Origin of the sequence: Photorhabdus luminescens subsp. luminescens (genome assembly GCF_001083805.1) — a bacterium.
In the GTDB taxonomy this organism is placed as follows: Bacteria; Pseudomonadota; Gammaproteobacteria; order Enterobacterales; family Enterobacteriaceae; genus Photorhabdus; species Photorhabdus luminescens.
The window spans coordinates 115,343-173,013 of record NZ_JXSK01000002.1; the positions used below are offsets into that span (position 1 = coordinate 115,343).

The following is a 57,671-nucleotide window of genomic DNA, read 5'->3' on the forward strand; positions in this document are numbered from 1 at the left end:
TTATCATCATAACCAGCCTTCTTCCGCCACCGAGTTATGCCCCTGATTAACTTGTTCAGCTAGTTGCAATTGCTTACGCTCAATTATCAGCGCCAGGATTGCTAGATCACTGGCCGTCATAATATCGGCAACGCTGACCGTGACAGCAAAAGTCTGTTGTATCTGATGTAAAAACCTCAACAAGGTTAATGAATTCCCTCCCAACTCGATAAAAGACGCGGTTAATCTCACCATGCTTAACGGTAATTTCAGTGCGTCGGCACACAGTTGTACCAATTGTTTTTCAATTTCAGTTTCCGCAATACGATCCAACCCTTGCGTAATACAAGGTTTTGGCTCAGGTAGGGCAGCAAAATTCACTTTACCATTAGCTGTGGTTGGGATAGCGGCTATCACAGCATATAGGGTTGGCGCCATATATTCTGGTAATCGGGTTTTCAGTTGCTCTCTTATCGGAGGGATTACCGCATCTATTTCGGTACCCTCTGGCATAACCAGCCAAGCACCCAGTTGTTTTTCGCCAGTCGCATCGACAATCACTCGCACAATACTTGTCGCCACGCCATCAATAGCTGACAGTGCTGACTCTATTTCACGAGTTTCGATACGAAAACCTCTGATCTTGACCTGATTATCAAGACGACCGACATAAACCAGTTCACCATCGTTATTCCAATAAACACGATCACCGGTTTTATATAAACGTACTGCTTGTTCCGGCAAGATAGCCATTTCAACGAACTGGGCCGCATTTTGCTCTGGGTTATTCACATAACCTAAACTTAAAGCATCACCAGCAATGTAGAGTTCACCAATAACACCCGGCGGCACCAATCCCCCCTGAGAATCCAAAACATAGGTCTGACAATGTGCCAAAGGACGACCTATCGGCACCACTGCGTCGGTTAAGGCGTCTAACTGGGTGACATCAATAGCAGTCGCGACAATGGTTGTTTCTGTCGGTCCATAAGTGTTGAATAAACGGATCTCTCCTTGTGTTTTTTGTTGCCATAGCGCCAATAACTCCATTCGCATGGCTTCACCACCGACGATGCATACCTTCAAATGTTCAACGAGTTGTTTAACATCGTCGGCAGTTAACTGATACGTCCACTCATGCCATAAGGCTGTGGGGACTGAAATCAGCGTGACTTTTTGTGCATCAATGAGCTGACATAACTGTTTAACGCTATACGCTGTTTTATGACTATCCAGAACCAGACGACCACCGGAAAATACCGATAACATTAATTCTTCGATAAAAATATCAAAACCAATGTTGGCAATTTGCAATACCGTATGGGCAGAATTTGTCGAATAATAACGTTTAACGGCTTCATAATAGCTCAACAAATTGTGATGACTGATCTTAATGCCCTTAGGCGTGCCCGTTGAACCCGAGGTATACATGATGTAAGCAATACGCTCTGGCGCTGATAATGCGACTTCCTGTGCCACAACCGCAGTATCAACCGACTCAATCTCATCAACCATAACAATATTTTGTTCATCAACCGGCAAAGTGCGGCTTTCAGAACGCTGTGAAACAATAAGCTGAATATCAGCATCATTAATAATATGGGCAATGCGTTCTGCTGGATAATCGGTTGCCAATGGCACAAACGTTGCGTTCGCCTGCAAAATAGCCAAGACACTAATCACCACTTCGGGACTACTTGATAAATAAATACCCACCGTATCATTTACCCCGATGCCCCGCGCAATAAGAAGTGCCGCCAGCTTGTCAGCCGCTAACGCCAACTGCGTATAATTCATGCTTCCCCAAGGCCCTGACAAGGCCACTTCATCAGGTATCTGATGCGCAACTCGGGCAAATAATTGAGTCAGAGATGTGCAGTCATTAGCAATAGATGACGCATGACCGGCTAATTGATGCAAGTGTTGGATTTGATCTGGAACTAAATAATCCGCATGCCCTAAGTGATGACGTTGTGAAACTAACATCGATTTTATTGCCGTTTCATAATAAGCCAATATTTGGCCCGCCTGATATTGCCTAAACACCGATTGAGTTAACGCCAATTGCAGAACCAGAAAACTATTAGCTGAGCTATGATGGCAAACAAAATCATAACCATAACCAACTCGTTCATATTCATGATCATCAGCCTGCTCAGGCTCAACATCCTGAGTTGTCTGTAATTCATCAGACACATGAAAATCGACATAGTTAAATAAAGCGCCAGAGTAATCACATTTGAATTCCTCTTGCATCACAGCTACTGGATAATGTCGATAAGGCCAGCTTGCCGTGCTGTATTCGGTTAATTGCTCAATCAACGACGCCCAGGTTTGTTGATGAATATCTGCATTAACCGGCGGCGTATTCAAGAATAATCCAAGACAAGATTCAGCACCTTCCACTTCAAGTCTTCCGTGACTTACTACCGAACTGGTGATGGCATCAGTGCCATTGATTTTCGCTAATACATAAACATGTACCGCCAACAGTAATGTGCGCAACGGCACTTTTAATTGCGTCGCCAGTTGTTGCAAATCGTCATGTAAATAAGATAGCTCAAGACGAGCGGAATAATGTTGTGTTACTCCTTTTCCAGTCCAGTCAGGAAGTACAGCCGCGTTGGCAATCTGCTGCCAATAAGCTTTGTGTTCAGGACCATCAATAGCAGACAGTTCTTCAGCAATGTATTCACCGTAATGCGGTAAGTCAGCTCTTGGTGGAATAGAACCGCCAGACAACACCGATAAATAGTTTTCCATGAACTCAACTTTTAGGTTGGCAACACTCCAACCATCAAGAATGGCATGTTGATGGGACAAAACCAGAGCAAATGTATTATTAGCATCAATAAATACATGAATTCGCCACATTAATTCATTTTCAACAAAAAAGTTGTTATTTTCCTGTTCCAAACAGTGATCTAATTGATGTTCAAATTCCTGTACGGAAAGGTGGCGGCAATCATTAAGGGTAACCGGCAGAGCAATCGTTTTATGAATATATTGCAACGCTCTTCCTAATTCGAAGTTGTATGTCGCACGCAATAATTCATGGCGTTGTACTATGGCATTAAATGCTTGACCAAACGCTTGTTCACTCCACTCTGCATTAATCGAGTAATGTTCTACAATGTGGTAACTTTTATCTTTTAGCTGATGATAAATAGACCCCATTTGCAAACTCGATAATGAATATGCATCATCCAATGTTGATGGCTCAATCAATGCCGCCCGCTCGTCATCGGTGAGTAATGAAAAAGCGTGATAAGCATCTTTAGAAGAGACGCTTTTGTTGTTCAAATCAGGTAACTGCTGCGTTATTTCATGAATACTTTGATAAGTCAAAATATCTTTTACACTGAGCGCTAAACCCACCTGTTTAGCCATCGCAACAACACGCACAATTAATATTGAGTCACCACCCAAAGCAAAGAAATTATCGTAACGACTCACTTTCTCCTGTTTCAAAACCACGGCAAAAATAGACGCTAATGTTCTTTCAACGTCATTTTGCGGCGCAACGTATTCCGTACTGGTAAAAGCACTGGTTTCCGGCGCAGGTAATTTTTCTTTATCCACTTTTCCGGTAATACTCACCGGGAAAGCATCCAGACATACAAATGCGCTGGGGATCATGTAATGAGGTAATTGATGCCGTAGCTGTTCTCTGATCTGTTCAACTAATAACGATTGCGGCGTTTGCAGATAAGCAATAATTTGTTTATTGCCCGGCTCAATTTCCCGTACCACAGCAATAGCATTCTGTACATCAGGCAATGCACGCAGCTTGGCATCAATTTCAGCCAGTTCAATACGGAATCCACGCAGTTTTATTTGATCATCATTACGCCCTAAAAACTCCAGAGTCCCATCAGATTTTAATCTAGCTTGATCACCGGTGTGATAAATATAACCACAACCGCCAGAAAGGTTGTCTTTAACAAATTTTTGTTGCGTTAATTCGCTATTGCGGTTGTAACCTCTTGCCAAACCCGGGCCGCCTACCGCAATTTCACCAACCACCCCGATAGGCACAGGCTCGCCATAAGCATCAAGGATATAAATGTGAGTATTGGCAAACGGCGTACCAATGGGAACATAGGCATCATCAGGTAAAGAGAGGTGCGTCACATCACCGTAACTGGCATCAATCACCGATTCTGTTTGTCCATAAATATTGAAACAACGGGCATCGGCATGCATCAGCTTTTGCAAACGGTTTAAATCACGACCATACCAAGCTTCTGAACCCACTAATATATGGCGCAGGGAATCCAATTGAACCCTGCTTTGTTCAGCATAATCGAGTAAATTCCTCAGAATGACCGGCACAAAGTCACCCAATGTCACTTGTTGTTGTTCGATAAGCTGATACAAAGCCTCTGTGGTAATCAAATCCGACTTGCGGCAAATCACTAAGCGACCACCGGTGGTCAAGCTCTTAACGATATCGCCCAGAAAAATATCCACCGCCAAACCCGCCATTTGCAATACTGTCGGCGGCTGCTGGAATAAGCCAAATATGGCATCCCAGCCATACAAACGGGCAATCATCGCCGTATGCTCAACCATCACGCCCTTGGGATGGCCGGTTGTTCCTGAAGTGTAAGTCATGTAGGCCAAATTGGTCGCAGTTGAATGACTCTGCGTCGCCGCAATATTGGTATCAATCCGTGACTGGCTTAATATTTCATCCAATCTCCAGACGTTGTACGCCGAAGCCACTTCAATAGGCAAACGCTGAATATCATCAACCACAACCAATGGGGTACCGCTATCTTGAAGAATGTATTCAATCCGCGGCAATGGCTGATCAGCATCAAATGGCACATAGGCTAAACCCGCCTTCAAGATGCCAAGTACGGTAATCACTGCGGCCGCAGTACGATCCATACAAACCGCAATAAAGGTATCCGATGTATAACCTTTGTCTAATAAAAAGTGGGCTACCTGATTCGCTTGCGCATTCACTTGCCGATAAGTGAGATGAAGCTCGCCGTCAATAACCGCTATTTGTTCTGGACTCCGTTCCATTTGGTCTTCGAACAACTGGTGAATACATTTATCCGCAGGATAGGGCTGCCAATTGTCATTGATATCACTCAACAGATATTGCCTTTCCTGCTCAGTTAACACCGGCAGTTTAGTCAAAGGCGCTGTTTGATATTGGTCAGTCACTAATGCAGACAATAAAGTCAGGAACCGTTGGCTGAATCGGGTTATTGTCGATCGTTCGAATAGTTGACAGTTGTATTCAAAACTAAAATCAAGACCGTCCTCACTTTCACTGGCATCTAAGGTCAAATCGAACTGGGCGGTAACATGTTCGCTATCAAGATATTCAAATTCAACGTTACTCAATTGCAATACCTTGGATTCATTGGTATCCATTGAGAATACGATTTGGAAGAGCGGCGAATAACTTGTACTCCGCTCCGGCTGCATTTTCTCAACCAACAATTCAAACGGCAGTAACTGATGCGCTTGAGCATCAATATTAACCTGACGAATATGTGACAGATATTCAGCAAAAGTGAGATTTGCCTGGTATTTGGTGCGCAGCACTAGCATATTGACGAAAAAGCCGATAAGCGGCTCCACTTCCGCCTGCAAACGATTCGCAACCGGCGTCCCGATGACAATATCCTTGCTTTGACCATGACGGGCAAGTAACAGGGTAAATGCAGCATGCAATACCACAAACAGACTCGTATTATGTTGACTGGCAAGGGATTTAAGTCCAATCAAAAGAGACTTGTCAGCACTAAATTCAAGTAACCCGCCACGGCTGCCAAGTTGTAATGGACGCGGGTAATCCAACGGCAAGTCGTGTACAGGCGGCAACTCATTAAGCTGAGTTAACCAGTAGTTAAGATCCGTTTGTAACGTTTCACCCTGTAGTTGTTGCCGTTGCCAGACAGCATAATCTTTATATTGAATGGGTAGCGATGGCAAAGCCGGTTGCTGGCGACCCTCAAGCAGTTGGCTGTATATGTTGACAAATTCATCAGCAAGCACGTTGATTGACCAACCATCTGATGCGATATGGTGCATATTGAATACCATAACACTCTGATCTTCGGCTATTTTTAGATAGGCCGCTCGCAGCATGACATCGTTAGCCAAATCAAATGCCTGCTCCGCATGCCGCTGAATAAATTCTTGCACTTGCTGTTGGCCGCTTTTTTCCCCAAGGCTTTGATAGTCAACACGGTCGATCTTCACAGTTACCTTGTCCAACACTTCCTGCCATGCACCAGCGGTATCATGCCGATAGACCGTTCGCAGCACCTGATGGCGTTGAACAATCATGTTTATCGCACGTTCAGCGATAGCGAGATTGAAGTCCCCTTTAATGGTTAATGCCAACGGCATATTGTATTGAGGCGTTTGTCCATCTAACTGGTCAATAAACCAAAGCCGTTGCTGAGCAAACGACAATGGCAGCCGCGCCATTTCAGCTCTTGCCATTTCAACTCTTGCCATCTCAACTCTTGCCATTTCAACTCTTGCCATTTCAACTCTTGTCATTTCAACTACAGGCGTAATTGGCGCTATCACTGCATTGCTGTTAGTTGCTGTCTGTTGTTCAGCGATCAATTGTGCGAAGTCAGCCAAGGTTTGACTTTCAAACACTACCCGAACAGAGATCTGTACGGCCAAGGTTTTCTTGATTTCCGATACCAATTTAATCGCCAACAGGGAATGTCCCCCTAGCTTGAAAAAGTTATCGGTACGGCCCACTTTAGGGTGGCCTAACAACTGCTGCCACATATCAGCCAGTTGTTCTTCCAGTTCCCCCTGCGGCAGGCAATAATTCTCTGGTAACGGCTCTTGCGTCTCTACACTCAGTAACGCTTTGTAGTCAACTTTACCGTTTACCGTCATTGGAATGCTGGTTAGCGAAATAAAGGCATTGGGAACCATATATTCCGGCAAGGTTTGGCTTATTTGTTCCTTCAACGCCACTGGCTCCAGCGGAGCGTCCGCAACGTAGTATGCAACCAGTTGTTTATTGCCGTTAAGCTCATCCGCAGTGACAACCGCCTGCCTCACCCCATCAATCGCAATAAGTTGGTTCTCAATCTCACCTAGCTCAATGCGGAAACCCCGAATTTTTATCTGGCTATCCTTCCGCCCGATATATTCAATTTCACCATGAACATTAAACCTCGCCAAATCGCCAGTCCGGTAAAGCCGCTCAACCTCACCGTCGAAAAAAGCAACCTGGATAAAACTTTTCTGCTGCTCCTCAGGTCGGTTTAAGTAACCTCGGGAAACGCCTTTACCACCAACCACTAATTCACCAATGACACCTTGCGGCGCCAAATTCAAATGTTCATCAACAATATAGGCTTTAACATGACCACATACCCTGCCAATGGGAACCGATTGTTCAATCTGCAATGCGGATTCAATCAAGTAGTAACTCGCCAAGACGGTTGTTTCGGTCGGCCCGTAGGTGTTCATCACCGGAGGACGGTTTGCTGATGCGAACCAATGCCTGACAATTTCAGCATTAATTGCTTCACCGCCAACGATAACCAACCGTAGTGTGTCAGGCGCCAAAGCGTCGCCACTACTTACCTGATGCCAAAATGCAGTGGGTAAGCTCATTACGGTGATGTTGTGTTGACAACACTGTTGCCAAAATAGGTCAGCGCTGTTCAACCAATCATCGTTCCTCAATACTAAAGCGGCCCCTGCACATAGGGTGACAAAACACTCTTCAATGGAAATATCAAATGCAAATGAGGAGAACTGTAATACGTTGTCGTCAGGTTTAACGGAATACATTGCCAATGCTGCCGCCACAAAATGGCTCAACTGCGTATGCTCTACCATGACCCCTTTAGGCTTGCCCGTCGATCCAGAGGTATACATGACGTAAGCAAGTTCATCCAAGCTCTGGTTGATATTCGGATTATCAGATGCAGTCCCTAAAAATGGCTCCATTTCCGAGGTTAACAGCTCAACAATGACATTCAGTTCAGCAAACTTGTCTGCATATGCGTTGTTCGTCAACACAACCGCCGGTTGGCAATCCGCAATAATGTGCTGGATTCGGGACTGAGGGTTGTCAACGTCAATGGGGGTGTAAGCGGCGCCTGCTTTCAGTACCGCCAATATACTGATAATCATCTCAGGGGAACGCGGTAAACATAACGCGACAATATTGCCCGGCCTAACCCCCTTTTCGATTAGGTGATGCGCCAATCGATTAGCCCGCTGGTTCAACTCGCGATATGTCAGGGTTTGATTTTCCCCTGCAACCTGCCATACCAAAGCGGTGGCATCGGATCTTTGTGCTGCCTGACGTTCAAACTGGCATTGCACAGTTTCTGCCGTTGTCGCGATAGAAGATGGTAGCGCCAGTTGTCGCCCTAAACGGCGCTTTTCGTCTTCATCCAACAGCGCTAAAGAGTCTAATGTTTTATAAGGATTTTTGGCGATATCAATCAATAAGATTTCAAACGATTTGAGTAACCTTGCAATAGTGTGTTCATGGAATAGGCTACTGTTGTACACCACTTCAAACAGAATCGTGTCACTGTCATCAATCGCATCGAGTTCCAAATCAAATTTAGAGAATGCTTCCCCCGAAGATACCGGGGTGAACACCACGTCATCCAATCTCGATTCACCAGCCTCAGTCGTATCCATTGTGAACATGAACTGGAATATCGGTGAATAAGCGATGTTCCGACTCACCGCCAATTTCTCCACCAGAACATCAAACGGCAAATCCTGATTCATTTGTGCTTCAATGTTGACTTGCTTTACATGCTGCAAAAACTGCATGAAATCAATCTTGCCCTGATATTCGGTTCTCAACGCCAGCGTATTGACAAACAACCCGAGCAGTGACTGTAACTCTTTTTGTTTCCGGTTAGTGGCCGGTGTACCAATGACAATATCCGTTTGCTGGCTGTAGCGAGCGATAAATACTGAAAATGCGGCGTGCAATAACATAAACAGGGTCGCGCCGGCATTGCCTGCATGCTTACGCAACATCGCCGAAGATTGCCGATCCAATCGGAATCGCACCTTAACACCATAGTTGGTCTGTTTCACCGGCCGCGGAAAATCCAATGGAAATTGGTGAACTTGCGGTATATCCGCTAGTTTTTGTCGCCAATAATCAAGTTGCGCATCAAACACCCCGTCAGCAATCCATGACTGCTGAGTGTAAGCATAATCTGCATATTGCACGGGTAATACGGGCAAGGACTCCGGCAGATTCTGCTTAATCGCTTGATAATGGGTGACAAATTCTTCCATCAATAGAGAGAAAGACAATCCGTCTCCAGCAATATGGTGCAAGTTGATGATAAGAAATTGCCGCTGAGTATCCGTTGTAAAAAAGTCGATCCGGACCATTAGGTCCTTTCGTAAGTCAAACGGAGCAGCAACATACTGATAAAATATTGCTTTCAGTTCGGCAGGGTCACATGTCAAGTGCCGAACATTGATCTTTGCCTTAACATTTGACTGAATCTCTTGCCATACTTCTCCCTGTTCTTCTCGGTAAACTGAGCGCAACACTTCATGGCGTTCGACAATGCGTTGCATGACTTTTTCAGCAATCGTTAAATCGAACGCGCCACTCACTTCCAACACCGTCGCCATATTGTAATGTTCGCTGCTGCCAAAGAGCTGGTCGATGAACCACAGGCGTTGTTGTGCAAAAGAAAGAGGTAACCGAGTCAGCCCTCTATCGACAGTCTTGATCGGTAATGGATTTGATTGTTGCCCTTGCAGATACGCAATAATCTCTGCCTTATGCATTCTCAACTCAGTAATCATATCTTGCGATACTGCGCCTTTAGGCGCGTTCAGCTTAAGCGAGTCAGATTCAAGGTATACCATAATGTCTTGCTGTTTTAAGTCAGCTAAAAATGCGGCGATATTCACAGTTCAACGACCTCCCTTTCTCCCCCAATCTGTTTATGTCGTTCGGCAAGCTGCTGCTCAACATACTGTGCTAAAGCAAACAGAGTGTCATAGACGTAAAAATCCTTTACCGACAGTTCTATCTTCAATTCTTCGCTGATGACACTGCCGAGTTTGACAAATTGCAGTGAGTGAATACCGAGCTGTACAAACCGGGCCGCAGTATTGATTCGCTCCAAGCCAAGCTCTCTATGGAACAATTCAGCCAACTGCTTTTCAGTTGCTGTCTCTGGCGGCGTAAAAGGTTCTTCTGCGATATTTTCCATACTTGGCGCAGGCAGGGCTTGACGATTAACTTTACCATTCTCAGTCAGCGGCATTTCCGGCAATAACACATAGCAGCCAGGCCACATAAACTCCGGCAAGATGCGCTCGACTTTATCGCGCTGTTCACGTATGTCGAGCATTGACGGAGCGACTAAATAAGCCACCAAGGATTGCCGCTGTTTGTCATCCTGCCTGACACAAACTACAACATCCGCTACATCAAAATTAGCGCGGATACAGTTCTCAATTTCACCCAATTCGAGACGAAAACCGCGCAATTTCACTTGGAAATCGTTGCGACCAATGTAAGCAATCTCGCCTGATGGCAACACCTTCACTAAATCACCGGTGCGATATAGTCGTTCGCTGTTACCTTTAGCGTCCACATGATCAATAAAACGTTCAGCCGTCAGTTCTGGACGGTTCAAGTACCCTTTTGCTAATCCGACACCACCGACATACAGTTCTCCAACTACGCCAACCGGACATTGGGAGCGATCTTTCGCCAATACATAAAGCGACACATGGGGCGCTGGACGACCAATCGTGACTGGCTCAGTCGCCTTTGCAAAGATTTTCAACGAAGACCATACCGTAGTTTCCGTTGGCCCATATTCGTTGACCAGAGTTGCCTGAGGCTGACATTGGAAATGTTTTGTCTTAACTTGGTCCGACAAATTCTCGCCGGCACAAATCACCTTACGTAGTGAATGTCCTGTAAGGGAATCAAGAACAGCATCGTAGAAACTGGGAATAAAAAGAACGTGGCTAATTTGTTGACTGTCTATCATCTTTGCCACATACGATGCATCTTTCGCATCTTGGGGGGCCATTAAATGCAACGTTGCGCCGCTGCCAAGCCCCCAATATATTGCCGGAGCCGATGAATCGAAAGCAAATGATGAAACCAGTAAAAATTTCTCCGGCACTATCGCGTATGAATTAAACCGTCCAACCGTTGATGCGCTCAAAGCCCCGTGAGGGATCATCACCCCTTTAGGATTACCTGTCGAACCCGAGGTATAAATGACATAGGCAAGGGAATCTGCTGTCACACTTGAGGTCAGCATCGGTTCAGTACGAGACTGGGCGGCAATTTCAGTGTCATCAAGCAAGATAGTGCAAACGCTACTCGTTGGTAAATCGATCTTATCGATACTTTTGTTATCGACGATAACCAAACCAACATTGCTGTCAGCCAAGATAAAACTTAACCGTGCTACAGAATAAGTGGGGTCCAATGGCAAATAAGCACAGCCTGCTTTCAATATCGCTAACATGCTGACAACAAAGTCAATGCCGGGTTCCATCAAAATAGCAATTAACTGGTTGTTGTCGGCGCCTTTAGCCAATAATAATTGAGCGATCTGATTAGCCCTTGCATCAAGTTCAGCAAAACTGAGGCTTTGCTCCTGATAGCGAATTGCCACTCGTTCAGGATACTCAGCCGCCCGCTGTTGAATAAGCTGATGCACAAAAGGTTGCTCCTCAGGCAGTTGCCAAACTGATTGATGAGACTTGTCCAATACCGCTTGTTCCTGCTCACTGATGATCGCTAATTGATTAATGGGTCTATCACCGTTGACCGCAATATGCGCCAACAACAACTGCATATTTTCGGCAAAACGGGCGATTGTGTCTGGATTAAAGAGCCCTCGATTAAACTCAAAAATCAGCGACAATCCGTCCTTATCTTCTGTCGCGGTTAAGGTCAAATCAAACTGCGTTTGTCCCCCTTGTTCCATCACCTCTTCAAATTCAACATCAGCAAGTTGCAACTGTTGAGATTCATAATTTTGCATTGAGAAAAGCACTTGGAATAAGGGCGTAAACGCGGTGCTTTGCTCAGCTAGCAACTTCTCAACTAATAATTCAAATGGAATGGCCTGATTGCTCTGTGCATCAAGGTGCGCCTGCCTTGCACTCTTCAACAACTCATTGAATGTCAGCGTCGGTGTACAATCCAAACGCAACACCAGCGTATTGAGGAAACAACCAATTAGCGACTCCAGTTTCTGTCCCGGTCGGCTTGTAATAGGTGTGCCAATAACCACATCCGGGTTATCACTGTAACGCCCCAGCATCACAGCAAAAGCGGTATGCAAGAGCATGAATAAAGTGGCATTTGCATCAACCGCTAATCGCTTAAGTTTACTCACCGTCTCCAGCGGTATCTTTTGCGTGTGCGTTGCGCTGCGCATATCCAATTTTTGAGGACGAGCATAATCCAAAGGCAATTCATGAACCAATGGCAGGTTAGCCAACTGTTGTTGCCAATATTGCAACTGCTCGTCAAACATTTGCTGAGTTTCAGCTTGGTTCTGCCAGTAGGCATAGTCCGAATATTGCAGTTCAAGTTCAGTCAACAAGGCCGGTTTATCATGCACAATTTGCTGATAAAGAAGGGTAAATTCATCCACCAATATCGCCAGAGACCAGCCATCAGCAGCAATATGGTGCAAATCAAAAAACAATACGCCAGCCAATCGCTTATCAGATGTCTCTGATTTTAGATCAGAGGCCAGATAAGCCACTCTTAGCGGCAAATCCCTGCTTAAATCAAATCGTCTCTGTCTCTGCCCCGCCAGCCAATTCTCTATCTGTTGCTGTTGGTCAACACCATCGGCAAGGGTGTCTTTGTCAATCTGGAAAACATAGTCGTCCAACACGACTTGTTCCGGCATGCCTTGTGATTCTTGATAAACAGTGCGTAAAATTTCATGTCGCTTAAGAATGGCATCCATCGCCTGATTTGCGGCTGCTAAGGAAAATTGACCATATAAATTGAACGCGGTTGAAATCTTATACTGGCGTTCAACCGTGGAAACCTGTTCGACCAGCCAAAAACGGCGCTGCGCAAAGGATAACGGCGCTTTGGTAAGGCGCCGACGTTGTAATAACGAAAGCTTCGGTTGCCCCCCTACCTCCGCATGAGAGAGAAAATCAATAATTGCTTGTTTGTTTTGTTTAATAAATTTTCCCTGTTCAGGTGTGATGGCGCCAGGAGCAGACTGAGATTTTAGCGTCCCATTTTCAACAAAAAGACGAACTTCCTGCTCGGACAATCTATCAATAAAGCCTTTTAGGTTCATAATCACCACTCGGTTACCTCATATTCTTCCACTACAGCCCCAACTGACTTGTTACGTTGAATAACCATTTCTTTTTCAAGCCAATCACATAACTGCTCTAATCTTGATCTTTCAAACACCATCGCAATTGGCACGCCAACGGAAAATGCCTGTTCAATTCGAGAAATTAGCTTCATCGCTAATAAGGAATGACCACCTAAATCAAAAAAGTTGTCGGCCATGCTTACCCTGTCTTGTTGCAATAACCCCTGCCAAATTTTCGCAACACTTTGTTCCAGTTCAGTCACTGGCGCGATGTATTTGGCTTTGACAAAGTTATCTGCTCCAGGCTGTGGAAGTCGGCTGCGATCCACTTTGCCATTGGTATTCAGCGGAAAAGCCGCCATCTGCACATACGCAGATGGCAACATGTAATCAGGTAAGCTAGCCGATAAATAGGCTTTAATTTCAGATAAATCCAATGAATTAGCCGCGACAAAATAAGCGATAAGCTGCTTATCGCCTGCTTCTGTATCAATCGCAATGACTACGGCTCCGGTTATGCCATCGAACTTACTTAATTGAGCTTCGATATCACCGAGTTCAATTCTGAACCCACGGATCTTGACCAGATGGTCGTTGCGGCCAAAGTAGTTGATCTCACCGTTTTGATGAAAGCTGGCTAAGTCCCCAGTTCGATATACTCGTTTCCCAAGCACCCAATCACAATCAAGATACCGCTCTGCGGTAAGCTGAGGCTGCTGATAATAGCCTCTTGATAAACAGTCCCCAGCTAAATATAGCTCGCCGATGGCTCCCATCGGGACAGGCTGCAAGTACTCATCCAAAATATAACAGGCCACGTTAGGCAATGATCGGCCAATCGTCGGCAAATCAGGCCATGAAGCAGGTTCTCCCTGTAATGTGTTAGACGTGACGACATGGGTTTCTGCCGGGCCATAGTGGTTCACTAACTTACATTGACTATGTGTCGTGAAAAATTGTCTGATAGCCGCCGTGATTTTGAGCCTTTCAGCGCTCGAAACAATAACCCTTAATTCGGGGAACTGTAGCCCATTAACACCGCTATACTCAGCCAGGTTCTGCAATACGGCATAAGGTAAGTTCAGGATTTGAAGTTGCACCTGCTGGATTTGCTTCGCTAATAGCCGAATATCCAACTGAGTCGATTTATCAATAAGTTGTAGTGAACCCCCGGACAACAGCGGCATGAATATGTCTTCAAAACTGAGATCAAAACCAATTGATGAGAACTGTAACCAACGGTTCGGCCCCGTAAGCGCTGGTTCAAGCTGGCTAATACCTTGTAATAAATTGCTCAGCGCCCGCTGTGGCATTTCAATCGCCTTAGGCTTACCCGTTGAACCTGAGGTATAGAGCACGTAACCGAGGTAATCCAAGGAGTATTCGATAGCCAAATTACTGATTGGTTGTTTGTCCAGTATCTCTACTGTGCCAGGATCATCCAATAACACCATTTTCTGGCGTTTTACCGCAAACCTATCACTCAAGGAGCACATCGTTACTAAGATCTCATCAGACAGATCACTAAGAATGATGTTTAAGCGTTCTGTCGGTAATGAGGTATCCAGCGGCACATAACCGGCGCCCGTTTTTAAGATGGCGATAACAGTGATGACCATCTCAAAGGAACGTTCAATGAACATCACGACGGGAGTATTTACTTTCGCTCCCTTGTTCAGGAGATACTGAGCAAGTTGATTAGATCGCTGATTTAACTCACAGTACGTCATGGTCTCGCCAGCAAAATTCAACGCAATCTCATCGGGAGTCGCCTTAACTTGGGCTTCGAATCTCCCAATCAGAGTTTGTGAGTTGTCATACGGTAATACCGTTTGATTTAACGAATGCAACAGGAACGCCCGTTCCTCAGCATCAAGGATGTCGAGCGACAATGCGGCAACCTGTACCTGATTTTGCAAAGCAGTAACAAGTTGTCTGCTAGCATTGATGAGATATTCCACCAAGCGTTCAGCATCAAATCGACTGTCGATTTGAGCAGCAACAGAAAAATCATCCCCGAAATCGTCAATCGATAGGGTAATCGGGTAATTGGTACGTTCTCTTACATCGACCAACTCAATGCCGGTTTTTTGCCAAAGTTGGTTAAGCTCACTTGTCTCGCCACTTACTTCGGAGTGACGGTAATTCAAAATACTGTCGAATAAACTGCTAGAACCCGCCAGTTTGCTACACTGTTCAGCAATCGCAGTCGGTACTTGCTCAAATTGCAGCAAGCTAACCAGTTTCTGTTGCATTTCCTGCATTAATTGAGCCACGCTCAACTGACTCAAATCAACACGCAGCGGCAAGGTATTGATGAATAAACCAACGACTCGCTCAATATTATCAACACCCTGCAAGCGACCAGATAATACCGTACCGAATATGACATCTTTAGTACCGCTGGTTTTCGCCAGAACCAATGCCCATGCCATGTGAAAAATAAGCGCTGGACTTATCTGCCATGCAGAAGAAGTGCGACGAACCTCTGCGGATAAATCCGCAGGCAATCCAATTTGGATTTCAGTGAATACGTTATTATTAACCATTCCACTTGTGATCCCAAAAGGCGCCGTGATTTCATCAACCCCAGCCAATTGCTCGGTAAAAAACTGTTGCGCCGCTTTTGTATCGGTTTGGCTGATGGCGTTTAAGACAAACTCCCGATAACTCAAAGCTTCTGGTAGTGACTTTTCATCACCGGTCAAGATAGCCAGAAATTCTTCTTGAATAATCTCCAATGACACATGATCACTTATCAGGTGATGCTCCTGCACCATAACATAGCGCTGCTTTTGCTGGCGGTCGATAAACCGGGTTACCCTGACCAACGGCGCCTGAGTAACATCCATCCATTGTTGTGATGGTTCCATAAACTGCGCTAACTGCTGCTGGATATCAACATCATCCCTCAAATCGATGTCAACCACCGGTAATGGCGCCTCTTTGTAGATAACCTGCACCGGTTCATCAATACCTTGCCAAAAAATTCCGGTTCGCAGCGCATCATGTCGCTGTACTATTTTATCCAATGCTCCAATAAAGCTTTCCATCTCGGTGTTTGACGGAAATGAATACAGCATCGGAGTAACATAAAGGTCAGATTTCTCACACATCATGTGATGGAATAAGATCCCTTCCTGTAATGGCGCCAAAGGATAAATGCCAACAATATTTTGCTCACCTCCCGGCGACTGAGAGACGATCAAAGCCCGCTCAGTTTCCGACAGGGAAACCAGACTTTCCAATGCTTCATGGGCTGTTAACAGCGGTGATCCCTGTTCGGTTGCCTGTAGTGGATCGTAAAGTTGTTTCGCCATATCCCGTAATTTCGGGTACTCAAACAAGGCCCGAATATCCAATCGATAACCATGCTTTTTAATATGGGATAGCATCTTCATGCTCAACAACGAGTGTCCGCCCAACTCAAAGAAGTTGGCAACAGCACTGACTTGCGCCAATCCAAACAGTGTTCGCCAAATTTCAGCTAGCAGGGTCTCCTGTTCAGTGGCTGGCGCGATATATTCAATTTCCCCCTGAGCAACAAAATCTGGTTTAGGCAGCGCTTTACGATCTACTTTACGGTTGGCAGTAAGCGGTATCTCCTCTAGCGCCACAAACGCCGAAGGGACCATATAGCTCGGTAACTGCTGACTTAATAGGTGTCGAATCTCAGCAATTTTCTGCTGACCATCAAGAGTGATATAGGCCGCCAGATACTTGTGAGCCGATTCATCCTCTCGAGCAATGACAACCGCGTCACGAATGGCAGGCAAGCTACGCAGCCTTGTTTCTATCTCCCCTAACTCAATACGGAATCCACGGATCTTAACCTGATGGTCATCACGCCCGTAATATTGAATATCCCCTGCCAGTGAATAACGCCCCAAGTCGCCAGTTCGATAGAGCTTTGGATAGCGGCTGACAAAAGGATTATCAATAAATCGTTCACGGGTTAATTGCTGTTTGTTGATATAGCCCCGCGCAACACCGTCACCCGCGACACAAATTTCACCAACAGCGCCAAAAGGCACAAGCTGTTGGTTTTTGTCCAACAAGAAGATGGCCGTATTTTGAATTGGGCGCCCAATACTTAGGGCGTCTCCCTGAAAATCGTAGGCAATGCAAGTATTGACCGTGTATTCGGTTGGCCCATAGGCATTGACTAAACGGGGTAAATGCCCCGGTCGCTGATACCATGCAGCCACTTTATCCGGCTTAATCTGCTCGCCGCCGACACTAATTTGGCGAATATGCTCAGGTACTAAGACCGTATCTTCACTTACCACTTCGTGCCAAAACGTGGTTGGCAAATTCACCGCACTGATCTGGTATTCCCGGCACCTTTGCCAGAAAGCGGCGACATCTATCAGCCAATCTTCGCCACGTAAGACCAACGTGCCGCCATTGCCAAGGGCGCCAAATATTTCTTCAATAGACATATCAAAACTGAGGGCGGCAAATTGCAGTACCCGATCCTGTTTTGAATAAAGATAGGCATCTGCAAGACCCACCACCAGATTCACTAATGCCTGATGTTCAATCATCACACCTTTCGGCATGCCCGTAGAACCCGAGGTATAAAGAACATAGGCCAAGTGGGTAGAACACAAACCCAGTTCAGCGGCGGAAAGATTATCGGTTGGGAATCCTGCAAACGAGGTGGTAGTCACATCAATGCTCAATGGACTATTTTCAGGCAATAACTTGCTGTTATGGCTGTTGGTTATCACCATCAAAGGCTGTGCATCATCAATAATATAAGCAAGCCTCTCTTGCGGGTACGCAGGATCGAGAGGCAAATAGGCACTACCCGATTTCAAGATGGCAAGTACCGACACGATCATGTCAATACTTCGCTCAATACATATCGCAATCATTGAATCCGGTTTGGCGCCCTGAACAACCAGATAATGCGCCAACTGATTGGCTCTGGCATTAAGTTGCGCATAAGTCAACTGCTGGTCGCCAAAGACCAGCGCAATGGCATCCGGCGTTTGCTCGGCAAACTTTTCTATCCGCTCATGGATACATTGGCTACGGTCATACTCTACCGCTGTCTGGTTCAAACCGTGCAACAGGTAATCTTGCTCTTCCAACGGTAACAGAGCCAAATCGCCAAGCTTTTCGGACGGAGAAGCCACAATGCTCATCAATAAGGTGGTAAAACGTACCACCAGCCGTTTTATTGTCTGCTCTGCAAACAAATCCGTGTTGTACTCGAAACTAAAAGTCAGGCCTTCCTCTGTCTGGCTGGCATCCAGTGTCAATTCATACATCGCATTGCGGGTCTGTTCCGGCCTCGGCCGCAAACTTACCCCTTCCAATTGCAGCTCCACACTGTCATTCGTATTCATAGAAAACATGATTTGGAACAACGGTGAATAACGGGTGCTACGCTCCGGTTGCAACCGCTCTACTAATAACTCAAACGGGACATTTTGATGTCGCTGGGCAGCCAGGTTTACCTCCCGGATCGATCTCAGGTAATCGATAAACGATTGCTCTAGCTCACATTCGCTGCGCAATACCAGCGTATTGATAAAACAGCCGATCAACGGCGTTAATGATGTCTGCAAACGGTTCGCTATCGGGGTTCCCACCACAATATCTCGTTGCCCGCTGTGACGACTGAGCAGTACCGTAAACGCCGCATGCAACACCATAAAAAGAGTGCACCCTTGTGTCAGCGCCAGTTGCTGCAACCCTTTGCTAACCTCATTGTCCAAACTAAATGCATAACTGCGGCCATGACTGGTTTGGTTGGCTGGCCGCCCGTAATCCAGAGGCAACCCGTGTACTGGGGGTAAATCCGACAATTGTTGCTGCCAATATTCTAACCCTGCCGCTAACTGAGATTCTCCTTCTGCGCTGTGTTGCCAGACCGCATAATCAGCATACTGAATCTCCAGAGCCGGTAACGGGTTAGCCCGACCTTGACGATAAGCTTGGTACAAGCTCACAAGTTCCTTAACCAGTACCCCCATTGACCAGCCATCAGAAGCAATATGATGCATGTTAAATAACAACACGCCCTGCTCCGTTGAAGTGATGATGTAGCGACAACGCACCATCACATCCTGTGCCAAATCAAATCGGTAGGTCATTTCATGCTGAATAGCCTGTTCAATCCACGCCTCTTGCCCGGCTTTGCCGATGTCACTGATATCCGATTGAGCTATCTCAAACGACCACTCCGGCTTGATAACCTGCCAGGTGCCATTTTCATCGCTGTGGTAAACCGTACGCAGCACTTCGTGTCGATCGATGATGGTTTGCAGGGCCAGATTCGCTGCCGACAGTTCAAATTTACCGCTTACCGTATAAGCTGACACCATGTTGTAGGCGGTGCTATCACCGCCAAACTGCTCGATAAACCAGATTCGTTGTTGAGCATAAGATTGCGGTAATAAATTTGTCTTGCGTTCAAAAATAGGAATTGTTTGATAATGCTTATCCGACGCTGCATAAGGCACTTTCTCTGCAAGAAGAGCCACTGTTGCAGCTTCAAAGATATCTCTTACCTGTAAACTGCATTGAAACTGCTCATTAATCTTTGTGATCACCTTAGTCGCAATTAATGAGTGGCCTCCAACCATAAAAAAGTTGTCATCCCGGCCTATTTGCTCAATACCTAGCATTTCGCACCAAATAGCTGCCAGTATTTCTTCTTTCTCGTTGATGGGCGGCGCACTGGCTTTAACAGCAATATCACTGTCTTGCGGTGTTGGCAGCGCTTTGCGATCAATCTTGTTATTTAGCGTAAGCGGCAATGTTTCGAGCTGAATAATTGCTCGTGGTAACATATAAGCAGGCAACTTCTGCTCAAGGTGTTGACGTAGCGCATCAATATCAATTTGTTGCTCGGCGACCACATAACCCGCTAGATACTGTTGTGTTTGCCTATCGTTTAGCGCAACCACAACAGAACGGGTTATTTGTGGAAACAGGTTGATAACCTGTTCAATTTCGCCAAGTTCAATTCGGTGGCCCCGTAATTTCACTTGGTAATCATTTCTGCCCAAATACACAAGTGAACCTTCTGTAGTGTAACGAGCAAGATCACCCGTTTTATAAACCCTGGCGGTTAAACCGTCAGAAAATGTCAGGTTAATGAATCGCTCAGCAGTCAGATCTTCACGTTTGAAATAGCCGTCAGCAAGCCCATCACCACCAATGTATAGCTCTCCCACCGCCCCAAAAGGCACCGGTTTTAATTGTTCATCCAGTAAATAAATTGTGGTGTTGTTTAACGGTAACCCGATAGTAACAAGTTGCTGCTCAAGTAGTTGCGCGTCCAGTTTCGCAATGGTTGACCAAACCGTGGTTTCCGTCGGTCCGTACATATTCCAGAGAGCGTTACCTTTGCTCAATAACGCCGTTGCTGTCGCTAATGGCAAGGTCTCGCCGCCACTGATCATTTTTAACGACGAGCGCCCCTGCCAGCCTGATTCAAGCAACATATTCCAAGTTGTTGGCGTGGCTTGTAACAGCGAAATGTTATGTTGTTCGAGTAGTGCAACCAGTCTGGCGGGATCAGTCACGTCTTGCTGCGCCGCCAATACACAAGCGGCGCCAGACAACCAAGGCAGATAAAGCTCTAACACGGCGATATCAAAGGAAATAGTGGTGATGGCTAAAACATTGTCCTGCGCCATACACTGCAAGTTATCTTGCATTGAGATCAAGAAGTTATTAACCGCAGAGTGGCTGACCATCACACCTTTGGGCTTGCCTGTAGAACCCGAAGTGTAAATCACGTAAGCCGGAGCAGATGCGGCTAAACCGATCGACTGTTTAGAAATATTGGTGGCGGGTGATTGGCTAAGATCAATGTGATCCAGTAAGCAGGTTAATTCCGCAAAATCGACTAATCCTGATGCGCATTCGCGGTTACTTATAATACGGCTACTTATAATACGGTTACTTATAATACATTGCGGCTCTGCATCGTTCAGCATATACCGCACTCTATCGGCAGGAAAGCTGGGATCAACCGGAATATACGCAGCCCCGGCTTTCATCACTGCCAATAGTGCTGTAACCATGTCGATGCCTCTCTGCAACAACACAGCAACTCGTCCACCCGTTGAAACGCCCTGCGCTCTTAATTGATGTGCTAACTGATTAGCTCTGGCATTAAGTTGCGCATAAGTCAACTGTTGGTCATCAAAGATCAATGCAACGGCATCCGGCGTTTGTTCAGCAAATTCTTCTAGCCGCTCATGGATACATTGGCTACGGTCATACTCTACCGCTGTTTGGTTCAAACTGTGCAGCAGGTAATCCTGCTCTTCCGGCGGCAACAGAGTTAAATCGCCAAGCTTTTCGGACGGAGAAGCCACTATGCCTATTAGCAAAGTCGTAAAACGCGCTGCCAGCCGCTTTATTGTCTCCTCTGCAAACAAATCCGTGTTGTACTCGAAACTAAAAGTCAGACCTTCCTCTGTTTGCTGGGCCTCTAACGTCAATTCATACATCGCATTGCGAGTCTGTTCCAGCCGCGGCCGCAAACTTACCCCTTCCAGTCGCAATTCCACACGGTCATTCGTATTCATAGAAAACATGATTTGGAATAACGGTGAATAACTGGTGCTGCGTTCCGGCTGCAACCGCTCCACTAATAACTCAAACGGGACATTTTGGTGCCGCAAGGCAGTCAGGTTTATCTCCCGGACCGAACCTAGATAATTGATGAACGATTGTTCCAGCTCACACTCGCTGCGCAACACCAGCGTATTCATAAAACAGCCTATCAACGGCGTTAATGATGCCTGCAAACGGTTAGCTACCGGGGTTCCCACTACAATATCTCGTTGTCCGCTGTGACGACTGAGCAGTACCGTAAACGCCGCATGCAATACCATAAAAAGAGTGCAACCCTGTGCCAACGCCAGTTGCTGCAACCCTTTGCTAACCTCATTGTCCAGGCTAAATTCATAACTGCTGCCATGACTGGTTTGATGGGTTGGTCGCCCGTAATCCAAAGGCATCCCATGTACTGGAGGTAAATCTGATAACTGTTGCTGCCAATAGGCTAACCCTGCCGCTAACTGAGTTTCTCTCTCTGGGCTACGCTGCCAGACCGCATAATCGGCATACTGAATCTCCAGAGCCGGTAACGGGTTAGCCCGACCTTGGCGATAAGCCTGATACAAGTTCACAAACTCTTTAACCAATATCCCCATCGACCAGCCATCGGAAGCAATATGATGCATGTTAAATAACAGCACGCCCTGCTCCATTGAGGTGCTGATATAACGACAACGCACCATCACACCCGATGCCAAATCAAATCGGTAGGTCATTTCATCCAGAATAGCCTGCTCAACCCATGCCTCCTGCTCGGCTTCGTCTATATCATGGATATCTGATTGGGCTATCTCGAATGACCACTCCGGTTTGATAACCTGCCAAGTTCCATTTTCATCGCTGTGGTAAACCGTACGCAGCGCTTCGTGTCGATCGATAATGGTTTGCAGGGCCAGATTCGCTGCCGCCAATTCAAATTTACCGCTTACCGTATAGGCTGACACCATGTTGTAGGCGGTGCTCCCACCGCCAAACTGTTCGATAAACCAGATCCGTTGCTGTGAAGAACTTAGAGGCAACTCTTGAGTTCGAAGAGCCGGTTCAATCACCATTTCATTGCCAGGGATATCGACTCTGCCTTTATCGAGAAAATCGATCAGCTCAGCTTTGTGTACTTTAATTTTGGCCTTTAGTTCATCGGGGAAGTGAGCGCCTTTTAACTTAAACCCTAACTTACCCTCTTTACTGAATAGCAATACACCCTGCTCATAAGCGTCTTTAACTAATTTCAACATGTCCATCATAACCACCCCTCTTCACCTGCTGTTTCAAGCTCACTTTGGATTTGCCCTTGTAATTGCTGGTTGCAGATTAATTCTGCAAGTTCATGCAAGAGAGGTGTCTGGAAAACCTGCATAGCACCAAGCTCAATGACAAATGCAGCATTGATTTCCGTGACTAATTTGATTGCCAATAATGAGTGACCGCCTAGTGCAAAAAAGTTATCGTTGCGCGATATTTGTTTGACATTCAGTACTCTTTGCCAAATTGCCGCCAAAGAGATTTCCGTTTCACCAACTGGTTCAATAAAACTATCGCTTTTATCATGCTCTGGATTAGGTTCAGGCAGCATCTTGCGGTCAATCTTGCCATTAGGCGTCAACGGCCATTCTTCAACCACAACCATAACTGACGGTATCATGTAGTCCGGCAAGGATTTAGCTAATGCAGATTTGATACCCTGAATAAACCGAGTTTGAGCCTGCTGCCATTCTGCACTCGCCCTCTCATTCGTCAGCTTATCCGACACCAGTTTGATATAGGCAACCAGTTGTTTGTCGCCTGCCAAGGTTGTCTTAACCAGCACCAGAGACGAGTTCACCCCTGCCTGCTGATTGAGTTGATACTCAATCTCACCCAGTTCTATTCTGAAACCACGGATTTTCACCTGATCATCAATACGACCAACAAACTCCAGATTGCCGTCTGGCAGGTAGCGCACCAAATCGCCGGTTTTGTACAAACGCTCACTGCTATCAGTATTGGCTGGATCATGAAACGGATTGGCAACGAAGCGTTCCTTCGTTAGCTCAGGACGGTTGATATAACCGCGGGCTAAGCCTGCGCCGCCGACATAAAGCTCCCCCGTAGAACCGTAAGGCACAAGTTGTTGCTCTTTATCCAAAATATAAGCCTGACTATTGCTAATGATCCTGCCAATAGTCGGTGTGGTGTGCACGGAAGAATCCAATTTCGCCCAAGTAGAATATGTCGTATCCTCTGACGGTCCATATAAGTTATAAACTGTTACATCTTGATTTTTCTCATATATCTCATTGACCAAATTTGCAGATAAAGCCTCGCCGGCCAAATTAATAACCCGAGTCCCCTCCGGTATCGCATTTTGTTCAACCAGAGAGTTCATTGCAGAAGGTACCGTATTTATCAGAGTCACCTGGCAGCCAATGCTTTGATGTAGAACCAGAATGTCCTCAACAACACACACCCGCGTACCCGAAACTAAAGGTAAAAATAGTTCAAATATTGATAAATCAAAGTTCAGAGACGTTGACATGAGAACACAAGCAATGTCCTCCTTGGTATACTGCGATTGAGCCCAACTGAGCATGGCAATTGTATTTCTATGCTCAATCATCACCCCTTTAGGTTTACCCGTCGATCCTGAGGTGTAAATCACATAAGCCAGATGACCGGCGGTCAACGCCAATGAATGCTTATCCAGATTAGTCGTAGGATAGTGGCTGTATGCCGTGCTGATTTGACTATTCGTACTGCCAAGATTATCTAATATCACCCGATGACCGTTGAAGTCTGGCAGTACCTGCTCCAGGTGCGACTGGATCAGCACCACCTCAAGCTGCGCATCTTCCAACATGTAACCCAGACGTTCTTGAGGATATCTTGGGTCCAGCGGCACATACGCGCCTCCCGCCTTGAGGATCGCCAAAATGCCGATTACCATCTCCAGTGAACGCTCCACGCATAAACCCACTAGCGTACCCGGCTCAATAGCGTGGCGTTCCAACAGATAGTGCGCCAACTGGTTGGATTTTTCATTGAGCTGCCTGTAAGTCAATTGGTTATCACCGCACTCCAGCGCAACGTTATCAGGATTTGCTTCGGCCTGTTGTTCAAACAGCTCGTGGATACACTTGTCCTTTGGATATTCTACATAGGTATCATTGAGCGTATGCCGCAGGTACGCGATCTCCACATTTGACAACATCGGCAAACTGGCAAGTGAAACCCGTGTATAGTCATTTGCCTTCGTCGCTTCGGCCAGTCCTATCAGTAAACGTGACAGGTGATCATTGAGCTGCTCAATATGTTCATGGCTGAACAAACTGGTGTCATAGACCCAATGCAAATGCAATCTATGCTCACTAATACTCAGGTCAATATTGAGATCAAACTTGGTTTGGATATGGTTCGGAGCGATTGAATTCAGCTTCATTCCCGGCAGGTTGAAGGCAACCTCTCCAACGTCGCTATTCAGTCCATAATCTGTATCGGTCGTCAACATGATTTGGAACAATGGCGTATATGCTGTACTCCTTGTTACTTGTAACCGTTCAACCAGTTGTTCAAACGGCACGTCTTGATTGGCCTGAGCATCCAGATGCACCTGTTTGACATGAGAAAGGTAATCACTAAGCATAGCGTGCTTAGTATCTACTCTTAGTATCAAGGTGTTAACAAAGAAGCCAATCAGCGTTTCCAGCTCTGCCTGCAAACGGTTCGCCACTGGCGTGCCTATCACAATGTCATCGCTGTTGCTGTGACGAGATAATAATAATGCCAACGCAGCATGGAATAGCATGAACGGAGTCAGTTGATGTTGTCTGGCCAAACTGACCAGTGCTTGCGTAGTGTCCTCCTGCAATGAGCCTGTCACCACGGCGCCTTGATGTTGCCTTACCTTCGGCCTCGGTCTGTCCAGCGGCAAACCGTGTACTGGTGGTATCTCATCCAATTGCCGCTTCCAATAGCTGATCTGCGACGCTAAATACTCACTTTGCAACCTGTCACGTTGCCAAACTGCAAAATCAGCATATTGAATGTCAAGTTCCTTTATTTCGACCTTGTTCCCATTGCGTAAAGCATCATAACGAACAACAAACTCATGGGTAAGAATATCCTCAGACCAGCCGTCAGACGCAATATGATGAGCATTAAATAACAATACGCCATTATTGACTTGACGCTGAATAAAGGTGGCGCGAATCATTAAATCGCGGCTTAGATCAAAGATTCGTCTAGCGTCTTCTTCCATTAATTCAGCTACATGCTGACTTTGTTGCTCCTTAGGCATACAGGTTAAATCAATATAATTAAGCGTCAGATTTCTTCCAGATAGAATTTTCTGGAACGGCTTGCCGTCTTGCTTAATGTAGACCGTACGTAATATTTCATGACGCTCAATGATTTGATTGAGTGCTAATTCAGCTACGCCAACATCAAATTCGCCCTCAACAGCAAATGCAATGGGCATATTGTATTCCGCACTATTTTGGTCAATTTGGCTAAGAATCCACAAACGTTCTTGAGCAAATGACAGCGGCAGTAACTCACCGGTTCGTGGCTGTTTGGGGATCGAATCAACTGTCGTCGCCGTCCGCTGTTCAAGCATAACCGCAAGTTCGGCCAGCGTTGGATGATCAAAAATAGCTCTAACAGCAATTTCCCGTCCAAGTTCGGCACGTATTTTAGAAATTACCCGAATGACCAATAAAGAGTGGCCTCCGAGGTGGAAAAAGTTGTCGTTTCGACCGACCCGGTCAACATTGAGTACTGATTGCCAAATACCGGCTAATGCTTGCTCGATCTTATTAGCAGGTTCAACCCACTCAACGTGATGATTGACTAAACAAGGTTTCGGCAATGCATGGCGATTAATTTTATCCGCCGCATTCAATGGCATCTTATCCAGAATTTCATAGTAGCCGGGGATCATATAATCCGGTAAGTGATGGCTTAGTCCCTGCCTAACGTTATTAATAATCTGCTCGAGCTGAGCAACATTTGCCGTTAATACCAGATAAGCGACCAGACAATTTTCACCCGCTCTATCTTTATGAACGAGTACCGCTGCTTCCGCCACTTGGGGTAACTTCACCAAAGCCGACTCAATTTCCCCCAGTTCAACACGAAAACCTCGAACTTTTACCTGATTATCAATCCGCCCAACAAGTTCCAGATTGCCATTGGCGTCCCAATAACCTAAATCGCCAGTGCGATAAAGTCGGGTCCCATGCCCGTTCATTGTGAGGAAAGGGTTATCTTTAAAACTTTCTGCCGTTTTTTCAGGTTTATTCCAATAACCTTTGCCCACACCAACACCAGACACGCACAATTCGCCAATAACATTAGTCGGCAAAATTTGCATATGTTGATCCAGAACATACATGGTTAGGTTTGGTAACGGCTTGCCTACAGGAATATTTTTAACGCGCTCTTCTAGCGGTTCGTCAATAATAAAATAGGTGATATCGTCCGATGCTTCGCTAGGTCCGTAACCATTCATCACCGGAATCTCAGGGTAATATTGCAACCAGCGATTAACCAAAGGCACCGGACAAGGTTCAGCAATAATCATTAACCATTTCAGATTCGGTAATGGCGTTGCTACCTCACCCTGACTCAGCAAGTGTTCTAACAATATTTTCAATACTGACGGAGCGGTTTGAATCAGATGAATTTGTTCGTCTTGCAACACGCGAACATATTCAGGCAAATCCATCGCATCAGGCAGAATGACTGTTTTGCCTCCACTTAGCAAAGGCGCCAGAAATTGCCACACAGATACATCGGAAGAAGAAGCGGCACTTTGTAGAAAATTACGTGATAACAGTTGGTTATGACGCCCCATAAAACCAAGAACATCAAATTCGGCATCAATATGATTCAAAGCCCCGGCGTGGTGCACCAACGCGCCTTTAGGTTTGCCAGTAGAACCGGAAGTATAAATCATATAAGCCAGATCATCAGGATAACACTCAACCTCCGGGTTCGTATTTGGGTAATGACCCAATGAAGGCCAGTCCACATCCAACCGAAAACGTTTCTGATTATTGAAAATTAACCCATTTAAATGGCTTTGAGTTAAAACCACATTAACCCCAGAGTCAGCCAACATATACGACAAACGCTCAGGTGGATTAGTGGGGTCCAAAGGAACGTAAGCAGCGCCGGCTTTCATAATGCCAAGTATGGCAATGACAAACTCAATGGAACGTTCGGCATAGATAGCAACAATATGATTGCGTACCACTCCTTGTTCTATCAAGTAGTGAGCCAGTTGATTAGCGCACTGATTAAGTTCAGCATAAGTGATGCGATGGGTATCACATACAGCAGCAATGGCCGCAGGTGTTTTTGCTACCTGATGTTCAAAGCGTTGATGAATCGCCACTGTTTTATCATAAGCAACTACAGGGCTATTGAATTGGTTAATAATCCGCTGTTGTTCGCTAATAGGCGTTATAGATAATGTCAGTAATGGTGTTTGCGGAGCTTGACCCAACGCATGAATAATAACCTCCAATGCTGTTCTCATATAAGTCAGAACATTATCCGCCCCGACTTGTGACTCAACATGAACTTGCATTATGAAATCATGATCGAGTTGCTCAACGCCCATTTCTAACGGATAGTTGGTGTACTCTTTAGTACCTATCATTTCAAAATGATGGCTTTGGTTGGCAACAGCTACTTCACTTTTATGACTGAAATTCAACAAACTGGTAAACAAGGGCGTGCCGCCAGGCAAAGCGCTGTAACGCAATGCTTCGGAAAGAGAAAAGTGCTCATAGTCGGCTAATTCAATTAGTTCATCATGAATCTGTTTTAATGCTTCGCTTACCGACAAATCTGCCAAATTGATGCGTATAGGCAACAAATTGATCAACATTCCCAGAATACGATCGCTACCACGAATAGCTTGCTGCCGTCCTGACATCATGGAGCCAAAAACAACATCGGATTTACCGCTGCATTTAGCAACCACCAACGCCCAAGCCAAATAAAAAATATTCGCCGCACTGATGCAGTGTTGACTAGCCAAGTCAATAATCTGTTGCGCTAAACGCGGACCAACCCATTCTCTGACAGTATCTATTTTCAACCCGTCGTTATAAACATCTAATAACCCGAAAGGCGCGGTGGTTTCAGCAACATCAGACAGCTTAGCTTTAAAGTAATCAACGCCGCTATTGGATTGGTTAACTCTTAATGAATAAGCAACAAACTCACGATATTGAACCGGAGTAGGCAACAACACATTGGGATCTTCAAGCAAAGCGTGCATTTCTGCAATTTGCAATAAGACAGAAATATGATCACTTAATAAATGATGTTGCTTTAATAGTAGAAAACACTCATCAGTCTTCGTGTCTTTAGCTGCAATCGCTTGCATCATAGGCGCACGATCCAGCTTCATATGGTGGTGTTCAATCGCAGATAATTCTGCCAAAGTTTCCAATGCTGAGAAACCTGGAGCAATAGTTTGCCATTGTAAAGGAACCGAAGCTGTTCGATGAACAACCTGAACTGAGGTGGTTAAATCATGCCAATGAATAGAAGTGCGGAAAATATCATGACGCGCCACTATCTTATCAAGAGTATGTAGAAATGCTGTCAGCTTTTGCTCATTAGCAAACTTGATCAGAATGGGGATGATATAAGTATCATGCTCTTCATTCATCCGATGGTGAAAGAAAATGCCTTCCTGCAACGGTGATAATGGATAAATATCTTGTATATTACTGGCGCCGCCCTCAATTTGTTGGCAAATAATTGCGATTTCTTCTTCACTCAAAGTCACCATATCCAACATATCAGGCGTGATATGTTCAACATGCTCTGCAAGCTTATTAACAGCTACCTCTTGGTGAATTAACGTTTCTTCATCCTGACGGACACAAGATAAATGTAATGCCAATTCTGCCAGCGTGTTGGTTCGATAAATCGCACGCATAGGCAGTTGATAACCACGCTGAGCCAATTCTGCTCGCAATGACATAATTAATAAAGAGTGACCACCTAGGGCAAAAAAGTTGTCATGGCGGCTGACTTTACTCAAGGCTAATAGCGACTGCCACAGTTGTGCTAATACCAACTCGGCTTCGCCCTCAGGGGCAACAAATTCCTGCTGACTATAATCTTGTTTTTGTGGTAGTGGTAATTGCCTAAAATCTAACTTGCCGTTTTGTGTCAGTGGTAATTTTTCTAGCTGTACAACCGCAACAGGCAACATGTAATCAGCTAGTTTGCTCTTCATCGCCAGACGAATAGCATTAACATTGATGATTTCTTCAGCCACAACATAAGCAATTAATTGCAGCCGATCATCAGAACCAAGCTGTCGAGGATAGACAACCGCTTCATGAATACTGGGATAATCCATTAATTGATTGCTGATTTCTTCTGGCTCAATACGAAAACCGTTTATTTTTACTTGATTATCATTGCGCCCAATAAATTCTAAATTACCATCAGGCAACTGGCGTACGATATCTCCTGTGCGATAAAGTCGCCCCGGACCAAAAGGATTATCCACAAAATACTTCGCGCTATCTTGTTCACGATTAAGATAGCCACGTGTTACACCTGTGCCGCCAATATATAATTCCCCCTGAAACCCTGAGGGAACACTTTTTAAATTCGTATCTAATATATAAAGTTGGGCGCCATAATTAGCTTTACCAATGGGAATCATCGCCGTTACATCAGCCAAGGATGCCATGCAGTAAGCAGACGCGGTTACTGTTGTTTCAGTCGGACCGTATGTGTTGATAAGTTCGATAGCAGGACCATGTTCGAACCATTCGCGAGCACTAACGGATTTAACCATTTCTCCGCCTAAGATCACTAAACGTAGTGAAGAATCAATAGGTTGACGACTGTAATTCACCAGTTGATGCCAAAAAGCGGTAGGTAAACTGGTCACCGAAATTTCATGGCGGCGGCAAAATGCCCAAAATGCATCAAAATCGTAATGAATATCATCAGCTCGTAACACCAGAGCGGCGCCGTTACATAAGGAACCGAAACACTCTTCCACAGAAATATCGAAGCTGACCGAAGAAAACTGCAAAAACTTATCATGTTCAGTCAGTCTATAAGACTCGGTAATGTGCGCAACAAAATGACTCAACTGCTTATGTTCAACCATCACCCCTTTGGGCTGCCCCGTTGTGCCGGAGGTATAAATCACATAGGCCAGATGTTCCAACTGTAAACCAATATTGCTTGCGGATATGTTCGCCGCAGAACACTGGGCCAAATGTTGATTAAACTGAGCATCATCGAGCAATAGTGTTGCGATCTTGCATGCCGCCAATCGATGTGCAATGGAAGAGATTGTTATGCAAACAACAGGTTCAGCATCGGTCAGCATAAACTGCAAACGACCATCGGGATAATCGGGGTCCATAGGAACATAAGCAGCTCCAGCTTTCAGCGTTGCCAGCATCGCCACGACCATCTCACTCGATCGCGGCAAGCAAATAGCAACACGGCTATCAGGCCGAACCCCCTGCTCAATTAAATAGCTGGCTAATTGATTAGCTTTATTGCTCAATGCGGCGTAAGACATTCGTTGTTCGCCATCCACTATCGCAATAGCATCAGGATGCCGTTCAGCATATTGCTCAATTTGCTCATGCACTAATGAGACAAGTTTTTCCCCTGTCACAACAGATTGACTTAAATTCCACAACTCCTGTTCAACGTCTTTACTCACCAGATCAAGTGAAGTTAATAACGCTTCAGGCTGTGCAACCATTTGTTCGACCAAAGTCATAATGCTTTGCAATAAATGTTCAGCCTGATGTGACGAGAAATAATCATGACGATAGTCTAGTTGGAGCTGAGTGTCTTGCTTATCACCGTAATTACATAATATAACGGTGAGAGGAATATCTTCACGCCCATGACTAAGGTAATTAGTTTCCGTATCCAAGCCACTAGCACTGAAATCAAAATCAATCTGTTGATAGTTGAAAACAATATCAAAAAGACGTTCACGACCTTGAGCACGTAAAGACAAATCCTTATATAAAGCACTCGAAGGATAAGAGCGATAACGATAGCCGCTTTTTATAGTACGTGCTGTCATTGCTACTGATTCAGCCACCGACATCTGCTTATTTTGCGCGCACATTATCGGCAGCATTGATATAAACGAACCAACCATATTGCGTTGAGCTGATGTAGTACGATTATGTAAAGGCGTGCCGATGAGGACCCCATCACTTTGGTTGATACGGTTTACTAGAGAAGCAATCGCTGTAATAAAAAGCGGCGATATTGGTAAATTACATTGACTCGCCTTGGCTAAAAATGACTTATATCTATCAAGTTTAATAAAGTATACAAGCCTGCTATTTCTCCTTGAATCGGCAATTCCAAGACTTTCTTTCCTGCATTGGAAAGGCACATCTGGTAATTGGTGGAGTAACTCTTTCCAGTATTTAGCTGCCTTTGCTAATTGCTGACTATAATTCTCCGGTAACGGTTGCGCAGCAAGATCAAGAAACCGCTCCCCCGTGTTTTCTTTAGGCTTATTTCCCAGATCTAATTGCTGGTAGGTGTCGAAAATACTTCGAAACCAGTTAGCATAACCGACACCATCAATGATGATGTGATGAGAAATAAAGTATAGCCAGAAACGATTTGGAGCTAACTGAATTAAGCCGACTCGATAAAGCACATCCTGTGCTAATCTAAATGGCTCAGAGAATATCCGTTCAATAATAGCCAAAGCCTTAGATTCCGCCCCTTCTTCACTCGAGAGATCTAAATGAGACAGTTCAAAATGATGATCTTGAACAATATGAGCAAATTCAACTGTATCTTTTAGCGCATCCGAATCAATATGACGCGGTATTGAATACTTATCTACTATTGAACAGCGAAGCACAGCATGTTCTTGGATAGTGTGTTTTATGGCGCATTCGAGATTCTTTATATTAATAGATTGTTTAATCTCAACATAACCACCTATATTGAACGCTGCGGTATCCTCTCTATTTATATGATCAAGATAAATTTCTTTTTGCTGTTGATTTAGTGGAATAACAAGCGGTTCAACTTTATCTAGAAACATACTATAATCCCTTTAAAAAATATTATTTTTGGTTTTTATTATTTATAAATTCCTTAAAATTATCTCCTCACAATAATTTCAGCTAGCATTTCCTCATATTCTTCATAATAACCGACTTCTACAAAACCAAAACGTTGATAAAATGATTTATGGCGTTCGCTCGTTTCGTCATAACAGACAGTAATCCTATGACAATCAGGCTGCTGTTTCATTTCATCCAGCAATAACTGCATCGCCTCACTGCCAATACCTTGATTTTGGTAAGATTGATCAACCATCATTCGATACAGATTATATTCGTTGGGTTTGCCTTCATTCACACAACGCTCATACATTGCAAAACCAACGACCTCCTCGCCACAACAGATCACTCTTGCTCTGCAATATTCATTAAAATGTGATTCGACAATTGACTCTGAATTTGGCGCGACGAAAACTTCTTGCCCAGGTTCAACTTCAAGAGACATTACATCCTCATAGTTGTCTTTATCAACATCAACCAAAGATACTTTCATAATTAACCTACTTACTTTTTAAGAAATATAATTAAGATACGGACGGTACTTCTCGAAAAAACTTTCACGCTTCATTAATCCCAAAAGCCCACATAAACTTAGCCAATTGTAATACAGATTTTCACGCGGTATTTTTTCTTTAATGCTCTTAAAACTTACAATAGCTGAAGCTCGAGTATGAAAATCGATATTAAAAGAAATACTATCAGTCAACGTTCTTACATGATGAAGCATACCCGCAGGCATGATTAATATATCGCCCTGATGTACCTCAACTGTGGATGTGTTTATATTAGCTATCTCACCAACATTCTGAATTTCTGGATTATATTCAAACCAGCGCCATCCTCGACGAGAACAAGCTTCTCTTTCCTCCCAAGGAATAAAAGAGAATCTCTTACTGCCCTTTATCTGAAAAAATAGATTGTTCGTTCTTAAAGTATCAAAATGCAATGGCGTTATAGCTCCGACTGGAGACATAAAAAATTGAACGAACTTCCACCATTCATTTCGGTAAAGCTTTGGTAAAATAGTTAGAGGAAAATCACCAACGTCATCAAGTAACTGTTGAGCTTGTAAAAAGATAGGAATGTCATGACAATAGGGAATATCATTACCCATCTTTCCTTTCTTATATGCATTCAGAATTTCTAAATAACGATACATTTTGGCGTGCTCAGAACGCACACCATTTGCATCAAAAAATTTGATCACAACGTCAATTTGAGGACACTTATCTTGAAAGTATTCAGAATTCCATTGTTTTATCGCAGGCCAGTCTTGCAGTAATCCTCGGTAAACTATCGCGTATCCCCGAGCAAGTGCGTAATGAAATTCAAGCTGATTAAACTTAGTAAGTTCTACTACACGGCTCATAATTCTACACTCCTAGCTAAAACTTTATTCCTAATTGCTGCTAACCGATAACCTTTGAACTTCACTTTCGCAATTATTACTATTCCTTGATTTTAAATTGGTCCTTGATTCTAAACTGGTCCTCGATTCTAAACTGGTCCTCGATTTTAAACTGGCGAGAGCCTGTTCTATAATCTTCAATCCTTTTACCAGTGTGTCTTCATCAATGGTCAAGGCAGGCATCAATTTCAATACTTCATCATTGGGGCCGCACAACTCCACAATCAAACCATTTTCAAAACAATGCTTCACTAAATACTGTGTTAATGAGGAATCCGCCATTTCTATCCCTTGCATGAATCCAATTCCCTTAACTCGCAGTACAAATTCATGATACTTTTCAACCAAAGAGTTCAAGTACGTTCGAATTAATTCCGCCTTATGCTGAATTATCTTCTGAAAAGAACTATCCCCCCAATATTCATTTAACATCGCTTTTGAAGCGACAAATGCTAAGTTATTCCCTCGAAATGTGCCGTTGTCTTCTGCCGGCTTCCACACATCGATATCGGGAGAAATAAGCAGTAAAGACATAGGTAGCCCAATACCGCCAATAGATTTGGAAAGACAAACCAGGTCAGGTTTAATATTTGCGCGCTCAAAACTAAAGAATGTTCCAGTACGGCCACAACCAGATTGAATGTCATCAACGATTAATAGAATGTTGAACTCTTCGGTAAGTTTTCTCAACGCCCTCAACCATTCAATAGAAGCAACATTTAATCCGCCTTCGCCTTGTACAGTCTCGAGAATTACCGCAGCGGGAAGATCAACCCCTGAACTGGGATCGGTAAGTAACTTTCTAAAATATCCTATATAATCAAATTCTCCATCAATATAACCATCAAATGGTAAGCGCGTAATTTGAGAATATAATCCAGGTTGGCGATGATGTTGACTACCTGTTAAACTGAGCGACACCCCCGTCATACCGTGAAAGGCGTTGGTGAAACAAACAATATTTTCTCTTTTTGTATACTTTCTTGCTAATTTTACCGCAGATTCAATGACGCTCGTGCCCGTAGGACTGGTAAATTGTAAACGATATTCAAGCTGTCTCGGTTTCAAAATCTTATCAACAAATGTCGATATAAACTCCATTTTTGCTTCCGAGTACAAATCAAGCCCCAAAATAATACCATCATCTTGAATGTATTTAAGAATTTGTTGTTTTATGATTGTATTATTATGTCCATAGTTCAACGCGCCAGCGCCACATAAAAAGTCAATGTAACTTTTACCATCTATATCGATTAAGGTAGAACCTATACCATTTCTAAATATTACGGGAAATCTACGGCAATATGAACGAGCTTTAGACTCATAATTATTAAATATTTCTTCTATTTCCATAATAACTCCACAGTAATCCAGATAAAAGCTAGATTGATTTATACCCGTCATCTTTCAAGTTGCCTCTTTGTTGGCTGCACTCGCTCACCCCGGTCACATAGTTCTCTATGCTCCCGGGGATTCGCTCCTTTGCCGTCGCGATGCATCTTGAAATCCATTGGGTATATACCCGTCATCTTTCAAGTTGCCTCTTTGTTGGCTGTACTCGCTCACCCCGGTCACATAGTTATCTATGCTCCCGGGGATTCGCTCCTTTGCCGTCGCGATGCATCTTGAAATCCATAGGGTATAAGTCGGAGCAACCTGTTTATATTGGGTTAATCATAATATAATAACTAAAAAAGTTATTTCTTTTGTAATTTTCTCATTATAATCTTTAGTTTATAACCTATCAAACCATCAAGGTAATCAGGTATTCTCCTATTCTTTCAGCCTTAAAGCCTCTCCCGATACATACAGGTTTGAAGCGCAATTCATCACGTCACTATTTTATTCACTCATTTATTTTTCTAAAAAACATCTATTTCTACTACTTGTAATTGTTATCCGTAATTATTACCTGAAATTGTTACCTTTAATTATCAATTATAACTTTTAATTGTTATCAGTAATTTCCCTTTATAATAAATAGGAATAGATTTGTATTGACATAATGGCTCTTAATGTAACCACACAACTCCGCATATTCCTAATATCTATTCTTTTCAATAGCAACATCGCTAAATCTGCTACAGTTATACATTTTAGCAGATTTCAGGCAATTAACATCGTACTGTTTAATTCTCTACTTAGATATACTATTGGCATAATAATAGCTAGCCAATTCATGTGAAGGCAAAATTAAAACACCACTTGGAACAATTTTTTATATTTAGAGAACGAAAAGAACGTTAACACAGGCTGAACATTAATACAAACAAAACACTAGTAAAAGTCAAACACTAATCAAAAAAATAAAAAATTTAATATGTTAAAAAGAAACCTTACCGACTAACATTGCTATTATTTTACCCTTGGCGCTAATTAACAGACGTTATAGTTGTACTTAACAGACGAAATCATTCAGGCAGTCAAATGCCTATTTTGCGCCTGGCGGCAATAAATAGCCTAATTGATTTACCAACCTATTAAAAACATAAAAAATACTTATATTTAAGTAAAAACAGCCTCCCGAATGACCTCCAGTGCAGCAGGATTTTCAATCAGAGAGAGATCGCCGGGTTCACGCCCTTCGCATATTGCTTGCATGGTTCGACGCAGCATTTTTCCTGAGCGTGTTTTGGGAAGCTGAGAGACAAAATAGATCCGTGCCGGGCGGCCTACGCTGCCAATTTGTTTATTTACTAAATCCATCAAAACCTTTTCCAAAGCAGCAAAATGCGCGGCATTCTGGATCGCCTTTCCATCTTTGAGAACAGCAAAAGCTACCGCGACTTGTCCTTTGATAGCATCCTTAATGCCAATCACAGCCACTTCGGCAACATCTTCATGGCTGGCGATACACTCTTCTATCTCCCGCGTTCCCAGACGGTGCCCGGCCACATTAATCACATCATCCGAACGCCCCAAAATAAAATAATAGCCGTCACTATCACGGATACCCCAGTCAAATGTGGAATAAACAGACTGTTCAAAATGCCGCCAATAGGTATTGATAAAACGTGTATCATCACCATAGATAGTTTGGATACAACCCGGGGGCAAAGGTCCTTCAATAACCAGCATGCCTTTTTCATTATCACCACACGCTTTGCCAGTCAGTTCATTGATGAGCTTGATATGAAAGCCGTACATTGGAAAGCCTGGACTACCAAATCGACTCGACCTGTCATCCAAGGCACGGGCAATAGCCATAATCGGCCAACCTGTTTCAGTCTGCCAGTAATTATCAATAATAGGGACGTTGATAGCCTCAGCAATCCAGCGAGCAGTATGCTCATCAAGCGGTTCTCCCGCTAAATACAATGACTTAAGTGATGAAATATCGTATTGACCAATACATTCAATTGGATATTTTTTCAGTACACGAATAGCTGTAGGTGCTGAAAACATCCGTGTTACTTGATATTTTTCTACTATTTTCCACCAAATACCCGCATCTGGCCGTATCGGCAGTCCCTCATACATAATCGTCGCCATTCCTGCAATTAAAGGAGCATAAACAATATAAGAATGCCCAACGATCCAACCGATATCTGAGGTGCTAAAAAACACCTCACCCGCTTTACCGCCAAAAATGATATCCATAGATGTCGCCAGCGCAACGGCATAACCGCCAACATCACGCTGCACGCCTTTTGGCGTGCCTGTCGTGCCGGATGTGTAGAGCACACAGGAGGTTTCATTTGATTCAAGCCAAGTCACTGGCACATCAGCATCAAAGTGTTCTTGCCGCAATGTAGCGAAATCGATATCTCTCCCCGGCACCCAAACCATTTCCGCCAGTCCGCGGTTAACCATCAATACATGGCGGGGTTTGTAGTTCGCCAGTTCAATAGCTTCATCCAACAATGGCTTGTAAGGAATGATTTTTCCACCGCGCGATCCTCCATCGGCAGATACCACCAACACCGGCTCAGCATTATCCAGCCGTGTGGCAAGACTCTGAGAAGCAAAGCCGCCGAAGACAACCGAATGAACGGCGCCAATACGAGCACAAGCGAGCAAAACAAACAGCGCTTCGGCAATCATCGGCATATAAACCAGAACTCTGTCGCCTTTTTTCACCCCTAGTGAGAGCATCATCGCAGCCGCTCGATTCACTTCCTGATGCAATTCCCTGAAAGTAAATATTTTCTCACTATTCGTTTCTGTTGAGATGGTGATAAGCGCTTTAGCATCAGGCTGGCTTTCCAGCCAGCGATCCAACGCGTTATAACATAGGTTGGTTTTTCCCCCGCAAAACCAACGAGCAAAGGGAGGGTTGCTATGATCCAACACTTGCTCAAACGGATGTTGCCAGAAAATACGTTGCGCCTGTTCAGCCCAAAATGCGTTGGGATCATCAATAGATTGCTGATAAAAAGCGTTGAATGACATAATCTCTCCTAGTGCTGCCGTAGATGATAGAGCGGCACTTTGGGAGAGCGACCGCCGATAGCATTACAAATCTAAATAACGTACAAATCGAGGTATTCGTTTACAGGCATGTTTTCCAGTAACGGACGGTCAAGGGAAACAGACTGGATTTTTTTCTGTTGTGTCTCAGGGAACTGCCGTGCCAGGTTGGTTCTGAATTTTTTCAGCAATAATGGAATGCCTTCCTCACGGCGGCGAGCATGGCCGATAGGGAATTCAACTTTAACTTCATCAAGCTGGCTGCCATCTGCAAACATAATAGTTAATGCGTTAGCAATAGAACGTTTTTCCGGATCGTGATAATCACGAGTAAAATCAAGATCTTCAACACACACTATTTTTTCCCGCAATGCATCAATGCGAGGATCTGCCGCAACGCTATCTTCGTAATCCGCCGCAGTCAGATGACCAAAGATCAAAGGAATCGCAACCATGTACTGAATACAGTGGTCTCTGTCCGCAGGGTTATTTAGCGGGCCTTGTTTATCAATAATCCGTATACAAGCTTCATGGGTTCGAATGGTGATCTTTGTAATGTCATTGATGGTCTGACCCGCATCTTTCAATTGTTGATGCAGGCTCATTGCCGCTTCCACAGCGGTTTGCGCATGAAATTCTGCCGGGAAAGCGATTTTAAACAGCACGTTTTCCATCACATAAGAGCCATAGGCACGCTGGAATTTGAAAGGCTGACCATTGAACAGAACATCATAGAATCCCCACGTTTTTGCGGTTAATACCGAGGGATATCCCATTTCACCCTTTTGCGCCATCAAAGCCAAACGAACGGCGCGAGATGTTGCATCGCCAGCAGCCCAAGATTTACGGGAACCGGTATTGGGTGCATGACGGTAAGTTCGCAGCGATTGACCATCAACCCAAGCCAGTGATACCGCGCTCAGAATCTCTTCCCGATTCAACCCTAACATTTCAGCAACAACAGCGGTTGAAGCCACTTTTACCAGCACGACATGATCTAATCCGACTTTATTGAATGCATTCTCCAGTGCAAGGCATCCTTGAATTTCATGCGCTTTAATCATGCCCGTTAAAACATTTTTGATCGTTAGCGGCTTTTTCCCACTAGCAACGGCATTTCTCGATAGCCAGTCAGCTACTGCCAAGATGCCGCCGAGGTTATCAGATGGATGCCCCCATTCAGCAGCAAGCCATGTGTCATTGAAATCTAGCCAGCGGATCATCGTACCAATGTTAAACGCCGCCTGTACCGGATCGAGTTGAAACTGGGTTCCCGGCACACGTACGCCATTAGGCACCACTGTCCCCGGCACAATCGGCCCTAGCAATTTTTTACAAGCCGGGTATTCCAATGCCTCTAACCCACAGCCTAACGTATCCAGAAAGCAGTAATAAGCGGTTTCATAAGCGACGGATGAGGCGATGGAATATCCCATAACATAATCCACAATATCCACAATCACCTGATCGTATTCAGAACGATTGCTTGCAACAGAGGTAGACATAATAATTCCTTGTTAAAAAACACTGATGCAGGAATCCCTGCGCCAAAAAGAACGTTATCCGCGTGTATCAATTGGCGTAAGTACGCGATTTTCTGGCCCGATGTAATTGGCTGAAGGGCGAATAATTTTGTTATCAATACGCTGTTCAATGATGTGAGCAGCCCATCCCGCTGTGCGGGCAATCACAAACAATGGTGTAAACATCGCCGTTGGCACGCCCATCATGTGATAGGAAACCGCTGAGAACCAATCAAGATTCGGGAACATGTTTTTATTGGCCCACATCACCGTTTCTAATCGATCCGCGATATCAAACATTTTGGTGGTTCCTGCCTCTTTAGAAAGTTGCAGAGCCACATCTTTAATGACTTTGTTACGGGGATCGGAAATGGTGTAAACCGGATGACCAAAACCGATAATGACCTCTTTTTTCGCCAAACGCGCCAGAATATCACTCTCAGCCTCATCAGGATTTTCATAGCGCTGTTGAATTTCAAAAGAGACTTCGTTTGCTCCACCGTGTTTTGGTCCTCTCAACGCGCCAATCGCTCCGACGATAGCGGAGTAGATATCCGTGCCAGTTCCTGCAATAACCCGACTGGTGAATGTCGAAGCATTAAATTCGTGTTCAGCATAAAGGACCAAGGAGGTATGCATGGCTTTTTCCCACGATTCATTGGGCTTTTTACCATGCAGGAGGTGCAAAAAATGCCCGCCTATCGACTCATCATCAGTCTCCACCTCAATGCGACGTCCATTGTGGCTATAGTGATACCAATAGAGCAACATGGAGCTGAGAGAGGCCAGTAATCTGTCAGCAATATCACGCGCTCCCGCGAGGTTGTGATCGTCTTTTTCAGGCAATGTACAACCCAGAACAGAGACTCCGGTACGCATAACATCCATCGGATGAGCAGCGGCGGGCAAGGTTTCCAACGCGGCCTTTACACTACTCGGCAGACCTCGCAGTGCGGCTAGTTTCGTTTTATAAGCAGACAATTCAGCACGGGAAGGCAATTTTTCGTGAACCAGTAGGTATGCAACTTCTTCGAATTCACACTGGGTTGCAAGATCAAGAATATCGTAACCTCGGTAGTGCAGATCATTACCGGTTTTTCCAACTGTACAAAGCGCCGTGTTACCCGCACTGATGCCAGAAAGGGCTACAGATTTTTTAGGCTTGAAAGTAGTCAACTCAGTCATCGAGTTCTGTTCGCTCATGGGTATCACCTCTACTGTTTTTATGTCATATAAAACGACGAATATCAGGTGGAGCCGTCCGTCATTGAGATTTTTTCTTGGAGAAAAGCAGATCCAGTTTTTGTTCAAAATCGTAGTAATTGATGCTTTCGTATAACTCGTTGCGAGTCTGCATCATGCTAATCACACTCTTCTGTGTCCCCTCGCGACGGAGTGTTGTGTAAACTTGCTCGGCTGCCTTATTCATTGCCCGAAAAGCAGAAAGCGGATAAAGCGCAATAGAGACATCTACACTTTTCAGCTCTTCGGTCGTGAAAAGTGGAGTCGCGCCAAATTCAGTGATGTTGGCTAGTATTGGAACCCCGGTTGTTGACGCAAATGTTTGATACATATGTAATTCAGTGATCGCTTCAGGAAACAGCATGTCCGCCCCGGCTTCGATATAGGCTTTTGCCCGATCAAGGGCCGCAGCTAATCCTTCAACAGCCAAAGCATCAGTACGAGCCATAATGACAAAATGCCCATCTGTACGAGCATCGACTGCGGCCTTGATGCGATCAACCATTTCTTCTTTGGATACAATCTCTTTATTTGGGCGATGACCGCAGCGCTTCGCACCGACCTGATCCTCAATGTGCAATCCCGCAGCGCCCGCTTTAATCATTGAACGCACTGTACGGGCCACATTAAAAGCAGAAGAGCCAAAACCGATATCAGCATCCACCAACAATGGCAAATCGCACACGTCGGTAATACGACGGATATCTGTTAACACATCATCCAGCGTTGAAATTCCCAGATCAGGCATCCCCAACGAACCCGCCGATACACCACCACCAGACAGATAGATAGCTTTATAGCCAGCCCGTTTTGCCAGTAACGCATGATTCGCATTAATGGCGCCAACAACCTGTAGTGGAGATTCAGCTTCTATCGCCTGACGAAATGCCAAGCCGGCAGAGGAAAGTGTCATATACGACCTCGTTGTTATTATAATGAAACACATTTGTTACCTAGCAATATGTGTACCAATAAAGTCAAAAATAACTAGTCGATTAAAAAGACAAATTCGATTTAAAAGTTAATACTTTGTTTTTTAAACAAAAAATAATATTAAAAATATTTATTAACCTGTAGAAAAGTACCATTGATAGAAAAACTTATCTGTTTCATAATGAACCAATTAGGTTTCATGAAACACGAATGAAACAATTGAGAAACATTGAATTTGAGAAACATTGAATTATTGTGGCGGGAAAAGCAAAAACAGCGTACAGATAGAGGAATAGCATGGCAGAAACACCATCAGCAGAACGTGATAACCGCGATAAACCGGTCATTTGGACAGTATCTGTTTCCCGCCTTTTCGATCTCTTCCGCGATATCACGCCAGAGTTCGATCATCAGGCTAATATCACGCCGATCCAACTTGGGTTTGAAAATGCGGTTCAGCATATTCGTCAGCGGTTAACAACTGAATGTTGTGATGCCGTACTCTGTGCTGGCTCCAATGGCGCCTATCTGAAAAGCCGTTTGTCGGTGCCAGTCATCATTGCTAAGGCCAGCGGGTTTGATTTTATGCAGGCATTAGCCCGTGCACGACAAATCAGCTCCCGTATTGGCGTTATCACCTATAAGAATACATTACCTGCACTAGAAGAATTTCAGCAACGGTTCAACTTGCGTATTGAACAACGCAGTTACGTAACGGAAGAAGATGCACGGGCCCAAGTCAATGCATTAAAAGCGATCGGCATTAAGGTGATCGTCGGCGCCGGGCTGATTACCGATCTCGCCTATGAAGCCGAATTAGTCGGTGTCTTTGTTTACTCTGCTGATTCTATTCGCCAGGCATTCCGCGATGCATTGGATATCGCCAGAATGACCAAGCTCAACCAAGCTTCAATTTCTGCCTATCCAACCGAGAATAGCTTGCGTACCCGCCATACTCTCAATGATATCCGTGGAGATTCAGCGGTAATGGAACATGTGCGCAACACGATTATGCTGTACGCCAGCTCGCCTGCCACAGTGCTAATACAAGGGGAAAGTGGTACAGGTAAGGAGCTGGTGGCACAAGCCATTCACCATGAGTATGCCCTGCGGTATGGTCAGATTGCAGGTAAACATCAACGCCCATTTGTCGCCGTTAACTGCGGCGCCATTGCTGAATCCCTATTGGAAGCTGAGTTGTTTGGTTATGAAGAAGGCGCTTTCACCGGTTCACGACGTGGAGGACGCGCAGGTCTTTTTGAAGTTGCACATCGAGGCACGCTATTTCTGGATGAAATTGGTGAAATGCCGCTGCCTCTTCAAACACGGCTATTGCGGGTACTGGAAGAAAAATCCGTTGTCAGAGTAGGAGGACACCGCCCTATTGCCGTTGATGTCCGGATCATCTGCGCCACACATTGCGATTTAGATACTTGGGTTCAAGAAGGACGTTTTCGAACAGATCTGTTCTATCGTCTGAGTGTATTGCGGATCAACATTCCGGCTCTCAGGGAAAGAGGTCACGATATCGGTATATTGGCGTTAGAATATCTGCGACGAGCATTTGCTGCCTTGAACTTACCGGTATCACAATCAAGAGTGCAAGAGCTTGCTGCCTGTCAAGAGGCATTGCAAACCTATCACTGGCCCGGTAATGTCCGGGAACTACGTAACCTTATGGAGCGGCTCACGTTATACCTCAGCGCCCATCCTGAACATACCTTAACACCGGAATTGATATTGGCGCTTTCACCAGAGCGCCAATCTACACTCAATCTGGCAGAACAAAGTATGAAGTCTTTCCCTTCTTTAACTCAACAATCTTCACTTGTCGCACCACTTTCAGTTCATGAAACCTTGAAACAGTTTTCTGGCAATCACCATGCAACCGCGGAATATCTGGGGATCAGCCGTACTACTCTGTGGCGACGATTGAAGAAAGAGGTGGCAGAGAATGAGAAAAGGGAATAACTAGCTAAAATGTCGCCTTAAAGTGCTTACGGTAGTCCTGTGGAGTGCTACCGAACATCCGTAAGAAACTACGGCGTAAAGTATCTTCACAACCGAAACCGCAACGGGAGGCTATGCACTTGAGCGATAGCGTAGACTCAACTAAAAGGTGACGCGCCGCTTCCAGGCGGAATCGCTCCACCGCTTTGGCTGGCGTAATCCCTGCATGTTGGCTGTAGTGGCGCACGAAGCTACGCTCACTCATATTGGCTCTTGCGGCCAAAGCTGCCACGGAAAGGTCTCCCGCCAAATTATTGGTCATCCAGGCATGCAGATCTGCAAATTTATTCGTGCTGCTTTGTAATGCCAGTGGAGCACTAAACTGTTCCTGCCCACCAGGACGTTTAAGAAACATAACGAGTTCCCGCGCAACATCCAGCGCCAGTTTATGACCGAGATCTTCCTCCAACAACGCCAGAGCCAAATCAATGCCAGCAGTGACGCCAGCCGAAGTCCACACCGGGCCATCCTGAATAAAGATAGGATCACATTCTACCCGCAATTTATTGTAACGCCGGGCCAGTTCGGCACAGCTACTCCAGTGCGTGACGACTCTACGGCCATCAAGTAACCCACAAGCCGCCAGAATGAATGCCCCACTGCATACAGACACAATACGTCTGGACAGAGATGCATGTCCCTTCAACCAATCACACAATGGCGGATGGTGCGCCGCTGACTCAACGCCAATGCCCCCCGCAACAATCAGAGTATCAGCGGGAGAATCCAGCTCAGGTAGAGGCTCTGCCTGCACAGTTATGCCAGCCTGCGTCATTACCTGTCCGGGTTCACAAGCTACGACTTTTATGTCATAGGGCCGCCTGTGACCAGACTTCTCCGCCAGCTCATTGGCGGTGATGAAGACCTGCAATGGACCTGAGAAATCCAGCAGATTTACGTTGGGGAAGATCAGAAAATAGAGAGTTTTAATGTCCATAAGACAATTATGGCACCTGGCGTAAATCGTCGCAATAATGGCATATACGCCAATTAATTTACGGTTACAATTGTTCCATCAATTCATCACCGGGAATACAGATATTCAGCGATCGCTAAAAATAGCGGTATATGAATTTCAGCTCGCTTTTCAATCTCAATTAAGGAAAACGTCTCCATGAAAAATACATCTAAGGAATATCCTGCGGCATTATCTTCGTTAATGAAAGCATCGTCTGGAGAAAAGCCCACTCTCGCTTTTGTTATTTTCCCAGGCATGACGCCACTTGATATGATTGGTCCCGCAACAGTTCTTGAGGTAGGAGGATGGTTAAATATTGAATATGTTTGGCGCGATTTACTTCCGGTGCATACTGAACTGGCACATATATCATTCTCGCCGAGCATTACTTTTGAGCAATTAGATAAAGTTGATATCTTATGTATTCCCGGTACAGGAAATCCTTATGCTGTGCTTTCCGAATTAGACATGCTTGATTGGATACATAAAGTGGGCAGTAAAGCACCTTGGGTCACCAGCGTGTGTACAGGGTCTATCCTGTTAGGGGCCGCTGGTTTGCTGAAAGGGTATAAAGCGGCAACTCATTGGTCGATGACAGACGATCTCAACGAGTTCGGTGCAATACCAGTCAATAAAAGAGTCGTTATCGATAGAAACCGGGTCACCGGAGGTGGAGTCACTGCGGGCATTGATTTCGGTTTAACATTGCTTGCTGAAATCAAAGGTGAAGAATATGCACAAGCAGTCCAACTAGCGATGCAATATAGCCCAGAACCGCCGTTCAATAGCGGCATGCCAGAACTCGCCGGCAAAGAAATGACTAATGCCACGCTTCAAGCTATATTTTCCAATGTGGAACAACAGACGCCTAATTACAAAGAAATATTAATTAAAAGCGCCAAAAGAATATCAGATATCTACTGAATATATTTTCGTATTATGGCTTAATTCAACCTGTTTCAGCGTTCGATTATTTACCAATAACGGAAATATTTTCTATTCTAAGAACGGCTAATTCATAGGTGCATAAATCCAGATTTGTTTTTTAGATTAAACGGTATAGGCAACCAATCCGGTTGCCGCTTCCAAGAGAAAATTTATCGGATTACGATGTTTCGAATATTCTATTTAAGGAATATTCTTTAATTATTCAAATACTATTTCAATTAAAAAGCTCAATACCAGACAGAAAAAGTATGATTTCAAACTTATCCAAATAATATACCGCTTATATGTAAAGTCTTGCCCACTTATTTACACGAACTTTCATGCCGATTAAGGTATCGGCATAAGTCAATCGGCTATTTGTTCAAGCTTATTCTGGCTCAGCACGACGATTTTAATTATTGTTTCAAGGTTAATACCAATGTCTATCATTGCATGCGCGATTGTCACAATCGCCAGTTTCCTCCCTATATGTAATCCATCTCGAAATTCTTGTTGGAACTCTTTCTGTTCCAGTTTTTGTTCTATTGTTATCAGTAGTTCTTCATATGTCATCAGTATCTCCTCATATTTCTAGGGGACGGTTCAGCTATTTGCCGGATCAGCCCCTCTTCTAACACGAATCTTTAAATACCGATTACAGCTCTCAGCACGAATCAGTGATGTATTTGTTCAAGTTCGTTCTGGCTCAGCCCAGTGTTTTTCATTATTGTTTCATGATCGATACCATTATCCATCAATGCGCGCACGATTTTCAGACTCGCCCGTTTTTCACCTTTCTGCAATCCTTCCTGGTATGCTTCTTGGTATGTTTCCTGAAATCCTTCTTGGAACGCTTTCTGTTTCAGTTTTTGCGCTATTGTCATCAGTACCTCCTTATATTTCTAGGGGACGGTTCAGCTATTTGCCGGATAAGCCCCTCTTCTAACACGAATCTTTAAATACCGATTACGGCTCTCAGCACGAATCAGTGATGTATTTGTTCAAGTTCGTTCTGGCTCAGCCCAGTGTTTTTCATTATTGTTTCATGATCGATACCATTGTTCATCATTCTACAAGCGACTTCCAGAATTGCCTGTTTTTTACCCTTCAGCAATCCTTCTTGAAGCCCTTCTTGATGCCCTTCATGTTTCAATTTCTGCGCTATTGTCATCAGTACCTCCTCATACTTCGGGAACTGTTCTGCCAGTTGCCGGATAAAACCTTCTGGATCGGCGGTATCTCCCACCAGTAATATGTAGTTTAGCATGCTTTTTAGCAGCTCATATGTATAATAATCATACGCAAACAACATGGTCAGCTCTTGCTGTAACTCCGTCATATCACGTTGCCGGATATGTTTTTGTACTATTTCCAGTAGTGCAACCCGTTTGTGCGTCAGGATTTCATCATCCGGGATTACCGTCACATCCACCAGCGGAAACGCGCTGGAATAGATCTCTTCCGCCAGAGCCGAAGCATCGAAGCAGTCGAACCAGTTGGTACTCCACGGATACGGCCGTATTTTTCCGTGATAAAACAACACTGGAATAACCAGCGGCAATTTTTCATGTCCCTGCTCCAGATGCCACTGCATTGCTGAAATACTGTAACGCATCAGCCGGAATGCCATCATCTTATCCGGGGAACTCTGGTGTTCAATCACGCAATACACATAACTCTCACCCTGCGTAGTTTTTAGTGAATACAGAATGTCGGAATAATGTACCCGCAGATTGTCCTCAATAAATGACCCCGACTCCAGTCGCAGTGTATCAAGATCACAAACTGCCCGTAATGTCGCAGGTAAGTGTATCTCTAGAAAATCTCTGGCGGTATCAATATGACTTAAAAACTTTTTAAAAATAGCATCATGTGGCGTCGGTGTATTTTTTCTTTTCATAAGAGGATAGTAGCATATTTTCTTTTATATTGAAGGAATATTAAATAAATAACAATAAACTCCGTCTCATCTCTCTTTTATACCATTGTACAATGTTTTTTATTTAACTAGTTAAAAATAGACTCCTTTCGGAGAAATACCGTTTGCAGCTTGAATGCCGAAACGGTATTTCAGATAATAATTAATGTATTTCAGTTAAATAATTCAATAATAGAACATTTTAAAAATAACAATTAACTATTTCCATTAATATGATCTTACAGCAGATTTTAATGCCTTAATATCCGAAGCACAGAGATAGGGTTTTAAAGCATTAAATTTCTCTTCTGACCAATCATATATTTTTAACGCAAGTAGCTCATTGATAATGTGCGGCTCAAAGCGATATTTAACTAATCTCGCAGGTGTTCCAACGACAATACTATATGGCTCAACATCTTTAGTTACGACGCTATTAGCAGCAACGATAGCGCCTTCACCAATGGTGACGCCAGGCATAATCATTGAACGCATACCAAGCCACACACCATCATGAATATGCGTGTCACCTTTGCCTACATATGCATCTTCAATATATTCCATGAATGGATATAAACAGAACCAATCCGCTCTGTGTGTATTGTTTCCACCCATAAGAATGATAGTTTCAGCACCTATGCAAACATAATCGCCAATATACAATTTATCAATCGGCCATTTAGATTCCCATTGAAGACTGATTTTATCACCGTACAAATAACGAACGACAGATTCTTCAAAACCGCAGCTCCAGCAATCGCTATAATAGCTATGAGTTCCTTTGATGACAATATTCGGATTAGTTACAGCTTCATGCAAAAATTGAATTTTTGACCAATGTTTTTCTTTCATGGTAAATAGTCTCTATTAATTATTCATTTACCATAGAATGCTTTCTATGGTGATGTATCCACATTCAAAATACATCACATTTAGCTGATTCGGGGTTGATTTAATAACGGGATTCTTTTCATATTAGACAATGAGTTAGTTATTAACTTATATCGGTTATTATTCGTAAATTCTTTTGCTCTTATTTACATCATATCAAAAGATATATTTTCAATGCGAACTACTCAGCATTTTTTAGGAAGAAACAAAACTGGAGCGAGCGAAGGGAATCGAACCCTCGTATAGAGCTTGGGAAGCTCTCGTTCTGCCATTGAACTACGCTCGCTTAGGGATAACATAAATTATTATAGCGACTTCGTTGGCATCAGCAAGCCATTATCTGTTTAAGTTGTCTATATTTCAGGCAGTTGAAAATAAAAACTCCCCCCGGCAGCTATGCCACAGGGGAGTTGGAATTTGAATTAGTTCAAGCTGTTATTTCTGCGGGCGCATTGCCGGGAACAGAATGACATCACGGATAGTATGGCTATCTGTCAACAACATAATCATACGGTCAATACCAATACCCAAACCGGCGGTTGGCGGCATACCGTGTTCCAAAGCCGTGACATAATCTTCATCGTAGAACATGGCTTCGTCATCACCTTCGTCTTTCTGGCGAACTTGCTCAGCAAAACGTTCAGCCTGATCTTCGGCATCATTCAATTCCGAGAAGCCGTTACCAATCTCACGTCCACCAATAAAGAATTCAAAACGGTCAGTGATAAACGGATTTTCATCATTACGACGCGCCAGCGGAGAAACTTCTGCCGGATATTCAGTGATAAATGTGGGTTGAATCAAGTTGCTTTCAGCCGTTTCTTCAAAGATTTCACACTGAACACGACCAAGGCCCCAACCTTTTTCCACTTCAATACCAAGAGACTCAGCGATAGCCACCGCTTTATCCATATCATCCAAATCAGCCATGTTGGTTGCAGGACGATATTTGCAAATGGCCTCTTTCATAGTCATTTGAGCAAATGGTTTACCGAAATCAAATTCCTGCTCGCCATATTTAACCAGGGTATTCCCCAAAATATTCTGCGTCAGCGTGCGGAATAGCTCTTCTATCAGGACGATCAAATCTTTGTAATCCGCGTAAGCCATGTAGAGTTCCATCATGGTGAACTCAGGGTTATGACGCGGAGATACGCCTTCGTTACGGAAGTTGCGATTAATTTCAAATACACGTTCAAAACCACCAACAACCAGACGTTTCAGGTAAAGTTCCGGCGCAATACGCAGATACATATCAATATCCAGCGCATTATGGTGAGTAGTAAATGGACGAGCTGCCGCACCACCAGGGATTACCTGCATCATTGGCGTTTCTACTTCCATAAAGCCTTTACTGACCATAAAGCTACGTAGGGCCGATAAGACTTGAGAACGAATTTGGAAAGTTTTGCGCGATTCGTCATTGGCGATCAGATCCAAATAACGCTGACGGTAACGGGTTTCCTGATCAGCCAAGCCGTGGAATTTATCCGGCAATGGACGCAGCGCTTTTGTTAGCAGACGCAGTTCAGTACAGTGAATGGAAAGTTCACCGGTTTTGGTTTTAAACAGTTTGCCGCTAGCTCCCAGAATATCTCCCAGATCCCATTTTTTAAACTGTTCGTTATAAATGCCTTCCGGCAGATCGTCACGAGCAACATATAACTGAATACGACCGCCCATATCCTGTAGCGTTACGAAAGAAGCCTTACCCATGATACGACGCGTCATCATACGACCACCCACCGTCACTTCAATATTCAGCGCTTCCAACTCTTCCTGAGTTTTGTCGTCGTATTTCGCGTGTAAATCTTCTGAGATGTTTTCACGACGGAAATCATTCGGGAATGCAATACCCTGCTCCCGTAAAGCTACGAGTTTTTCGCGCCGAGTTTGCAATTCATTATTTAAATCAGGAGCCTGTTCCGCCCCCTGTTGTTGTTGTGACATTTTAGTTCCTCATAAGCCAGCTTTAAGGCTTGCTTCAATGAATTTATCTAGATCGCCATCCAGCACCGCTTGTGTATTACGCGTTTCAACGCCAGTGCGCAAGTCTTTGATGCGTGAGTCATCCAGAACATAAGAGCGAATTTGACTACCCCAACCAATATCGGATTTATTCTCTTCCATTTCCTGTTTGTTAGCGTTCTTTTTCTGCATCTCCAGTTCATACAGCTTCGCTTTTAGCTGTTTCATCGCCTGGTCTTTGTTTTTATGCTGAGAACGATCATTCTGACACTGAGTCACAATGTTGGTTGGAATATGGGTAATACGCACCGCAGATTCTGTTTTGTTAACATGCTGACCACCCGCGCCAGACGCACGATAAACATCAATACGTAAGTCTGCCGGATTAATTTCAATATCAATATCATCATCCACTTCGGGATAGATAAAAGCAGAACTGAATGAAGTATGGCGACGGCCGCCAGAATCAAATGGGCTTTTACGTACCAAACGGTGAACACCGGTTTCAGTACGCAACCAACCATAAGCATAATCACCCATGATCTTAATGGTCGCTGATTTCAGGCCAGCAACTTCACCATCTGATTCTTCAATGATTTCAGTCTTAAAGCCTTTGGATTCAGCCCAACGCAGATACATACGCATCAGCATACTTGCCCAATCTTGAGCCTCAGTACCACCAGAACCTGCCTGCAAATCAAGATAACAGTCAGCACTGTCGTACTCGCCAGAAAACATGCGGCGAAATTCTAATTGACCCAATTTTTCTTCAAGCTGTTCCAGCTCTACCACAGCTTCATTAAAGGTCTCTTCATCATCAGCTTCTACTGCCAGTTCCAGTAAACCTTGTACATCTTCCAGTCCCTGCTCAAGCTGATCAATCGTTTCGACAATCTCTTCTAATGAGGAACGTTCTTTACCCAAAGCCTGTGCCCGCTCCGGTTCATTCCAAACATCAGGCTGTTCCAATTCAGCATTAACTTCTTCTAAACGCTCTTTTTTGACATCGTAGTCAAAGATACCCCCTCAGAACCGTTGTCCGCTCAGACAGGTCCTGAATGTGGTTTTTTACCGGATTAATTTCAAACATATTTTCGTGTCTTACGTTGTGTAGTCGTAGATAAATGGATAATTTTCGAACCGCGTATTGTAGCGGATTCGCCACAGGGTTTATAGCACTTCAATAGATTTGTCACGCATTCATAAAGAGTACGTGACAGTGACTGACTATCTGCTCATCAAACTGTCAATAAGGCCAGAGATGCTGGATCAAAAGCTGTACATTACGGTTGCCGCGAAATTCATTAACATCCAGTTTATAGGCAAGTTCCACTTCGCGGACACTGTTGTCCGGCCAGCGAGTAGGATCGATATTGAACGCGATACCGTCCAGCATCGGACCACCGTTTAATGGCTCCACTATCACCTTTAAATGGCGTTCTCCAACAATGCGCTGTTGCAGTAGTTTGAATCTACCGTCAAAAACCGGTTCCGGGAATGCCTGCCCCCAAGGACCGCCATCACGCAACATTTCTGCAATATCCAATGACAGTTCATTGATCGTTAATTCACCATCACTCCAGATAACACCTTCAAGTTGAGAAATATCTAACCAATCCGCCATTAATGCAGAAAAGTGATGCTGGAATCGTTCAAATTTATCCTGTTCAAGTGATAAACCGGCCGCCATTGCATGACCGCCAAACTTAAGTATCAACCCCGGATGCAAGGTATCAAGCCGCTCAAGGGCATCACGCATATGCAACCCCTGCACTGAACGACCTGAACCTTTCAAAATACCGTCCCCCGCCGGAGCAAAAGCGATAACCGGCCGATGAAAACGTTCCTTAATCCGGGAAGCCAGAATTCCGACTACCCCTTGATGCCATTCTGGATGGTAAAGCGCTAGCCCATAAGGCAACTCAGTGCTGGTACGTTCAAGTTTGTCACAGATTTGCAGTGCTTCTTGTTGCATTCCCTGCTCTATTTCACGCCGGGTATGGTTAAGACTGTCGAGTTCGCAAGCTATCTGACGCGCCTTTGTCATGTCGTCAGTAAGCAATAAAGTGACGCCAATGGACATATCATCGAGGCGACCGGCGGCATTCAGTCTTGGCCCCAGAAAAAAGCCCAAATCACTGGCTGTCAGCTTATAAGCATCACGCTTGGAAACTTCCAGTAATGCACGTATCCCCGCGCAACAACGCCCTGCACGAATACGATTCAAGCCCTGATAAACTAAAATCCGGTTATTAGTATCCAAAGGCACAACATCGGCAACGGTGCCTAACGCAACCAAATCCAACATTTCCGCCAGATTCGGCAACGCGATTCCTTGCTTTTCAAACCACTGCTCTTTTCTCAGCGCCGCCCTTAAAGCAGACATCAGATAAAATGTGACGCCAACCCCAGCCAATGATTTAGACGGAAACGAGCAATCAGACAAATTGGGATTAATAATGGCATCAGCGGCTGGCAAAACGTCACCCGGCAAGTGATGATCCGTGACAATGACTTTTATATGGTGCTGATGGGCAACCGCAACCCCTTCATGGGAAGAGATGCCATTATCCACGGTAATAATCAAGTCAGCGCCTTTTTTGACGACCTCTTGCACCACCTGTGAACTTAAACCATAACCATCTTCAAAACGATTTGGCACCAGATAATCCAGATGGCGATATCCCATCGAGCGTAATGAGCGGATCGCCAATGCCGTACTGGTCGCGCCATCAGCATCAAAATCACCGACAATAACAATACGCCAGTGTTCATGAAGTGCTGTCAACAAGAGCGCCACCGCCTGTTCCACACCACTCAGATGCTGATAACTCAATAACCCTTGAACGCCACGTTCCAATTCATTCTCTTGCTGAATACCACGAATGGCATATAAACGACGCAGTAATGGATGAATCTGTTGTGGAAGATGGCTGTCATCCACCGCCGGACGGCGGCGAAGTTGTGTTTCAATATTCACTAAACTTATTTACCACGTTGCGCCAGTGCTGCTGCCAAAGCCTCTGGCGGCATATATCCACCTAACAGGCTGCCATCATTAAGGACAATCGCCGGCGTTCCCTGCACGCCAAACTGTAGACCCAGTTTGTAATGGTTAGCAATATCCACTTTACAGCCCTTAATTGGCGAAACATCATCATTTCTAAATGCAGCATCCAGTGATTTCTGCGGTGTCGCGCTGCACCAGATAGATTGCATATCTTTAGCAGATTGGTGCTGCATACCTTGGCGAGGGAATGCCAGATAGCGCACAGTAATACCCAGTTTATTGTACTCTTTCATGCTTTCATGCAATTTATGGCAGTAACCACAGGTAATATCCGTGAAAACGGTAACCACATGCTTCTCTTCCGGCGCTTTGTAGATGATCATTTGATCTTTCATTGCTTCCAGTTTTTTCATCAACAATTGATTACTGACATTCACAGGAGAGCTACCACTGACATCATAGATTGGCCCTTGCAATAAATATTTACCGTCATCAGATAGATAAATGATCCCTTGCTCGGTCACTACCATATTTAAACCAACAATCGGCGATGGCTGGATGTTTTCTGCTTTTATCCCTAGTTTCTGCATTGTTCTATGGACAGCATCATCCTCAGCAAGCGCATTTCCGCTAAACCAGGCCAGCAAAAGAGGGAAACATAACACGCTTTTTTTCATTTTCGGTTCCTTTAAATCCATGCTCACCCACGCGGATGATGTTGTTGATGTAGCAATTTAAGCCGTTCTGTTGCTACATGAGTATATATTTGTGTTGTGGATAGGTCACTATGCCCCAATAACATCTGCACAACGCGTAAATCCGCGCCATGATTAAGCAAATGTGTGGCAAATGCATGACGCAAAACATGGGGAGATAACCGTTCAGCGTCGATTCCAGCCAGCAGCGCATAATGTTTAATACGATGCCAGAATGTCTGTCGGGTCATTTGTCGCCCCCGATTGCTAGGAAAAAGGACATCCAACGTTGCGCCATTCAGCAACCCGGCTCTTCCATATTCCAGATAATGCTCTAACCAGTAAATCGCTTCTTCCCCTAAAGGCACTAACCGTTCTTTATTTCCTTTACCAATCACTCTCACCACGCCTTGACGCAAACTGACATCGGAAAGTGTCAATCCCACCAACTCAGATACCCGCAAACCACAGGCATAAAGCACTTCAAGCATTGCTTTATCCCTTAGCTCCACCGGTTGATCTATACAGGGCGCATTAAGTAGATTTTCTACCTGCTTTTCACTCAAATCTTTAGGCAATCGCTTTGGTAATTTTGGTGCAGACAAAAGCGCGGTCGGATCATCTTCCCGCATTTTTTCCCGATAAAAATAGAGAAACAACTGGCGCATAGCACTGAGTAAACGCGCCGAACTACTGGCTTTATACCCTCCATCCATGCGTTCCGCCAGAAAAGAGTGTAAATCTATCGTCTGGACAGATAATAAATTATGACCATGATGTATCAACCAGTTATCCAGTGCTTGCAAATCCAACCGGTAAGAAGCAAGCGTATTTTCCGCAAGATCATGTTCCAACCAGATAGCATCAAGAAATTGTTCTATCAGTGGATTAGTCAACTGAGTTGGTTGTTTTGACACGAAACGCTTTCCTTAAATCTGCACATCTCTGCTGGCTATTATGCCTGAAAAAGCAATTCTTCTGTTACAATGCCAATCCAGATATTCAAAAACCATAATGATTAATGATGAAGATTGGTCTTTTTTACGGCTCCAGTACCTGCTACACCGAGATGGTAGCAGAGAAAATTCGCGATATCCTTGGTGAGGATTTAGTTGATCTCCACAATATCAAAGAAACAGCCCCTGAATTAATGGAACAGTACTCTGTACTAATTCTTGGCATCCCAACATGGGATTTTGGCGAATTACAGGAAGATTGGCTGGTTATTTGGGATCAAATCCCTTCCCTCGATTTACAGGGAAAAATTGTCGCCATGTATGGCATGGGCGATCAAATTGATTATGGCGATTGGTTTCTTGACGCTCTCGGTATGCTATATCACCATTTACGCCCTTCAGGCGCGCATTTCATTGGCTTCTGGCCGACTGAAGGTTATGAATTTACCAGCCCGAAACCATTAACGGATAATGGCTCACAATTTGTCGGGCTGGCATTAGATGACGTAAACCAGTATGAACAAACTGATGATCGTTTATCGCAATGGTGTATGCAAATCCTGCAAGAAATGGAGCCTCTGCTTTAAATCAGGAAAATTTCAGCTCAATCAGATATTAGGATATTGCAACAACAGTTGATTAATATTCCTCCATTCATCCTGTGACATACCATCGGATGCGACCCATAAACGGATTTTTTTCTGGTTATAAAAAGATTGAGCCGTAATTAATATGCCATAACGACACAGCCATGGTCGTCGGACAATTCGCCACTCGTGCTTCTTCCATTGCAACTTATTATCACTGAACAGAACTAAAAGCCCTTGTGATTTACGGATATTTTTCTGGCTACGCCCCCAACTGGCAATAATCAACAGTACCAAAGGAAGCCAGAAAATCCAGAAAATAGCGTCATCCGCAGGCCACGGAGCAAGCAGCACGATAAGCGCGATTGCACCATGAACACAGGTGGAAATTAACTGGGTATGCCAAGATACCCTGAGATCACACCTCCACAGGACCACGATCTTTATTTCTATTCTGAATAAGTTTAATCATGCGAAATAGCTCTCCATCTTCTGGACGTCCATGATTCATTAGCCAGTTAAATAGATCAGGATCAGCACATTCAAGCAAGCGAATAAAAAGTCGTTTATCATCATCACTGAGCGAGTCATATTCATACTTAAAAAACGGCATAATTGAAATATCCAGCTCACGCATTCCACGCCGACATGCCCAATGAATACGTGCTTTATTATCAATATCCATGTTCAAAAAATCCCCTTTTTAATTCTCATTGTTAGTTTTAACGCTATTAGCCATTTAAGTCGCCCGGCAAACTTATGCATCATGCCAGCTAATAGCAATAATAACTACTTGCATTGTGCCTCAGCTCTTTTACCATTATGCATCATTGGCTCAAATATCTGACTGGCAGGATGTGTCATGGCTTATAAAACTCCGTTTTCTTCACAATCTCCATTGTCTTCATCAACCCTTCCGCTGACGTTAATATCTCTGGATGACTGGGGCTTGGTAACCGCAACTGGACCGGATACAGAAAAATATCTACAAGGTCAGGTTACAGCAGATATTTCCGCACTTGCAACGAATCAACATGTGCTTAGCGCTCACTGTGATGCAAAAGGCAAAATGCGGAGTAATCTGCGCCTCTTCCATCGTGGTGAAAGCCTTGCTTATATTGAGCGCCGCAGTGTGCTGGAAAACCAGCTTACAGAACTGAAAAAATATGCCGTATTCTCCAAAATGACGCTAGTTCAGGATGAAAACGCAGTATTGCTTGGTGTTGCAGGTAAA

Annotated in this window: 25 protein-coding genes, 1 tRNA gene and 2 pseudogenes (1 of these 28 cut by a window edge); 4 read left to right on the forward strand and 24 right to left on the reverse strand. The window is 44.4% G+C overall.

Going from position 1 to position 57,671, the window contains the following annotated elements:
- Positions 1–6: 6 nt before the first annotated feature.
- The 11 genes and pseudogenes from TI10_RS05540 to prpB all read right to left on the reverse strand — a co-directional run bounded on the left by TI10_RS05540 (position 7) and on the right by prpB (position 42,497).
- Positions 7–9,897, reverse strand: coding sequence for a non-ribosomal peptide synthetase (locus tag TI10_RS05540; RefSeq protein ID WP_049582289.1), 9,891 nt, complete (start codon positions 9,895–9,897; stop codon positions 7–9).
- Positions 9,894–13,295 carry a non-ribosomal peptide synthetase gene (locus TI10_RS05545; RefSeq protein ID WP_244161545.1) on the reverse strand — a complete coding sequence of 1,134 codons (3,402 nt, stop codon included), beginning with the start codon at positions 13,293–13,295 and terminating at the stop codon, positions 9,894–9,896. Before TI10_RS05545 ends, TI10_RS05540 begins: the two co-directional genes overlap by 4 nt.
- A 2-nt stretch (positions 13,296–13,297) precedes the next feature.
- Entirely contained in the window at positions 13,298–23,155 is a 9,858-nt protein-coding gene (locus TI10_RS05550; RefSeq protein WP_049582292.1) for a non-ribosomal peptide synthetase, read from the reverse strand.
- Positions 23,152–32,979 carry a non-ribosomal peptide synthetase gene (locus tag TI10_RS05555; RefSeq protein WP_049582293.1) on the reverse strand — a complete coding sequence of 3,276 codons (9,828 nt, stop codon included), beginning with the start codon at positions 32,977–32,979 and terminating at the stop codon, positions 23,152–23,154. The genes TI10_RS05550 and TI10_RS05555 overlap by 4 nt, the downstream gene beginning before the upstream one ends.
- Before the next feature lie 59 nt (positions 32,980–33,038).
- Positions 33,039–33,494, reverse strand: a complete 456-nt coding sequence (locus TI10_RS05560) for a GNAT family N-acetyltransferase (protein WP_049582294.1) — start codon at positions 33,492–33,494, stop codon at positions 33,039–33,041.
- 18 nt (positions 33,495–33,512) lie between these two features.
- Positions 33,513–34,370 (reverse strand): cupin-like domain-containing protein, encoded by an 858-nt coding sequence (locus tag TI10_RS05565; protein WP_049582295.1) that lies wholly within the window; start codon positions 34,368–34,370, stop codon positions 33,513–33,515.
- Between the two features lie 30 nt (positions 34,371–34,400).
- Complete coding sequence (gene ectB / locus TI10_RS05570) at positions 34,401–35,762, reverse strand: diaminobutyrate--2-oxoglutarate transaminase (RefSeq protein ID WP_049582815.1); 1,362 nt, start codon at positions 35,760–35,762, stop codon at positions 34,401–34,403.
- Between the two features lie 1,152 nt (positions 35,763–36,914).
- Positions 36,915–38,828 (reverse strand): annotated as a pseudogene (locus TI10_RS05575) (propionate--CoA ligase); the annotation flags it as partial.
- 44 nt (positions 38,829–38,872) lie between these two features.
- On the reverse strand, positions 38,873–40,324 hold the full coding sequence (locus TI10_RS05580; RefSeq protein WP_049582297.1) for a bifunctional 2-methylcitrate dehydratase/aconitate hydratase: 1,452 nt from the start codon (positions 40,322–40,324) through the stop codon (positions 38,873–38,875).
- 54 nt (positions 40,325–40,378) lie between these two features.
- Complete coding sequence (gene prpC, locus TI10_RS05585; protein WP_049582298.1) at positions 40,379–41,545, reverse strand: bifunctional 2-methylcitrate synthase/citrate synthase; 1,167 nt, start codon at positions 41,543–41,545, stop codon at positions 40,379–40,381.
- Between the two features lie 61 nt (positions 41,546–41,606).
- Complete coding sequence (gene prpB / locus TI10_RS05590; protein WP_049582299.1) at positions 41,607–42,497, reverse strand: methylisocitrate lyase; 891 nt, start codon at positions 42,495–42,497, stop codon at positions 41,607–41,609.
- A gap of 317 nt (positions 42,498–42,814) precedes the next feature.
- Here prpB and prpR point away from each other — a divergent pair, with 317 nt between their 5' ends.
- On the forward strand, positions 42,815–44,488 hold the full coding sequence (gene prpR, locus TI10_RS05595; protein ID WP_049582300.1) for a propionate catabolism operon regulatory protein PrpR: 1,674 nt from the start codon (positions 42,815–42,817) through the stop codon (positions 44,486–44,488).
- A gap of 4 nt (positions 44,489–44,492) precedes the next feature.
- On the opposite strand, the gene TI10_RS05600 is transcribed toward prpR, so the two are convergent.
- On the reverse strand, positions 44,493–45,464 hold the full coding sequence (locus tag TI10_RS05600) for a GlxA family transcriptional regulator (RefSeq protein ID WP_049582301.1): 972 nt from the start codon (positions 45,462–45,464) through the stop codon (positions 44,493–44,495).
- 177 nt (positions 45,465–45,641) lie between these two features.
- On the opposite strand from TI10_RS05600, the gene TI10_RS05605 reads away from it, so the two are divergent.
- Positions 45,642–46,409 carry a DJ-1/PfpI family protein gene (locus TI10_RS05605; RefSeq protein ID WP_049582302.1) on the forward strand — a complete coding sequence of 256 codons (768 nt, stop codon included), beginning with the start codon at positions 45,642–45,644 and terminating at the stop codon, positions 46,407–46,409.
- A gap of 369 nt (positions 46,410–46,778) precedes the next feature.
- Here TI10_RS05605 and TI10_RS05610 read toward each other — a convergent pair whose 3' ends face one another.
- From TI10_RS05610 to xerD, 10 genes and pseudogenes are all read right to left on the reverse strand, one after another.
- Positions 46,779–46,985 (reverse strand): RpnC/YadD family protein, encoded by a 207-nt coding sequence (locus tag TI10_RS05610; protein ID WP_049582303.1) that lies wholly within the window; start codon positions 46,983–46,985, stop codon positions 46,779–46,781.
- A 101-nt stretch (positions 46,986–47,086) separates the two neighbouring features.
- Positions 47,087–47,352, reverse strand: a pseudogene (locus TI10_RS26785) (ISNCY family transposase); the annotation flags it as partial.
- A 45-nt stretch (positions 47,353–47,397) separates the two neighbouring features.
- Positions 47,398–48,312, reverse strand: coding sequence for an Rpn family recombination-promoting nuclease/putative transposase (locus TI10_RS05620; RefSeq protein WP_049582305.1), 915 nt, complete (start codon positions 48,310–48,312; stop codon positions 47,398–47,400).
- A 246-nt stretch (positions 48,313–48,558) separates the two neighbouring features.
- On the reverse strand, positions 48,559–49,182 hold the full coding sequence (locus TI10_RS05625) for a CatB-related O-acetyltransferase (protein WP_049582306.1): 624 nt from the start codon (positions 49,180–49,182) through the stop codon (positions 48,559–48,561).
- Positions 49,183–49,433: 251 nt separating this feature from the next.
- Positions 49,434–49,507 (reverse strand) — tRNA-Gly (locus TI10_RS05630).
- A 149-nt stretch (positions 49,508–49,656) separates the two neighbouring features.
- The gene (gene lysS, locus TI10_RS05635; protein ID WP_049582307.1) at positions 49,657–51,171 is read right to left on the reverse strand and encodes a lysine--tRNA ligase; all 1,515 of its coding nucleotides are present in this window, start codon (positions 51,169–51,171) and stop codon (positions 49,657–49,659) included.
- A gap of 9 nt (positions 51,172–51,180) precedes the next feature.
- A protein-coding gene (gene prfB / locus TI10_RS05640) for a peptide chain release factor 2 (protein ID WP_132345410.1) occupies positions 51,181–52,279 on the reverse strand; the annotation gives its coding sequence in 2 pieces (ribosomal slippage) (positions 51,181–52,203 and positions 52,205–52,279; 1,098 coding nt in all).
- A gap of 156 nt (positions 52,280–52,435) precedes the next feature.
- Complete coding sequence (gene recJ / locus TI10_RS05645; protein ID WP_049582308.1) at positions 52,436–54,169, reverse strand: single-stranded-DNA-specific exonuclease RecJ; 1,734 nt, start codon at positions 54,167–54,169, stop codon at positions 52,436–52,438.
- 5 nt (positions 54,170–54,174) lie between these two features.
- A complete protein-coding gene (gene dsbC / locus TI10_RS05650; RefSeq protein WP_049582817.1) occupies positions 54,175–54,876 on the reverse strand; it encodes a bifunctional protein-disulfide isomerase/oxidoreductase DsbC in 702 nt (233 codons plus the stop codon).
- Between the two features lie 23 nt (positions 54,877–54,899).
- Positions 54,900–55,811: a site-specific tyrosine recombinase XerD gene (gene xerD, locus TI10_RS05655; RefSeq protein ID WP_049582309.1), complete on the reverse strand. Its 912-nt coding sequence runs from the start codon at positions 55,809–55,811 to the stop codon at positions 54,900–54,902.
- A gap of 107 nt (positions 55,812–55,918) precedes the next feature.
- On the opposite strand from xerD, the gene fldB reads away from it, so the two are divergent.
- On the forward strand, positions 55,919–56,437 hold the full coding sequence (gene fldB, locus TI10_RS05660; RefSeq protein ID WP_049582310.1) for a flavodoxin FldB: 519 nt from the start codon (positions 55,919–55,921) through the stop codon (positions 56,435–56,437).
- A gap of 21 nt (positions 56,438–56,458) precedes the next feature.
- On the opposite strand, the gene TI10_RS05665 is transcribed toward fldB, so the two are convergent.
- Positions 56,459–56,875, reverse strand: a complete 417-nt coding sequence (locus TI10_RS05665) for a protein YgfX (protein ID WP_049582311.1) — start codon at positions 56,873–56,875, stop codon at positions 56,459–56,461.
- A complete protein-coding gene (gene sdhE, locus TI10_RS05670) occupies positions 56,856–57,122 on the reverse strand; it encodes an FAD assembly factor SdhE (protein ID WP_049582312.1) in 267 nt (88 codons plus the stop codon). The genes TI10_RS05665 and sdhE overlap by 20 nt, the downstream gene beginning before the upstream one ends.
- 177 nt (positions 57,123–57,299) lie before the next feature.
- On the opposite strand from sdhE, the gene ygfZ reads away from it, so the two are divergent.
- A protein-coding gene (ygfZ, locus tag TI10_RS05675; RefSeq protein ID WP_049582313.1) for a tRNA-modifying protein YgfZ crosses the window boundary here: on the forward strand, positions 57,300–57,671 show its start. It continues 618 nt past the right edge of the window; 372 of the gene's 990 nt are visible here — the first part of the coding sequence; it begins with the start codon at positions 57,300–57,302; its stop codon lies beyond the right edge, outside the window.

Bases quoted from the DNA above. Each gene is read 5' to 3' on its own strand.
- fldB (WP_049582310.1), top strand. From the start codon at position 55,919: ATGAAGATTGGTCTTTTTTACGGCTCCAGTACCTGCTACACCGAGATG.
- TI10_RS05620 (WP_049582305.1), bottom strand. From the start codon at position 48,312: ATGAAAAGAAAAAATACACCGACGCCACATGATGCTATTTTTAAAAAG.
- TI10_RS05560 (WP_049582294.1), bottom strand. From the start codon at position 33,494: ATGAAAGTATCTTTGGTTGATGTTGATAAAGACAACTATGAGGATGTA.
- TI10_RS05565 (WP_049582295.1), bottom strand. From the start codon at position 34,370: ATGAGCCGTGTAGTAGAACTTACTAAGTTTAATCAGCTTGAATTTCAT.
- TI10_RS05555 (WP_049582293.1), bottom strand. From the start codon at position 32,979: ATGTTTCTAGATAAAGTTGAACCGCTTGTTATTCCACTAAATCAACAG.
- TI10_RS05625 (WP_049582306.1), bottom strand. From the start codon at position 49,182: ATGAAAGAAAAACATTGGTCAAAAATTCAATTTTTGCATGAAGCTGTA.
- prpB (WP_049582299.1), bottom strand. From the start codon at position 42,497: ATGACACTTTCCTCTGCCGGCTTGGCATTTCGTCAGGCGATAGAAGCT.
- dsbC (WP_049582817.1), bottom strand. From the start codon at position 54,876: ATGAAAAAAAGCGTGTTATGTTTCCCTCTTTTGCTGGCCTGGTTTAGC.
- TI10_RS05610 (WP_049582303.1), bottom strand. From the start codon at position 46,985: ATGACATATGAAGAACTACTGATAACAATAGAACAAAAACTGGAACAG.
- TI10_RS05605 (WP_049582302.1), top strand. From the start codon at position 45,642: ATGAAAAATACATCTAAGGAATATCCTGCGGCATTATCTTCGTTAATG.
- sdhE (WP_049582312.1), bottom strand. From the start codon at position 57,122: ATGGATATTGATAATAAAGCACGTATTCATTGGGCATGTCGGCGTGGA.
- TI10_RS05600 (WP_049582301.1), bottom strand. From the start codon at position 45,464: ATGGACATTAAAACTCTCTATTTTCTGATCTTCCCCAACGTAAATCTG.
- prpR (WP_049582300.1), top strand. From the start codon at position 42,815: ATGGCAGAAACACCATCAGCAGAACGTGATAACCGCGATAAACCGGTC.
- ectB (WP_049582815.1), bottom strand. From the start codon at position 35,762: ATGGAAATAGAAGAAATATTTAATAATTATGAGTCTAAAGCTCGTTCA.
- TI10_RS05545 (WP_244161545.1), bottom strand. From the start codon at position 13,295: ATGAACCTAAAAGGCTTTATTGATAGATTGTCCGAGCAGGAAGTTCGT.
- prpC (WP_049582298.1), bottom strand. From the start codon at position 41,545: ATGAGCGAACAGAACTCGATGACTGAGTTGACTACTTTCAAGCCTAAA.
- TI10_RS05580 (WP_049582297.1), bottom strand. From the start codon at position 40,324: ATGTCTACCTCTGTTGCAAGCAATCGTTCTGAATACGATCAGGTGATT.
- TI10_RS05550 (WP_049582292.1), bottom strand. From the start codon at position 23,155: ATGATGGACATGTTGAAATTAGTTAAAGACGCTTATGAGCAGGGTGTA.
- lysS (WP_049582307.1), bottom strand. From the start codon at position 51,171: ATGTCACAACAACAACAGGGGGCGGAACAGGCTCCTGATTTAAATAAT.